This is a genomic window from Streptomyces sp. CB00316, assembly GCF_001905595.1.
Lineage (GTDB): Bacteria > Actinomycetota > Actinomycetes > Streptomycetales > Streptomycetaceae > Streptomyces.
Window position 1 is genome coordinate 280,999 of sequence record NZ_LIXI01000011.1, and the last position, 54,002, is coordinate 335,000.

General features: G+C 71.5%; 49 protein-coding genes, 3 rRNA genes and 1 pseudogene (2 of these 53 only partly in view). 9 read left to right on the plus strand and 44 right to left on the minus strand.

Annotated elements, in window-relative coordinates:
- From AMK21_RS28210 to AMK21_RS28220, 4 genes are all read right to left on the minus strand, one after another.
- Window positions 1-102 carry the 5' end (the start) of a S1 family peptidase gene (locus tag AMK21_RS28210; RefSeq protein ID WP_073881997.1) on the minus strand. It extends 798 nt beyond the left edge of the window, so 102 of the gene's 900 nt are visible here — the first part of the coding sequence; it begins with the start codon at window positions 100-102; the stop codon falls past the left edge of the window.
- A 237-nt stretch (window positions 103-339) separates the two neighbouring features.
- Window positions 340-1,161 (minus strand): DUF1684 domain-containing protein, encoded by an 822-nt coding sequence (locus AMK21_RS28215; protein ID WP_073881998.1) that lies wholly within the window; start codon window positions 1,159-1,161, stop codon window positions 340-342.
- 78 nt (window positions 1,162-1,239) lie between these two features.
- Window positions 1,240-1,368 carry a hypothetical protein gene (locus AMK21_RS36735; protein WP_267893938.1) on the minus strand — a complete coding sequence of 43 codons (129 nt, stop codon included), beginning with the start codon at window positions 1,366-1,368 and terminating at the stop codon, window positions 1,240-1,242.
- Window positions 1,356-2,540 carry a DUF5685 family protein gene (locus AMK21_RS28220; RefSeq protein ID WP_073882116.1) on the minus strand — a complete coding sequence of 395 codons (1,185 nt, stop codon included), beginning with the start codon at window positions 2,538-2,540 and terminating at the stop codon, window positions 1,356-1,358. The genes AMK21_RS36735 and AMK21_RS28220 overlap by 13 nt, the downstream gene beginning before the upstream one ends.
- Before the next feature lie 311 nt (window positions 2,541-2,851).
- Here AMK21_RS28220 and AMK21_RS28225 point away from each other — a divergent pair, with 311 nt between their 5' ends.
- A complete protein-coding gene (locus tag AMK21_RS28225) occupies window positions 2,852-3,295 on the plus strand; it encodes a cell division protein SepF (protein ID WP_073881999.1) in 444 nt (147 codons plus the stop codon).
- 65 nt (window positions 3,296-3,360) lie between these two features.
- On the opposite strand, the gene AMK21_RS28230 is transcribed toward AMK21_RS28225, so the two are convergent.
- Together AMK21_RS28230 and AMK21_RS28235 are read right to left on the minus strand one after the other, a co-directional pair.
- Entirely contained in the window at window positions 3,361-4,581 is a 1,221-nt protein-coding gene (locus AMK21_RS28230; protein WP_073882000.1) for an acyl-CoA dehydrogenase family protein, read from the minus strand.
- 105 nt (window positions 4,582-4,686) lie between these two features.
- Window positions 4,687-6,450: an MFS transporter gene (locus AMK21_RS28235; protein ID WP_073882001.1), complete on the minus strand. Its 1,764-nt coding sequence runs from the start codon at window positions 6,448-6,450 to the stop codon at window positions 4,687-4,689.
- A gap of 462 nt (window positions 6,451-6,912) precedes the next feature.
- Between AMK21_RS28235 and AMK21_RS28240 the strand changes: the two genes are divergently transcribed.
- Complete coding sequence (locus AMK21_RS28240; RefSeq protein ID WP_073882002.1) at window positions 6,913-7,923, plus strand: phosphatase PAP2 family protein; 1,011 nt, start codon at window positions 6,913-6,915, stop codon at window positions 7,921-7,923.
- Window positions 7,924-8,055: 132 nt separating this feature from the next.
- Here AMK21_RS28240 and AMK21_RS28245 read toward each other — a convergent pair whose 3' ends face one another.
- The 4 genes from AMK21_RS28245 to AMK21_RS28260 all read right to left on the minus strand — a co-directional run bounded on the left by AMK21_RS28245 (window position 8,056) and on the right by AMK21_RS28260 (window position 11,806).
- Complete coding sequence (locus tag AMK21_RS28245; RefSeq protein WP_073882003.1) at window positions 8,056-8,271, minus strand: I78 family peptidase inhibitor; 216 nt, start codon at window positions 8,269-8,271, stop codon at window positions 8,056-8,058.
- Between the two features lie 413 nt (window positions 8,272-8,684).
- Window positions 8,685-9,656 carry a helix-turn-helix transcriptional regulator gene (locus tag AMK21_RS28250; RefSeq protein ID WP_073882004.1) on the minus strand — a complete coding sequence of 324 codons (972 nt, stop codon included), beginning with the start codon at window positions 9,654-9,656 and terminating at the stop codon, window positions 8,685-8,687.
- A 48-nt stretch (window positions 9,657-9,704) separates the two neighbouring features.
- Window positions 9,705-10,526, minus strand: a complete 822-nt coding sequence (locus AMK21_RS28255; protein ID WP_073882005.1) for a transferase — start codon at window positions 10,524-10,526, stop codon at window positions 9,705-9,707.
- A complete protein-coding gene (locus AMK21_RS28260; protein ID WP_073882006.1) occupies window positions 10,523-11,806 on the minus strand; it encodes a glycosyltransferase family 4 protein in 1,284 nt (427 codons plus the stop codon). Before AMK21_RS28260 ends, AMK21_RS28255 begins: the two co-directional genes overlap by 4 nt.
- A 566-nt stretch (window positions 11,807-12,372) precedes the next feature.
- On the opposite strand from AMK21_RS28260, the gene AMK21_RS28265 reads away from it, so the two are divergent.
- Both AMK21_RS28265 and AMK21_RS28270 read left to right on the plus strand, forming a co-directional pair.
- Window positions 12,373-13,155, plus strand: coding sequence for a hypothetical protein (locus AMK21_RS28265; RefSeq protein WP_073882007.1), 783 nt, complete (start codon window positions 12,373-12,375; stop codon window positions 13,153-13,155).
- A gap of 137 nt (window positions 13,156-13,292) precedes the next feature.
- A complete protein-coding gene (locus AMK21_RS28270; RefSeq protein WP_073882008.1) occupies window positions 13,293-13,625 on the plus strand; it encodes a hypothetical protein in 333 nt (110 codons plus the stop codon).
- A gap of 65 nt (window positions 13,626-13,690) precedes the next feature.
- Here AMK21_RS28270 and der read toward each other — a convergent pair whose 3' ends face one another.
- From der to AMK21_RS28305, 7 genes are all read right to left on the minus strand, one after another.
- Entirely contained in the window at window positions 13,691-15,160 is a 1,470-nt protein-coding gene (gene der / locus AMK21_RS28275) for a ribosome biogenesis GTPase Der (RefSeq protein WP_073882009.1), read from the minus strand.
- Window positions 15,161-15,217: 57 nt separating this feature from the next.
- Window positions 15,218-15,895 (minus strand): lysophospholipid acyltransferase family protein, encoded by a 678-nt coding sequence (locus AMK21_RS28280; protein WP_073882010.1) that lies wholly within the window; start codon window positions 15,893-15,895, stop codon window positions 15,218-15,220.
- The gene (cmk, locus tag AMK21_RS28285; RefSeq protein WP_073882011.1) at window positions 15,892-16,587 is read right to left on the minus strand and encodes a (d)CMP kinase; all 696 of its coding nucleotides are present in this window, start codon (window positions 16,585-16,587) and stop codon (window positions 15,892-15,894) included. The genes AMK21_RS28280 and cmk overlap by 4 nt, the downstream gene beginning before the upstream one ends.
- A gap of 188 nt (window positions 16,588-16,775) precedes the next feature.
- Window positions 16,776-17,861, minus strand: a complete 1,086-nt coding sequence (locus AMK21_RS28290; protein ID WP_073882012.1) for a prephenate dehydrogenase — start codon at window positions 17,859-17,861, stop codon at window positions 16,776-16,778.
- Window positions 17,858-18,220: a chorismate mutase gene (aroH, locus tag AMK21_RS28295; RefSeq protein WP_073882013.1), complete on the minus strand. Its 363-nt coding sequence runs from the start codon at window positions 18,218-18,220 to the stop codon at window positions 17,858-17,860. The genes AMK21_RS28290 and aroH overlap by 4 nt, the downstream gene beginning before the upstream one ends.
- A 67-nt stretch (window positions 18,221-18,287) precedes the next feature.
- Window positions 18,288-18,890: a TetR/AcrR family transcriptional regulator gene (locus AMK21_RS28300; RefSeq protein WP_073882014.1), complete on the minus strand. Its 603-nt coding sequence runs from the start codon at window positions 18,888-18,890 to the stop codon at window positions 18,288-18,290.
- A 7-nt stretch (window positions 18,891-18,897) separates the two neighbouring features.
- Window positions 18,898-19,260, minus strand: a complete 363-nt coding sequence (locus AMK21_RS28305; RefSeq protein ID WP_073882015.1) for a DUF1304 domain-containing protein — start codon at window positions 19,258-19,260, stop codon at window positions 18,898-18,900.
- 353 nt (window positions 19,261-19,613) lie between these two features.
- Between AMK21_RS28305 and AMK21_RS28310 the strand changes: the two genes are divergently transcribed.
- Window positions 19,614-20,300, plus strand: coding sequence for a DNA polymerase beta superfamily protein (locus tag AMK21_RS28310; protein WP_073882117.1), 687 nt, complete (start codon window positions 19,614-19,616; stop codon window positions 20,298-20,300).
- An 18-nt stretch (window positions 20,301-20,318) separates the two neighbouring features.
- Here the strand turns inward: AMK21_RS28310 and AMK21_RS28315 are convergent, their stop codons facing one another.
- The 13 genes from AMK21_RS28315 to AMK21_RS28375 form a co-directional block, all read right to left on the minus strand.
- A complete protein-coding gene (locus AMK21_RS28315) occupies window positions 20,319-21,098 on the minus strand; it encodes a DNA polymerase beta superfamily protein (RefSeq protein ID WP_073882016.1) in 780 nt (259 codons plus the stop codon).
- A 3-nt stretch (window positions 21,099-21,101) separates the two neighbouring features.
- Window positions 21,102-22,127 carry an ADP-ribosylglycohydrolase family protein gene (locus tag AMK21_RS28320; protein WP_073882017.1) on the minus strand — a complete coding sequence of 342 codons (1,026 nt, stop codon included), beginning with the start codon at window positions 22,125-22,127 and terminating at the stop codon, window positions 21,102-21,104.
- On the minus strand, window positions 22,124-22,888 hold the full coding sequence (locus AMK21_RS28325) for an NUDIX hydrolase (RefSeq protein WP_073882018.1): 765 nt from the start codon (window positions 22,886-22,888) through the stop codon (window positions 22,124-22,126). The genes AMK21_RS28320 and AMK21_RS28325 overlap by 4 nt, the downstream gene beginning before the upstream one ends.
- Complete coding sequence (locus AMK21_RS28330) at window positions 22,885-23,082, minus strand: hypothetical protein (RefSeq protein WP_073882019.1); 198 nt, start codon at window positions 23,080-23,082, stop codon at window positions 22,885-22,887. The genes AMK21_RS28325 and AMK21_RS28330 overlap by 4 nt, the downstream gene beginning before the upstream one ends.
- A gap of 140 nt (window positions 23,083-23,222) precedes the next feature.
- Window positions 23,223-24,539, minus strand: coding sequence for a pseudouridine synthase (locus tag AMK21_RS28335; protein ID WP_073882020.1), 1,317 nt, complete (start codon window positions 24,537-24,539; stop codon window positions 23,223-23,225).
- Window positions 24,539-25,195, minus strand: a complete 657-nt coding sequence (scpB, locus tag AMK21_RS28340) for an SMC-Scp complex subunit ScpB (protein ID WP_073882021.1) — start codon at window positions 25,193-25,195, stop codon at window positions 24,539-24,541. The genes AMK21_RS28335 and scpB overlap by 1 nt, the downstream gene beginning before the upstream one ends.
- On the minus strand, window positions 25,192-26,262 hold the full coding sequence (locus tag AMK21_RS28345; RefSeq protein WP_073882022.1) for a segregation and condensation protein A: 1,071 nt from the start codon (window positions 26,260-26,262) through the stop codon (window positions 25,192-25,194). Before AMK21_RS28345 ends, scpB begins: the two co-directional genes overlap by 4 nt.
- A gap of 82 nt (window positions 26,263-26,344) precedes the next feature.
- Complete coding sequence (locus tag AMK21_RS28350; protein WP_073882023.1) at window positions 26,345-26,914, minus strand: hypothetical protein; 570 nt, start codon at window positions 26,912-26,914, stop codon at window positions 26,345-26,347.
- On the minus strand, window positions 26,911-28,029 hold the full coding sequence (locus AMK21_RS28355; RefSeq protein WP_018515503.1) for a ParA family protein: 1,119 nt from the start codon (window positions 28,027-28,029) through the stop codon (window positions 26,911-26,913). The genes AMK21_RS28350 and AMK21_RS28355 overlap by 4 nt, the downstream gene beginning before the upstream one ends.
- A 368-nt stretch (window positions 28,030-28,397) precedes the next feature.
- Window positions 28,398-29,513: an alanine dehydrogenase gene (gene ald / locus AMK21_RS28360; RefSeq protein WP_073882118.1), complete on the minus strand. Its 1,116-nt coding sequence runs from the start codon at window positions 29,511-29,513 to the stop codon at window positions 28,398-28,400.
- 143 nt (window positions 29,514-29,656) lie between these two features.
- Window positions 29,657-31,801: a tetratricopeptide repeat protein gene (locus AMK21_RS28365; protein WP_073882024.1), complete on the minus strand. Its 2,145-nt coding sequence runs from the start codon at window positions 31,799-31,801 to the stop codon at window positions 29,657-29,659.
- A gap of 186 nt (window positions 31,802-31,987) precedes the next feature.
- On the minus strand, window positions 31,988-32,614 hold the full coding sequence (locus AMK21_RS28370) for an NUDIX domain-containing protein (RefSeq protein WP_073882025.1): 627 nt from the start codon (window positions 32,612-32,614) through the stop codon (window positions 31,988-31,990).
- Between the two features lie 90 nt (window positions 32,615-32,704).
- Window positions 32,705-34,360 (minus strand): CTP synthase, encoded by a 1,656-nt coding sequence (locus AMK21_RS28375; RefSeq protein WP_073882026.1) that lies wholly within the window; start codon window positions 34,358-34,360, stop codon window positions 32,705-32,707.
- Between the two features lie 440 nt (window positions 34,361-34,800).
- On the opposite strand from AMK21_RS28375, the gene AMK21_RS28380 reads away from it, so the two are divergent.
- Window positions 34,801-36,603, plus strand: coding sequence for a glycoside hydrolase family 15 protein (locus AMK21_RS28380; RefSeq protein ID WP_073882027.1), 1,803 nt, complete (start codon window positions 34,801-34,803; stop codon window positions 36,601-36,603).
- A gap of 112 nt (window positions 36,604-36,715) precedes the next feature.
- Here the strand turns inward: AMK21_RS28380 and AMK21_RS36370 are convergent.
- Window positions 36,716-36,886, minus strand: a pseudogene (locus AMK21_RS36370) (branched-chain amino acid aminotransferase); the annotation flags it as partial.
- Between the two features lie 154 nt (window positions 36,887-37,040).
- Here AMK21_RS36370 and AMK21_RS28390 point away from each other — a divergent pair.
- The gene (locus AMK21_RS28390) at window positions 37,041-38,666 is read left to right on the plus strand and encodes a PucR family transcriptional regulator (protein ID WP_073882028.1); all 1,626 of its coding nucleotides are present in this window, start codon (window positions 37,041-37,043) and stop codon (window positions 38,664-38,666) included.
- Between the two features lie 25 nt (window positions 38,667-38,691).
- Here AMK21_RS28390 and AMK21_RS28395 read toward each other — a convergent pair whose 3' ends face one another.
- From AMK21_RS28395 to AMK21_RS28420, 6 genes are all read right to left on the minus strand, one after another.
- Window positions 38,692-39,783, minus strand: coding sequence for a glycosyltransferase family 4 protein (locus tag AMK21_RS28395; RefSeq protein ID WP_073882029.1), 1,092 nt, complete (start codon window positions 39,781-39,783; stop codon window positions 38,692-38,694).
- A 215-nt stretch (window positions 39,784-39,998) separates the two neighbouring features.
- The gene (locus tag AMK21_RS36740; RefSeq protein WP_267893939.1) at window positions 39,999-40,127 is read right to left on the minus strand and encodes a hypothetical protein; all 129 of its coding nucleotides are present in this window, start codon (window positions 40,125-40,127) and stop codon (window positions 39,999-40,001) included.
- Between the two features lie 81 nt (window positions 40,128-40,208).
- Window positions 40,209-41,954, minus strand: a complete 1,746-nt coding sequence (recN, locus tag AMK21_RS28405) for a DNA repair protein RecN (protein ID WP_073882031.1) — start codon at window positions 41,952-41,954, stop codon at window positions 40,209-40,211.
- A gap of 95 nt (window positions 41,955-42,049) precedes the next feature.
- Window positions 42,050-42,955, minus strand: a complete 906-nt coding sequence (locus AMK21_RS28410) for an NAD kinase (protein ID WP_073882032.1) — start codon at window positions 42,953-42,955, stop codon at window positions 42,050-42,052.
- Complete coding sequence (locus AMK21_RS28415; protein ID WP_073882033.1) at window positions 42,952-43,767, minus strand: TlyA family RNA methyltransferase; 816 nt, start codon at window positions 43,765-43,767, stop codon at window positions 42,952-42,954. Before AMK21_RS28415 ends, AMK21_RS28410 begins: the two co-directional genes overlap by 4 nt.
- A 7-nt stretch (window positions 43,768-43,774) precedes the next feature.
- The gene (locus AMK21_RS28420) at window positions 43,775-44,116 is read right to left on the minus strand and encodes a hypothetical protein (RefSeq protein ID WP_073882034.1); all 342 of its coding nucleotides are present in this window, start codon (window positions 44,114-44,116) and stop codon (window positions 43,775-43,777) included.
- Between the two features lie 42 nt (window positions 44,117-44,158).
- Here AMK21_RS28420 and AMK21_RS28425 point away from each other — a divergent pair, with 42 nt between their 5' ends.
- Window positions 44,159-44,506 (plus strand): SCP2 sterol-binding domain-containing protein, encoded by a 348-nt coding sequence (locus AMK21_RS28425; protein ID WP_073882035.1) that lies wholly within the window; start codon window positions 44,159-44,161, stop codon window positions 44,504-44,506.
- Between the two features lie 72 nt (window positions 44,507-44,578).
- On the opposite strand, the gene AMK21_RS28430 is transcribed toward AMK21_RS28425, so the two are convergent.
- Entirely contained in the window at window positions 44,579-45,379 is an 801-nt protein-coding gene (locus tag AMK21_RS28430; RefSeq protein WP_073882036.1) for an ABC transporter ATP-binding protein, read from the minus strand.
- 136 nt (window positions 45,380-45,515) lie between these two features.
- Window positions 45,516-46,568, minus strand: coding sequence for an HAD-IIA family hydrolase (locus tag AMK21_RS28435; RefSeq protein WP_073882037.1), 1,053 nt, complete (start codon window positions 46,566-46,568; stop codon window positions 45,516-45,518).
- 71 nt (window positions 46,569-46,639) lie between these two features.
- Here AMK21_RS28435 and AMK21_RS28440 point away from each other — a divergent pair, with 71 nt between their 5' ends.
- Window positions 46,640-47,917, plus strand: a complete 1,278-nt coding sequence (locus AMK21_RS28440; RefSeq protein WP_073882038.1) for a DUF1015 family protein — start codon at window positions 46,640-46,642, stop codon at window positions 47,915-47,917.
- A gap of 81 nt (window positions 47,918-47,998) precedes the next feature.
- Here AMK21_RS28440 and AMK21_RS36745 read toward each other — a convergent pair whose 3' ends face one another.
- The 5 genes from AMK21_RS36745 to AMK21_RS28465 form a co-directional block, all read right to left on the minus strand.
- Entirely contained in the window at window positions 47,999-48,730 is a 732-nt protein-coding gene (locus AMK21_RS36745; RefSeq protein ID WP_073882039.1) for a tetratricopeptide repeat protein, read from the minus strand.
- Window positions 48,727-50,067 (minus strand): hypothetical protein, encoded by a 1,341-nt coding sequence (locus tag AMK21_RS36965; protein WP_073882119.1) that lies wholly within the window; start codon window positions 50,065-50,067, stop codon window positions 48,727-48,729. Before AMK21_RS36965 ends, AMK21_RS36745 begins: the two co-directional genes overlap by 4 nt.
- A 212-nt stretch (window positions 50,068-50,279) precedes the next feature.
- Window positions 50,280-50,396, minus strand: a 5S ribosomal RNA gene (gene rrf, locus AMK21_RS28455).
- A gap of 389 nt (window positions 50,397-50,785) precedes the next feature.
- A 5S ribosomal RNA gene (gene rrf, locus AMK21_RS28460) occupies window positions 50,786-50,902 on the minus strand.
- 79 nt (window positions 50,903-50,981) lie between these two features.
- Window positions 50,982-54,002 (minus strand): 23S ribosomal RNA (locus tag AMK21_RS28465); it runs 105 nt beyond the window's last position.

A 54,002-nucleotide genomic window follows, 5' to 3' on the forward strand; every position in this document is an offset into this window, starting at 1 on the left:
GGGAACGGTGAACGCCGCGACGGCGGCGAGTCCGGCGAGGACGGCCGTGGTACGGACGCGTCTCGCATGGTTGCGGCGGGGGTTGGTGCGCTTGATCCTCACTTCGGGTTCCTCCGAGGGGAATCGGGGGCCCTCCTGTGGGGTGGCGGGCCCGTGAGGCGCAGTCGGGGGCCTGTCCGGATTCCGGAATTGCCGTGCCCCTGACAATCGCTGACGGGAGTATCAAGGGGTCCGGACAGGCAGCGCAAGCATGCCTTTCGGCCACCTGCGCCCCACCCGCACCCCAACCTCCGGCAGCTCTCGGGCTGCCGGAGGCCGGCGCCTGGGCTTCACGCGGGTTCAGGCGTCCAGGCGGTTCCGCTCCCCCGCCGGGACCGGCACGGTGAGGGTGTTGCCCGGGGGCGGGAAGGGGCAGATGAAGTGATCGGCGAAGGCGCACGGCGGCAGCAGCGCGCGGTTGAAGTCGACGTTCACGCTGCCGTCGCCGGCCGGCGGGCCGGGACGCAGGAAGCGGAAGCGGTAGCTGCCGTTCCCGCTGGTGGCGTCGGCGAAGACGGCCCACAGCGAGCCGTCCGGCTCGACCGCCACCTGGAGCGTGTGCTCGTCCCCTTCCACCGTGAAGGCGATCTCCCCGCCGAGCCCGAGACCCCGCTCGACCCCGTCGGCGTTGGGTACCCGTACGGCCCGCTCCTCGGCGTAGGGACGGAAGGTTCCCGACAGCGCCCAGTCCGGGTCGTACGGGGTCGCGTCGATGGTCGAGAAGGCGTGCCGCGACGGTGAGGCCGGATCGAAGTCCCTTACGGCCCAGAGCCCTTCGCGGCGGAGCACCACCAGCCGCCGCTCACCCTGCCCCACCCGGGAGTCGCCGATGGGGCCGCGGTCCGCACCGAGCCGGACCTCGCCGGTCAGCGGCTTGCCGTCGACCACGACGCCGTCCTCGGCGGTGGCGGTCAGCACCACCTCGTCGCCGTCCTCGCGCCACTGCCCCGGGACGGCCGGAATTCGCCCTTCCGGGTGATCGGAGAACCAGTGGGTTCCGGTCAGCGAGAGCGGGCCGTAGGGGGCCGCGACCGCGAGGACGCGCCCCTCGTGCCACTCCTGCCACTCCTGTGCGGCGTCCGGCTCCCCGGCCCGCTGGTCCTGCTGTGCGTCCGTGCTCATGCGATCAACCTTTCCACACCGGCTCCGCCAGGCCGAGGTGCGACCGCAGCGTGGAGCCGGAGGTCGGCGCGGTCCGGATTAGCCCCTGGAGAAGCGGGGCACCACCGAGTCCGCGATCGAGAGGTCGCAGAGCTCACCGCCGGAGCTGAAGAGCCCCGAGCCGAAGTAGCCCAGGGCCGGAGACTCCTGCGGGCTCAGCAGTCGCACCCGCAGGAATCGCCGCAACAGCAGCACCCCTCGCCGCACTGGCCGCAGCAGTCGCACGCCTCGCAGCAGTCTCCGCAGTCATTGCACAGCGCATCCCGGCGCTCCCGGCTCCAGGGGTCCTCGAAGGTCCCGCAGCACATCTGGCAGGTGCAGGCGAGCCCGGCCCACACCAGGCACCCGGCGATCAGCCCGCGCCTCTCGCGTGGCGGCCGGGGCGGGGACGGGGCGGCGGGACCGCCGGGGGTGGGGCCGTACGGGTTCCCGGGTGGCGGCCCGAAGGAGGCCTGCGGCACCTCGAGCCCCCGGTGCGAGCAGGACGACGTGCCGAACGCCCGGTCGACCGAGCGGCGCAGTTCGTGGGCGAGCAGCACGTGGACGAGCTTGCCGTCGGTGAACTCCACCTCGCGCAGCGCGAGCCGTACGCCGTGCAGCGCGTCGTCGCAGAGCCGGCGCGCCTCGGTCAGCGACGTGCCGGTCACCGCGAGCGGGTTCCAGGCACCCGACGCGGCGTCAGCCTCCCGGTCCTCCACGGCGTCCAGCAGATGCGCGAGCCGCCCGAAGAGACGTCCGGCCTCCGCGAGCGGGGCCGCGTTCCGCAACTTCCCGGCGAGGACCGCGGTGTGCGCGAAGGCGGCCGCGGTTGCCGTCTCGGTGGGTTCGGTGACCGTCAGCAGCGGGGTGCCGGGCCCGGCGAGGGTCTCGATGCCGGTCTGCCGGTCGACCGCGTCGACCAGGAGGGCGGTGTCGAAGCCGAGCGCCGCCCCCGTACGGGCGCCCGCCCGGTCCCAGCCCGCCGCCACCCGCCGCGCGGCCGCCGCGACCGGCCGCCGGGCCAACAACCCGTCCCGGTCGGCGACGTGGTCGCGCACCTTGGCGGAGGCGAGGACGAGTGAGACGGCGGCGGCGAGCCTGGCCCCCTCCCCCATGGCGACCGGGGCGGTCCGCATGGCGCGCAGCGGGCACGGCCCGGCGGTGCGGCGCCCGGCGGGAGTGGCGCCGGCCTGAGCCTCCGTCAGCACCGAGACGATCAGACCGTCATAGTTCGTGACGATCCTGGCGAACTGCCCGTGATCCGCCCTCAGGGCCAGGCAGAGGCCGCAGAGATGGGCCATCCACTCGGTCCGCAGACCTTCGGAGAGCCGGTGCGTACAGGGCCTCACGATTCCGAACATGCCGATCCCCCGCGAGCCGTTCCGACCGGTGCGCGCCACTCGCGCACCCGAGCGCCGTGCATCGTATCGAGTGATCCGTTCACCCGTACGTCCCCCATGTCACCCGTACGGACCGGAGCATCATATTTTCCCACCAGAACCGGCCTTACGCAGGAGGAACCTTGACGAACCGCCACATGTTCTGCACCAGTACCGTCACGAATCACCTGTGCGGCGACTATCCACTTGGCGCGGTATCCGCATCATGGACGACCATAGGGATACGAAAGAGATGCGGAACACCAAGGAACCGCGGTTGAGAGGAGGCGTCCATGGGATCGGTGCGCAAGGCAAGTGCGTGGCTGGGCCTCGTAGAGGACAACGACGAGCGGTACTACGACGACGAGTACGCCGAGGGTACGGAGACGGGCACAGGCAACCAGGCCTGGGTCACCGACCCGCGGGCGCAGGTGGCCACCGAGGCGGCCGAGGAGCAGGACCGTCGGATCGCCACGGTGACCCCGGACAGCTTCCGGGACGCACGGGCCATCGGTGAGCTGTTCCGGGACGGTGTCCCGGTGATCGTCAACCTCACGGCCATGGACCCCGCCGACGCCAAGCGCGTGGTGGACTTCGCCGCCGGGCTGATCTTCGGCCTGCGCGGTTCGATCGACCGGGTGGCCACCCGGGTCTTCCTGCTCTCCCCGGCCGACACCCAGGTGGTCGCCGGGGAAGCCGCCGGCCGCAAGGCCGACGGCTTCTTCAACCAGAGCTGAGCAGGGCGCTCGCCGGAAAATTCCGGTCAGCGCCTCCGGTCGGCGCGTCCCACGGACGGCCGTGGTCACCGGAAGGCGTCGAGACCGGTGAGCGCCTTGCCCAGCACCAGCTGGTGCATCTCGACGGTGCCCTCGTAGGTGAGCACCGACTCCAGGTTCGTCGCGTGCCGCATCACCGGGTACTCCAGCGAGATCCCGTTGGCACCGAGGATCGTGCGCGAGGTGCGGCAGATCTCGATCGCCTCCCGCACGTTGTTGAGCTTGCCGAAGCTGACCTGCTCGGGGCGGAGCCGCCCCGCGTCCATGCGCCTGCCCAGATGATGGGCGAGCAGGATGCCTTTGTGCAGTTCCACGGCCATGTCCGCCAGCTTCGCCTGGGTGAGCTGGAAGCCGCCGATCGGCCGGCCGAACTGTTCCCGGGTCCTCGCGTAGTCGAGGGCCGACTCGAAGCTGGCCCGCGCCGCGCCCATGGCGCCCCAGACGATCCCGTACCGCGCGTGGCTCAGACAGCTGAGCGGGCCGCGCAGCCCCTTCGCGTCCGGAAGCACCGCGTCGGCGGGGAGCCGGACACCGTCCATGACGAGTTCGCTGGTGACCGAGGCGCGCAGCGACCACTTGTGGTGGATCTCCGGCGCCGAGAAGCCGGGGGCGTCGGTGGGCACGACGAAGCCGCGGATGCCCCGGCCCTCGTCGCCCTCGTCGGTCTGCGCCCACACGATCGCCACCCCGGCGACCGAGCCGTTGGTGATCCACATCTTGCGCCCGGTGAGCACCCAGTCCTCGCCGTCGCGCTTGGCGTACGTCCGCATCCCGGCCGGGTCGGAACCGTGATCGGGCTCGGTCAGCCCGAAGCAGCCGATGATCTCGCCCGCCGCCATGCCGGGCAGCCACCGCTGCTTCTGCTCCTCGGAGCCGAAGCGGTGGATCGCGTACATGGCGAGCGACCCCTGTACGGAGACGAGCGAGCGGATACCGGAGTCGGCGGCCTCCAGCTCCAGGCAGGCCAGGCCGTACTGAACGGCGCTCGCCCCGGCGCAGCCGTATCCGTCGAGGGACATGCCGAGCGCGCCCAGCGCCCCGAGCTCCCGGGCCAGCTCCCGGATGCCGGGCAGCTCCCCCTTCTCGTACCACTCGGCGATGTGCGGCAGGACCCGGTCGGTGGCCCAGGTGCGGACGGTGTCCCGGATCGCCAGGTCGTCGGGGCCGAGCAGATCGTCGATGCCGAGGGGGTCGATGGCGTCGAACGGCGGGAGCTTCGACGGCTTCGCGGAATCGGTGCTGGACATGAGGGTGCCTCCGGCGGCTCGCACGGTGTCCGAGGGGGGCGGGGGTCGGCCGCGGCCCTCCGAAAACTAGCAGTGGTAGTCAGAGCGTCGTGGAGACGTTACGGCTCAGCGTGCCGCTCGTCCAGAGCCGGTGGCCTCGGCCGGTTCGCGCCGCGCGGGAAGCCTCAGGCGCGGGGCCGAACGCTCGGGAGCGGGAGCCGGGACGGCGGCGGGGACCTGGGACTCGGCGACCGGGTGTTCGGCGGCCGTGGGGCCGAAATCCGGGCGGCCGGCGGAGCTCCCGGGCTCGGGGGCCGGGCGCTCGCCCAGGAGGCAGACCTCCTTGGGCGGACAGTCCATCGCCCTCGGCAGGCGCAGCGCGGCGAGCGCGCCGAGCAGCAGCAGACCCGCGCTGACGAAGAGCGTGACGTGCAGCCCGCCGACGAAGGCGTGCCGGGCCGTGGAGCGCAGCAGCTCCCCCGTCGGGCCGCCGAGCTGCGCGGCCACCTGGTAGGCCTCGCCCAGCGAGTGGGAGGCCTCCGCGCCCGCGCGTGCGGGCACACCCTGGTCGCGCAGGGAGGCGAGGCCGGGGGCGTAGGCGGCGTTCATGACGCTGCCAAGGAGGGCGATGCCCAGGCCCGCGCCGAGCTGGTAGGAGGTCTCCCCTATCGCCGCGGCCCCGCCCGCCCGTTCCGCGGGGGCGTCGCTGAGCATCGACTCGTACGCCCCGAAGAGCGTCGACTGGAGGCCGAAGCCGAGGAGGACGAAGCCCACCGTCAGCAGGGCGGGCCGGTCGTGGTGGCCCATCGAGGTGAGCAGCAGCACGGAGGACGCCGTCAGGACGAAGCCCCAGCCGACCATCTTGCGGGGGCCCACCCGGCGCAGGGTGTACGAGCCGGTGGCGCCCGCGGCCATCGCGGCAAAGGTCAGCGGGAGCAGCCGGAGCCCGGTCTCCATCGGGCTGAGGCCCAGCACCAGCTGGAGGTACTGGACGGCGATCAGCTGGAGGCCGACCAGGGCCAGCATGGCGAGCACGATGCAGCCGACGGCGGTGGAGAAGGCCGGGCGGGCGAACATGGCGATGTCGATCAGCGGGTACGTACGGCGCTTCTGGCGGCGTACGAAGAGGATCAGGAGCGCGAGGCCGAGGGCCGGCGGGCCCAGCGAGACCGGGTCCATGAGGCTCGCGCCGCCACCCAGGCTCTTGACACCGAGGACGACCCCGAGCACTCCGGCCGCCGCGGTCAGCGCGCCCAGCACGTCCCACGGGCCGTCGTCGGCGCCGCGCGACTCGGGCAGCAGCCAGCGGCCCAGCGGCAGGATGAGCGCCATCAGCGGGATGTTGATCAGGAAGACCGAGCCCCACCAGAAGTGCTCGACCAGGAAGCCGCCGACGACCGGCCCGGTGGCGGCGCCGACCGCGGCGACCGCGGTCCACACCCCGATGGCCATGGCCCGTTCGCGCCGGTCGGGGAAGACCTGGCGCAGGATCGACAGGGTCGCGGGCATGATCATCGCGCCCCCGACGCCGAGCAGGGCGCGGGCCGCGATGAGGATGGCGGAGGTGTCGGCGGTGGCGGCGAGCAGGGAGGCGACGCCGAACAGCGCATAGCCGATGAGCAGCACCCGCCGTCTGCCGATCCGGTCACCCAGCGTGCCGAAGAGGATGAGCAGCGAGGCGCAGACGAGGGGGTAGGCGTCGACGATCCACAGGAGTCCGGTGGCGCTCGGGCGCAGGTCCTCGGTGACCGAGGGGACCGCGACATGGAGCACGGTCGCGTCGAGGGCGACCACCAGCAGGCTGAGGCAGAGGACGACGAGGACGACCCAGCGGTTGGCGCCGTCGGCGGCTCGGCGCAGCCGGACTCCGGCCGTGGTCGTCCCGGACATCTACGTACCTCCCGATGGGTTCCTCGCGCTCGGCGGACCGGCGGGGACGTGGTGTGTCGTGTCCTCGGGGGCCCGGCATCGACGGGCGAGTGAGCCGTCAGCGTACGCGAGTTCGGCCAGGTGACACGTGGCCCACCTCATACGCCGGTCCGCCACACAGTGTGTCGTACGCCACAGGGGTCCCGCGGGTGGGCCCCGCACCGCCCGCCGCCGGGCCCCGTGGAGCGGCATGCGCCTGCCCCGAATGGCCGGATCAATTCCCGCGGATTCCTGTGTGCGAAATACCCGGCAGATCAAACACGCTCCCGAACGGAACCCCGGGGGAATTGACCTCAAGATCACGGAGATTCTTCTCCGCGCCCGGAAAAAGTAACCGCTTCGAGACGAAGTCCACATCACATCGTCATCACAAAGCGCCCGGATTGGCCTGCACTCACACTCACTCGCTGTAACGTCGATCGGGTGCGTACCGACATCTTTGCCCGCCTGGACCGGGAGCCGGAACCGCCGAAGATAGTGGCACCGCGGATGAGCCGTCACCGTGCCGCCCTCTTCGGCGGGACGATGGCGTTCTATCTCGCCATCGTCTTCGCCGTTCTCGTGACGTCCTGGCTGGTGGTCCTGGACTGGAAGGTCATGCTGTTCCGGCCCTACCAGCAGTGGCCCGAACTGCACGCCTTCCTCGACTACTACGTCGTGCTCGGCCAGCGCGGCCCGACAGCGGTGATGGTCGCCTGCTGGCTGGGCTGGCGCTCCTGGCGCCAGCACACGCTGCGGCCGCTGCTGGTCCTCGGCACCTCGCTGCTGCTGCTCAATGTGACGGTGGGCGCGGTCAAGCTGGGCCTGGGGCGGCTCGGCCCGCACTACGCGACGCAGATCGGCTCGGCCGAGATGTTCGCCGGCGGCGATATATTTCCGTCCGGACACACCGCCAACGCCGTCGTGACCTGGGGAATCCTCGCCTATCTGGCCACCACGCCCCGGGCCAGGCGCTACCTGTCGGCGGTCTCCGCCACTGTCTCGCTGGGCGTCGGCCTCACCACCGTCTACATCGGCACGCACTGGCTCAGCGATGTGGTGCTGGGCTGGGCGGCGGGGCTGCTCATCCTGCTGGCGCTGCCCTGGTTCGAGCCGCTGATCGCCCGGGCGGAGAGCTGGATCTTCGACGTGCGCGAGCAGTGGCGCGAGCGGCGCAGGGCGGGCGGTCCGGCACGGGCCCCCGAGGGCGTCCCGCAGCCGGTGCTGCTCCCCCAGTCGATCGCCGCCGAGGGCGCGGCCCTCGCGGCCGGCGCGGGCACTCCCGCCGCGCACCTGGCCACCGGGGCCCGGCCGCGGGCACACCACGTGCCCCCCGTCTACCCGGAGCGGCCGCAGCCGGCTCCGGTGGGCACCCGCCGCCCGCAACCGCACCCGGAGCACGGCTCCCGGGGCACCGCGAGCCCGGCCCCGACGGGCCCGCTGACGGGCGGCTAGGGGGTGTCCGGCGGATCAGGACCGGATAGGCCGCCTGACGCACATCGTCGATACGGCGAAGGCCCCGACCATGACCCTTGGGTTCCAGTGGTCGGGGCCTTCGCCGTGTCGACGTGGTGGGACGTGCGGGGGTCAGCCGACCCAGCAGCGGGTCACCGTGGCGTCCTCGACCTGGAAGTTGATCCGTCCGGAACGGAACTCCATCGTCAGGATCGTGCCCGGCGGGACCGCTCGGACGGTGTCCCAGCCACGGCTTCTCGCCTGCTGCTCGGCGATGTCGGCGCCGAGGCCGACGTACGACTCGGGAGCGTCGTCCGGCTGTGCGGGAGGGGTCGGTAGAGAGGCCATACCCCCCACCGTAGGCGGCCGCGGACGAGGACGGAAGGCGCCGGCCCCCGGGGCCGGCTGCCGCAACCCCGCGTGCCGTCCTCCGGCATCCCCGTGTGCCGCCCCCCTGGCATCCCGGCGTGCCGTCACGGTCACGCTTGTGTCACAGAATCCCCACACCCGTATATCCCGGCCTATTCACTCGAACGGCCCGCCCGGAAGCACGGATACGAAAGGGTCGGCCGCCTCGTGCGACCCTACGGCGAGACCGGTGCGCACGCTCCGGAAACATCCGGGGTGACCTGCCGCTTTTACCGCCGGGAGCTCGTCACCCGAATGACCGGGACACCTGAATTTCATATTCCCTTATACCTGTCTTACATTTCCTCACACTTTCTCCCCGGGCCCCGTCTCCGCCGACGGCAGGCGGTATCTCACGATCCGGATGCATCGAGCGCCCGCGTGAGGCGGTCCCGGGCCCGGGTCATCACCTCCGTGAGTTCGGGCGGCTCGACCACCTCGAAGTCGATTCCCATGAGCAGCACATGGATCACCAGGACCTCCAGGTCGGGCGCCCCCGCGGTCAGCCGGCAGGTCCGCTCGTCGACTGGCTCCAGCACCCCGGCGGAGGGCGAGATGTGCCGGGCGGCCTCCTCCGCCGGAGCCTTCAGCAGGAGCACCGCCCGCGCCGCGTAGGCGGAGACCGAGACGCCCTGGGAGACGTAGGCGGCCAGGTCCTCGGCGGGCGGCGGCCGGGGGGTGAAGCGAGGGCCGTGCGGCGGGGTCGGGGTGATCCGGTCCACCCGGAAGGTCCGCCAGTCCGCCCGGTCCAGGTCCCAGGCGACCAGGTACCAGCGGTGCTCGGTGCAGACGAGCCGGTGCGGCTCCACGGTCCGGCGGGAGTCCGAGCCGCCGTGGGAGCGGTAGGAGAAGCGGAGCCGCTCGCTGTCCCGGCAGGCCGCGGCCAGCTCGGTGAGGAGCGCCGGATCGACGGTGTCGGTCTCCGCCCCGCGCAGCATCGGCACGGTGAAGGCGCCGAGCGCGCTCACCCGGCGCCGCAACCGGTTCGGCAGCACCTGCTCCAGCTTGGCCAGAGCGCGTACGGAGGTCTCGCCGATGCCCTCGATGCCGTGGCCCGCCGCCGTGCGCAGCCCCACGGCGACCGCGACGGCCTCCTCGTCGTCGAGCAGGAGGGGCGGCAGCTCGGCCCCGGCCCCGAGCTGGTAGCCGCCGCCGGTGCCGGGGCTGGCGTTCACCGGGTACCCGAGCTCGCGCAGCTTGTCGACGTCCCGGCGCACGGTGCGCGGGGTGACGCCGAGCCGTTCGGCCAGGTCGGCGCCGGACCAGTCCCGGTGGGCCTGCAGCAGTGAGAGCAGGCGCAGCAGTCGTGCCGAGGTCTCCAACATGGGGCCGAGTCTGCCAGGGCTTGCGGACAGCCCCTGTCCGCGAGCGGATCAGGCGGTCCCGGGTACCAGCCGAACGCAGAGGTCGTTCGCCGCGGTGTAGCAGGGGGTGGCGAGGACGCCGTCCGCCACCCGGCGGCTCGGGTAGACGAAGGTCTTCTCCCGGGACCAGACGTCGTCGAGGATGCGGGAGATCCTGACCGCCTTCGCGCCGGCCGAGGGGATCAGCCACAGCCGCCAGAGCTGCTCCTCGGTGACGGGCCCGCCGGCCAGCGGAGCGTAGGGCAGGGTGAAGGCGAAGCCGACGCCCGGCTGCCCGGAGGCGGTGAGCGGCACCCGGTGGACCCGGGCGGGCTCTCCCGGCAGCCGGGCCTCCACCACGGCCCCCTCCCCCGCCTCGATCCCGTAGAGCTCGCCCTCGGCGCTCATGCCGGACGGGCCGACGCGGATGGCGCCGCCCTCGGCGTGTGGGGCCCGGACCCAGCAGCGCAGGGCGAGGCGGCCGTCGAGGGTGGGGTAGGGGACCCGGGATCGGACGGTGGCGGTTCCGGTGTCGGGGGTACGGTCGACGAGGGCGCGCAGATCCCGCAGCCCCGGGAGGACGGTACGGGGGTGCTCGGAGCCTGGCTCCTCCACGTACGCGTCCCAGCGCCCCTCGGGCACGTCGGCGGAGGGCGGCAGCACCGCCCGCAGCCGCCCGGGAGCGGTGCTGGTCAGCGGGAGCCGGACCGTGGTGCCCGCCGCTCCCCTGCGCCGCAGGAGCAGCACGGCCTCGGGGCCGGGGGCAGGGGCGGCGGCCAGGTCGAAGGTGAGCGCTCCGGCCGGATCGGCGGCGCAGTCGGCGCGGACGGTGGCGGTGGCAGTGGCGGTCATGCGGTCCTCCCCTTGCGGAGCACGTCGGCGGCCTTGTAGCGCAGTGCGTACGCCCCGTCGAGCACGGTTCCCCGGGTGCGGTGCAGCGCGGTGCGCAGGGGGCCGTGGCCCCGGCCTCGGGCGCCCTGGGCGATCAGTTCGGTGAACAGACGCTCGTGGCGCTCCGCGATCCGCGCCGGGTCGAAGCGTTCCGACGCGGCCAGCGCGGCGCGGCCCATCCGGTGGCGCAGGCCGTCGTCCTCGATCAGCTGGAGCAGCGCGGCGGCGATCGCGTCGGTGTCGCCCACCGGCACGAGACGGCCGTCGGTGCCGTCCTCGATGATCTCGGCCGGTCCGTGCGGGCAGTCGGTGGCCACGACCGGCAGTCCGCCGCGCATCGCCTCGACGATGGTCATGCCGAAGGACTCGCGGTCCGAAGTGACGGCGGCGATCGACCCCTTGGGCCACTCGGCCTCCAGGGGCGTGGCGGAGCCCATCAGGAACACATGGTTGTGCAGGTCCAGTTGGTCGATGAGCGCGCGCAGCGTGGTCTGTTCGTCGCCGGAGGCGTCTGCGCCGCCGTAGATCCGCAGCCGCCAGTCGGGGCGGACCGCGGCGACCTGGGCGAAGGCCCGTACCAGCAGGTCGTAGCGTTTGACCCGGTGCAGCCGGCCGGCCGCGACGACCCACTTCAGGTCGCCGCCCGCGGGCGGACAGGCGGGCTCGGGGACGGCGTTGGGGATGGCCTCGATCCGTACGCCGGGCAGCTTCATCCGGCTGCGGTAGTCCTCGGCGTCGGCGCGGGTGACGGTGGTGACGGCGTCCAGCAGCGTGTAGCGGTGGGCGATCTCGCGCCGCAGGCGGTAGCCGTGGTTGTCGAGCGTGAGGTGCTCCTGCCCGACGCGCACCGGGCCGCGGCGGGTCTGCCTGCTGATGTGGACGTTGAGGCCGGGCCGGGTGCCGACGACGACATCGGCTTCGAGCCCTTGGAGATGGGCGGCGATCCGGGCGTCGGTGAGCTTGCTGTACTGCTTGTGCCGGCTGTCGCCGCGCGGGAACACCGTTGCGGGCCGGGCGTGTTCGGGGTCGTCACCGTCGTACGTCGCGCTCTTCTTCCGCGTGTCGACGAGGTGGCGCAGGGTCACACCGTCGGGCGCGCCGAACGCGGGGGCCTCGCGGTGCCGGAAGACGGAGACGATCTCGACGTCGTGCTGTGCGGCGAGGGTGCGGGCGAGGGTGAAGGTGGTGCGGATCGTCCCCCCGATGCCGTACGCATTGTGCAGAAGAAATGAAATATGCATGGCGCCGCCGTTTCCCCCTGGTCTGGCCGTCTCTTGCGACTGTACGTCCCGGCGGTTCACCCCCGGAATGTGTCCGGAATCCGGCTGGATTCCGCCGGGGAATGCGTCGCGGTGTCCGAATACCCCCGCCGCACCGCCGGAACCGTGGCTGACCAGCAGCTTTACGGAAGCCGTGAATCCGCTCCACCGTCGGCGCCCGGAATCCGACGCATACGTCGGTGGCGACCGGTTCACCGTCCGGCCGCCTGCCCGTCACTCCTTTCAGCGACGCTTCCCTCCGTGCTTGACGTAAGGAAAGGCGGACGGGTTGCCTGCGTCCGGCGAAAACTACCGGCGGATATCCCGGCCCCCGGCTTCCCGGCATCCCGGCTTCCCGGCATCCCGGCATCCCGGCTTCCCGGCTTCCCGGCTTTCGGGACATGGCGGTCGACTCCTTGATGTAGCGATCTGTCGACGCGGTCCTCACTTCCGTCCCCGCCGGTGCGTGACCCCGGCCACGGATCCCGCGTTGTCTCTTCATGAGCCGGGAACCCCCCGGCCCACGCACCGAGTTCGAGGAGCCACCCGTGCCGCGCATGCTCGACGTCAGCCAGGACGTACGCGCCGAGATCGGCGACGACGAAGCCGACCGGCTGCTCGTCGGCGACGACACTCCCGGCAGTTACGACTGCACCTCCTGCCGCACTCCCGGCGACTCCGACCAGGAACGCACCAGCACGGTGCTGTTCATCGGGGACGAGACCGCCGTACTCGCGTTCGCCCACGCGACGTGCATCCCCTCGCAGGTCGTCAAGGTCGCGGAGGACCAGCTCCAGGGCGCGGTGCGCAGTATCACCGGCAGCGAGCAGAAGAACACGGAGGGACGCATGCCCGAACAGGCCGTCCTCGGCATCACCAGCGGACTCGTTCTCATCGAGGACGATGTCCGCCCGGCCCTGGTCGTCGAACCGACCGGACCGGTCGCCCGGCCCGGCACCGACGGCAGCGGGGGCGACGAGTTCCTCCAGCTGCTGCTGGAGCAGGGCTTCCACCCGGCCCCCGACCTGAACCGGCTGCCGGAGGTGCTGCCCGGCTGGTCGGTGCTCCTCGCCGTGGGCCAGCTGCACGCCGTGCTGCAGCCGGGCTCCGGCGGCGGCAACCCGGTCGCCTGGTGGCAGGCCCACCAGCCGCTCCAGGTGACCGACGGCTGGCGGGCCGCGGTCAACAAGTCGCAGACGGTCCTCGTCTTCGCCGCACCGGCCGGCACCATCGGCCAGCAGCCGCGCGAGGACCTGCTCCGGGACGCCCTGGAGAAGGCCGCGGTCAACGGGGTCCTGGTCGCCGCGTCCATGCCGCTGGCCGGGACCTGATCATGTCCGCCCCGCTCGGGCACCCCGGCCGAACAGCGATTTCTCCGGCGGGACCGCATCCGACGGGCGATGACGTCGTTGGCACCTACGTGCACTCATACGACCCCTCCCGCCAGTACCAGAGCCAGATTCCTGCCATGCGTCCCTCGCAGGAGCCATCGGTGGGCACGTCCGCCACCCCGATCTACGACGCGCTGTACTCCGAGTACCGCCGCTCGTTCCGGGCGTTGCCGGGTGACCGGAGCGGTGAGGAGAACCTCCGCTTCCCGGCCTTCGGCGCCGGGCTGTTCGCCTCCAGGGCCCCGCTGGGCGGCGGTCACCCCACCCCGGCCGGTCAGAGCCGCCACGCCGGGACCGGCGGCAGCGTCCAGAGCCAGCACACCGGGACCCTCGGCTCCTGGCAGCGGGTCGGTCGGCACGCCGGACGTCCCCGGCCGGCGGCGCTCCCGCCCGGGGCGCGGGAGTCCTGAGAGCGGGTACGTGAGAGGCCCGGCACCCCCCGTGGGGTGCCGGGCCTCTCACGTACCCGTCGGTGCTACTTGTTGCGGCCGCGCTTCTCGCGGACGCGGACCGAGATGTGGATCGGGGTGCCCTCGAAGCCGAACTCCTCACGCAGCCGACGCTCGACGAAGCGACGGTAGCCGTGCTCCAGGAAGCCGGAGGCGAAGAGGACGAACCGCGGCGGCTTGGTGCCCGCCTGGGTGCCGAACAGGATGCGCGGCTGCTTGCCGCCCCGGATCGGGTGCGGGTGGGAGGCGACGATCTCACCGAGGAAGGCGTTCAGCCGGCCGGTGGGGACGCGGGTCTCCCAGCCCTCGATCGCGGTCTCGATCGCCGGGACGAGCTTCTCCATGTGCCGGCCGGTGAGGGCCGAGACGTTGACGCGGGGGGCCCAGGCGATCTGCGCGAGCTCCGTCTCGATCTCGCGCTCCAGGTAGTAGCGGCGCTCCTCGTCGAGGGTGTCCCACTTGTTGAAGGCGACGACCAGGGCGCGCCCGGCGTCCACGGCCATGGTGATGATCCGCTGGTCCTGGACGCTGATGGACTCGCTGGAGTCGATCAGGACGACGGCGACCTCGGCCTTCTCCACGGCGGCGGCCGTACGGAGCGAGGCGTAGTAGTCCGCGCCCTCCTGGAGGTGGACGCGGCGGCGGATGCCGGCCGTGTCGATGAACTTCCAGGTGATGCCGCCGAGCTTGATCAGCTCGTCGACCGGGTCGCGGGTGGTGCCGGCCTGCTCGTTGACGACGACCCGGTCCTCGCCCGCGACCTTGTTCAGCAGGGAGGACTTGCCGACGTTCGGACGGCCGATCAGCGCGATGCGGCGGGGACCGCCGAGCGCGGTGCCGAACTTCTGCTCCGGGGCGTCCGGGAGGGCTTCGAGGACCGCGTCCAGCATGTCGCCGGTGCCGCGGCCGTGCAGCGAGGAGACCGGGTAGGGCTCGCCGAGGCCGAGCGACCACAGGGCGGTGGCGTCGGCCTCGCCGCTCTGGCCGTCGACCTTGTTGGCGCAGAGCACGACGGGCTTGCCGGCCCGGCGCAGCAGCTTGACGACGGCCTCGTCGGTGTCGGTGGCGCCGACGGTCGCGTCGACCACGAAGACGACGGCGTCGGCCGTCTCGATGGCGTACTCGGCCTGGGCGGCGACGGAGGCGTCGAGGCCCAGCACGTCCTGCTCCCAGCCGCCGGTGTCCATGACCTTGAAGCGGCGGCCCGCCCACTCGGCCTCGTAGCTGACGCGGTCGCGGGTGACGCCGGGCTTGTCCTGCACGACGGCCTCACGGCGGCCGATGATCCGGTTCACCAGGGTCGACTTGCCGACATTGGGGCGGCCGACGATGGCGAGCACGGGGAGCGGGCCGTGACCGGCCTCACCGAGGGCGCCCTCGACCTCCTCGGGGTCGAAGCCCTCCTGCGCGGCGAGCTCCATGAACTCCGCGTACTCGGCATCGCCAAGTTCTCCGTGCTCGTGGTCCGAGCCGTCGGAGTGAATCTGGTCGTTCATGAAGTCCGTTCCTCTTTGCATCATCATCGATGGACCGCGATCAGCGCTGTCCACTACTCAAGTCAGGTCAAGTCTGGCCCATCGCCCGGTGAGGCGCTTGGCACTTTCCAGGTGGGCGGTGAGCTTCGCCTGGATCCGCAGGGTCGCCTCGTCCAGCGCCTTGCGGGTGCGCCGCCCGTCGCCGGCGCTCGCGTCGAACGCGTCACCGAAGACGACGTCGACCCGGCTGCGCAGCGGGGGCAGCCCCCGTATCAACCGTCCGCGGCGCTCCGTGCTTCCCAGGACCGCGACGGGGACGATGGGCGCCCCGCCCCGTACCGCGAAGTACGCGAGTCCGGCCCGCAGCGAGGCGAAGTCGCCCTCGCCCCGGGTGCCCTCCGGGAAGATCCCGAGCGCCCCGCCGTCCGCCAGGACGCCCAGCGCGTGGCCGATGGCGGTGCGGTCGACGGTCGTACGGTCCACCTCGATCTGGCCGATCCCGTGCAGGAACGGGTCGAGGGGGCCGACGAACGCCTCTTTCTTGATGAGGAAGTGCACCGGCCGGGGCGCGGTCCCCATCAGCATCGGTCCGTCGATGTTGTGGGAGTGGTTCACCGCGAGTATGACGGGTCCGGCGGCGGGCACGCGCCACGCGCCGAGCACGCGCGGCTTCCACAGCCCGTACATCAGGCCGATGCCGATCCCTCGCCCGACCGCGGCTCCGCGCGGAGTGGGCGCCCCCGTGGCGTCACTCACGCGGCGGTCCGCTTCTCCTCGACGAGGGTGACGACGCACTCGATGACCTGCTGGAGGGTCAGCTCGGTGGTGTCCACCTCGACCGCGTCGTCCGCCTTGGCGAGGGGGGAGGTCTTACGGCCGGAGTCGGCAGCGTCCCTCTTGATCAGGGCCTCGCGGGTGGCGGCGAGGTCGGAGCCCTTGACCTCACCGCTGCGGCGGGCGGCGCGGGCCTCCGGGGAGGCGGTGAGGAAGATCTTGAGGTCGGCGTCGGGCAGCACGGTGGTGCCGATGTCCCGGCCCTCGACGACGATGCCGCCCACGGCGCCTGCGGCGATGGAGCGCTGGAGCTCGGTGATGATCGTGCGCACCTCGGGGACCGCGCTGACGGCGCTGACCTTGGAGGTGACCTCCTGGGTGCGGATCGGGCCTGAGGCGTCCTCGCCGTCGACGGTGATCGTCGGGCCGGTCGGGTCGGTGCCAGAGATGATCACGGGCTTGGCGGCCGCGGTCGCGATCTCGGCGGGGCTGTCCACGTCGATGCCGTTGGTCAGCATCCACCAGGTGATGGCCCTGTACTGCGCGCCCGTGTCCAGGTAGCTCAGGCCGAGCTTGGCGGCGACGGCCTTGGAGGTGCTCGACTTTCCGGTACCCGAAGGCCCGTCGATGGCGACGATCACGGCGGAGCTTGCGGTTTCCACGGTGGTGGACACCTTCCTGGTACACGGGGTGGGGACGGACAGGCGTGGGGGCGGCCTTGTACCAGGTTACCGAGTGCCGGGCGTGCCCTTGTACCCCGTACGGGCGAGGCTCGGTCCCCGTACGGGGGCGGTGCTGTCCCCGTACGGGGGCGGTGCTGTCCCCGTACGGGGGTGGTGCCGCGAGCCGGCCCCTACCGGGCTCAGCTGCGGACCGACCAGCCGCGCTCTGTCAGGGCCGCGGCGAGCACAGGGGCCGCGCTCGGTTCGACCATGAGCTGGACCAGGCCCGCCTGCTGCCCGGTGGCGTGCTCGATGCGGACGTCCTCGATGTTGACCCCGGCCCGGCCGGCGTCGGCGAAGATCGTTGCCAGCTCGCCCGGCTTGTCGCCGATGAGGACGGCCACGGTCTCGTAGGCGGCGGGGGCGGCGCCGTGCTTGCCGGGGACCCGGACGCGGCCCGCGTTGCCGCGGCGCAGGACGTCCTCGATGGCGTCGGTGCCCGCGCGTCGCTTCTCCTCGTCGGCGGAGTGCAGGCCGCGCAGCGCGGTCACGGTCTCCTCCAGGTCGGCGGCGACCCCGGCCAGCACCTCGGCGACCGGCCCGGGGTTGGCGGAGAGGATCTCCACCCACATCCGGGGGTCCGAGGCGGCGATCCGGGTCACATCACGGATGCCCTGTCCGCACAGGCGTACGGCGGTCTCGTCGGCCTCCTCCAGCCGCGCGGCCACCATGGAGGAGATCAGCTGCGGGGTGTGCGAGACGAGGGCGACGGCCCGGTCGTGGGCGTCGGCGTCCATCACCACCGGGACGGCCCGGCAGAGGGCGACCAGCTCCAGGGCGAGGTTGAGGACCTCGGTGTCGGTGTCCCGGGTGGGGGTGAGGACCCAGGGGCGCCCCTCGAAGAGGTCACCGGTGGCGGCGAGCGGCCCCGAGCGCTCCTTGCCCGCCATCGGGTGCGTACCGATGTACGGGGTGAGGTCGAGGCCCATCGCCTCCAGCTCGCGGCGCGGGCCGCCCTTGACGCTGGCGACGTCCAGGTAGCCCCGGGCCACCCCGTCACGCATGGCCCGGGCCAGGACGGTGGCGGTGTGGGCGGGCGGTACGGCGATGACCGCGAGGTCGACCCGGCCGGCGGGCGGCTCGTCCGTACCGGCGCCGAGCGCGGCGGCGGTGCGGGCCGACTCGGGATCGTGGTCGACGAGGTGGACGCGGACGGAGCGGCCGGAGAGCGCGAGGGCGGCGGAGGTGCCGACGAGCCCGGTTCCGATGACGAGGGCGGTTCTCACTGGGCGATGTCCTTGCGCAGGGCGGCGGTGGCACCGAGGTAGACGTGACTGATCTCCGCCCGCGAGAGATACGTCTCGACGTGGGCGAGGAGGCGGACGACGCGGGGCATGGCGCCCTCGATGTTCAGCTCCTGAGCGCAGATCAGGGGTACGTCGACGATCCCGAGGCCGCGCGCGGCGGCGGCCGGGAAGTCGCTGTGCAGGTCCGGGGTGGCGGTGAACCAGATACTGATCAGGTCGTCGGCGACCAGCTCGTTGCGTTCCAGGACGGCTGTGAGCAGCTCACCGACCCGCTCGTCCATGTGCCCGGCCTCGTCCCGCTCCAGCTGGACGGCTCCTCGGACCGCTCGTACCGCCACGTCGTACTCCTTGTTCGTTCATGTCAGCCCGCTCCCGATCACCCTAGAGGGGTGGCGCCGGGCCCGGTCATCGCGCTCTCTCCGTGAGACGGGCGGTGGCGTGGACGGCGAGGAGCATGCGCCAGATCCGGCCGGCGAGTTGCTCGGGCGTCGCGGTGACCTGCCCGTGCACCCAGTCGGCGAGGGCCCCGGTGAAGATCCCGGCGACGGCGCTCGCGGTGAGGTCGTGTCCGGTGTCCGCCGGGCGGCGGGCGCGCAGCTCGCCGAGGCTGCGCTGCCGCAGCTCCCGGTGGAGCAGCTCGCCGAGCGGCCCGCCGCCGCCCTCGCGCAGGAGGCTGCGGTAGACGGGGGCCCGGGTGTGGACGGACGCGAGGAGGGCGGCGAGCGGGGCCGGGGGCGCATCCGGGCCGGGCGGCGCGCCGTCCCAGGCGTGCAGGGCGTCGACGGCTTCGGTGACGGCCTCGGCGCAGGCGTCCACCGCGAGGGCGTGCAGGTCGTCGTAGTGGAGGTAGAAGGTGGCGCGCCCGACGCCGGCCCCGCGGGCCACCTGCGCCACGCTGACCTGTTCGAGTGGCCGGTGCTCGCAGGCGGCGAGCAGGGCGGTGCGGAGCTTGGCCCGGGTGCGTGCGGTACGGGGGTCGGCGCTGCCGTCGGTCACTGCGGGCGGCAACGGAGGCTCACCCGGCGAGCAGGACAGCGCCGAGGGCGAGCGCGGACGGCACGGCCTGGACGTAGAGGATCTTCCGGCTCACGGTGACGGCCCCGTAGACCCCGGCGACGATCAGGCAGCTCAGGAAGAAGACCTGCGCCTGGAGGGCGACGGGGTCGGCGGCGAGCAGGCTCCAGACCAGTCCGGCGGCCATGAACCCGTTGTAGAGGCCCTGGTTGGCGGCGAGGGTGGCGCTCTCACGGGAGAAGGCGGGAGTCGTACCGAAGGCCTTGCGGCCGCGGTCGGTGTCCCAGAGGAACATCTCCAGGACGAGGAAGTAGGCGTGGATCAGCGCGACGAGCGCGACCAGGACCTGAGCTGCGATGTGCATGGCGTCAGCCTCCCAGGGGGCAATTTCCTGGACGACTGTACAGGAAAAGTCTTCGGCCAGCCCGGTTGCCTCACCTGCGCGCTCGCCGGACGATCCGCAGCCGGTCACCAGGGCGGCGGCGCCCGCCGCGCCCGCGGTCAGAACGCCCTTCGCCGTGCGTCCATGGGCTCTCCAGTCGTCGAGGCGTGAAGAGGGTGATCCGTGCTGGCCATGGTGGTGCCGGGTGCAGCAGGTCCTCCATCACGGACGCGGCGGTCGAGGCCGGCCCGGCGCCCCGCCCGCTGCCGGCCGAGCGAGCCGGGCGGCCGGAATTCGGGGGCGGGTCGGCCCGCCACCCCCGTACCCTCGCCGCCATGATCACCGCAGCCGACGAGGCTCTCGTACGCGACCACACGGTTTACGCGTGTGTCATGGGTTCACGCGCGTTCGGTCTGGCGACGGAGGACAGCGACACCGACCGGCGGGGCGTGTTCGTGGCCCCCACCCCGCTGTTCTGGCGCCTCACGAAACCCCCGGCGCACATCGAGGGCCCCGCTCCCGAGCAGTTCTCCTGGGAGGTGGAGCGCTTCTGCGAGCTGGCGCTGCGGGCCAACCCGAACGTGCTGGAGTGCCTGCACTCCCCGCTGGTGGAGTACGTGGACGACACCGGCCGCGAACTGCTGGAGCTGCGCGGGGCGTTCCTCTCCCGCCTGGCCCACGCCACGTTCGTCCGCTACGCACTGGGCCAGCGGAAGAAGCTGGAGGCCGACGTACGGCAGTACGGGGAGCCCCGCTGGAAGCACGCGATGCACCTGCTGCGGCTGCTGGCGAGCGGCCGGGACCTGCTGCGCACCGGCGAGCTGCACATCGACGTCGGCGACGCGCGCGAGGAGCTGCTGGCGGTGAAGCGGGGCGAGGTGCCCTGGCCGGAGGTGGAGCGCCGGATGAACCGCCTGGCCGAGGAGAACGACGCGGCGGCGGACGCCTCCCCGCTGCCGCCCGGACCGGACCGGGCGGCGGTGGAGGACTTCCTGGTACGGACCCGGCGGGCGTCGGCCTAGAGGTCGGGAGACCCGCCGTCAGGGCACAAGCCTCGCCCGTACGACGAGGTCGTGCAGGTCCTCCAGAGCCGTCCCGGCCTCCGGCAGCCGGGAGCCTTCCTGAGCCTCGTCCAGGACGCGGTGCAGCTCCTCGATGTCCCGGGCCACCGCACCCCCGTCCAGGTCCGTCGCCGCCGCGTGCTCGGCCTCCGCCTTCGCCTCGATCAGGCCGGGCAGGTACGCGGGGGCGTCGACCTCGTCGAGCAGCGTCGGCAGATGGGCCAGCAGGTCCCCGCCGCGCATCAGGTGGATGCCGGTGAGCAGGGCGCGGAAGGTGTAGAGCAGCGGTTTGAGCTCACCGGTCTTCGCGTACAGCCTCCACTGCGTGCCCGCGAAGCCCCGGTAGTGGTGGGCGTGGTTGCGGGTCAGTACGCCGGGGACGAGGGCGGCCAGTTCGGTGTGGAGGCCGCTGGTGTGCACCACCAGCGGGGAGAGCAGCTGCTCCAGGACATAGCCGTTCGGCCGGAGCATCAGGCGGACGAACTTCCGCAGGTCGTGGGTGACGAGGTCCATCTCGATCCCGTCCCGCTCCCACATCCGGGTCCGGGTCTCCTCCGGCTCGTGCAGCCCCACCAGGTCCTCGGCGGGCAGGACGTGGACCCCCCGCAGGTCCACGTCCGAGTCCCGGGAGGGGAAGCCGTAGAGGTGGGCACCGGAGACCGTGGCGAAGACCAGCGGGCCGGGGGCGTGGGCGAGGTCCGGGCGCAGGTCGGCGACCGGCAGACCGGCCCGCGCCAGGGTGAGGGGTGGGGTGCTCATCGCTCAAGCGTCCCAGAGCGCCGCCAGGGAGAGAAGGTCGCTCCGGTACTCGATGCGCTCCGACCACTCCTTGGGCCAGGCCCCCGCGCCCAGGTGGGCTCCGGCGAAGGCGCCCGCCAGGCAGGCGATCGAGTCGGAGTCGCCCCGCGTGCAGGCGGCTCGGCGCAGGGCGGTGAGCGGGTCCTCGGGGAAGAGCAGGAAGCAGTGCAGGGCCGTGGCGAGGGCCTCCTCGGCGATCCAGCCGTCGCCGGTGCGCTCGCACGGGTCGGTCTCCGGCGACGGGTCGCGCAGGGCGTCCTGGAGGGCGGCCAGCGCGCTCTGGCACTCGTCCCAGCCGCGGCTGATGAACGCCTCGGGCGAGGTGTCCCCGGCGTGGCGCCACAGGTCGCCGAGCCAACGGGTGTGATAGCGGCCGCTGTTCTCGTACGCGTAGCTGCGCAGCCGGCCGATCAGGCCGAGCGGTTCGGCGCCCTGGGCGAGCAGGAAGACCGCGCGGGCGGTCAGGTCGGAGGCGGCCAGGGCGGTCGGGTGGCCATGGGTGAGGGCGGCCTGGAGCTGGGCGGCACCGGCGCGCTGCTCGTCGCTCAGGCCGGGGACGAGGCCGACGGGGGCGACCCGCATATTGGCGCCGCACCCCTTGGAGCGCGTCTGGCTCGCCTCCTGCCAGACCGGGCTGAACTCCAGCATGCGGCAGGCGGTGAGGCAGGTGTTGCCGGGGGCACGGTTGTTCTCCGGCGCGTGGTACCAGGCGATGAACTCCCTGCGTACGGGGTCCACCAGCCGCTCCGGGGTGAGCAGTCCGCTGTCCATGGCGGTGCGGATGCCCCGGCCCAGCGCGATCGTCATCTGGGTGTCGTCGGTGACGATGGCGGGCGTCGGCAGGTCCATGTGCCGCCAGGGGCCGCACTTGGCGAGGATGGCGGGCACGTCGTTGAACTCGGTCGGGAAGCCCAGCGCGTCACCGAGCGCGAGCCCGGTGAGCGAGCCGGTGGCCGCCTGCTTGGTGAGTCTTCGGGTGGCCGTGGTCATGGCGTTCGTCCTTCCGGGCGCGAGAGGGGTGGTTCTGTGGGCGGCGGGCGCAGCAGGGGCGGGTGCAGGGTCGTGGTTCCGCCCGCCCGGTACAGCGCGGCAGGTTTGCCCCGGCCGCCCGTGCGGCGCGGCGGGCCGTCGACCGGCTGGACGAAGCCCGGCACGTTCAGGACCTTGCGCCGGAAGTTGGGGCGGTCCAGCTCGACGCCCCACACCGTCTCGTAGACCTGCTGGAGCTCGCCGAGGGTGAACTCGGCGGGGCAGAACTCGGTGGCCAGGCAGGTGTATTCGAGCTTGGCGCCGATCCGGCCGCGGGCGTCGGTGAGGATGCGGTCGTGGTCGAAGGCCAGCGGGCCGGTGGAGGCGGCGTCCCACCACTTCGCGCTGGCCGCGTCGCCGCCGCCGCGCGGTTCGGGCAGGTCCGGCAGGAGGGCCGCGTACGCGACGGAGACGACCCGCATCCTCGGGTCGCGGTCCGGGTCGGCGTAGGTGCGCAGTTGTTCCAAATGGAGGGCGCCCACGGCGTCCGGGCCGAGGCCGGTCTCCTCGGCGAGCTCGCGGCGAGCGGCCTCGTCGGCGGACTCGCGGGGGAGGACGAAGCCGCCCGGAAGCGCCCAGCGCCCCCGGAACGGGTCCTGGCCGCGTTCCACCAGCAGCACGTGCAGCGCCCCGTCCCGGACGGTGAAGACCGCGAGGTCGACGGTGACCGCGAACGGCGGGAAGGCGTGCGGGTCGTACCCCTCGGGTACGCCGGTGCTCATCGCTTCTCCGGGAGCGGGGCGGTGAAGTCCCAGCCGGTGGCGAGGAGTTCGTCGAGCGGAACGGACTCCACGGAGGCGGCGCAGACCAGCACGGTCAGCCGTTCGCAGTGGTCCTGGGCGGTGCGGACGACCGGAGCCTCCAAGACGGTCACCAGGGGCTGACGCAGGGGATCCAGTACGTCCGCGAGGCTCACGGGCCCACCTCCTCTTTAATAGTCATTCTGACTATAAAGGATCGGCGAGGGTGGCAAAAGGCCCGCGGCCGGTATCTGTGCGAATTTTTCGAACAGATACCGGCCGCGGGCCTGGGGAAGAGCTGGTGGAGGACGAGCTGTCAGAGGCCGACCTCGCGCATCAGCATGCCGACCTCGGTGTTGGTGAGGCGGCGCAGCCAGCCGGACTTCTGGTCGCCGAGCGGGATCGGTCCGAAGGACGTCCGTACGAGGCGCTCGACCGGGAAGCCGGCCTCGGCCAGCATCCGGCGCACGATGTGCTTGCGACCCTCGTGGAGGGTCACCTCGACCAGGTAGTTCTTGCCGGTGTTCTCGACCACGCGGAAGTGGTCGGCGCGGGCGTAGCCGTCCTCCAGCTGGATGCCGTCCTTGAGCCGCTTGCCGAGGTCGCGCGGCAGGGGGCCCTGGATGGCGGCCAGGTAGGTCTTCTTCACGCCGTACTTCGGGTGCGTGAGGCGGTGGGCCAGCTCGCCGTGGTTGGTGAGCATAATGATGCCCTCCGTCTCGGTGTCGAGACGGCCGACGTGGAACAGCCGCGTCTCGCGGTTGGTCACGTAGTCGCCGAGACACTGGCGGCCGTCCGGGTCCTCCATCGAGGAGACGACGCCCGCGGGCTTGTTCAGCGCGAAGAACAGGTAGGACTGGGCGGCGACGGTCAGGCCGTCGACCTTGATCTCGTCCTTGTGCACATCGACGCGCTTGCCCTGCTCGACGACGATCTCGCCGTTGACCTCGACGCGGGCCTGCTCGATCAGCTCCTCGCACGCCCGGCGCGAGCCCATGCCGGCCCGGGCGAGGACCTTCTGCAGCCGCTCGCCTTCCTCCTCGGCGCCCGGGTGGGTCTTGGGGAGGTTGATCTCGGGCTTGTCGGCGTACCGGTCGCGGTTGCGCTGCTCGATCTTGGCGTCCAGCTCGCGGGGGCGCGAGGGGGCGGCGCGACGGAAACCGCCGGTGCGGCCGCCGCCCTGTGCGGGCTTCGGACCGCCCTTGGCGCCGCCGCGGGCCGCCGCGCCGCGACCCTTGCGGGGGCCGTCCTGCTCGGCGCGGGCGCCGGGGGCGTCGTTGCCGACGTCGTAGCGGCGCTCCTCGGGGCGGGGACGGCGGGGGCGCTGGTCCTCGTCCCGTCCGCCCTGGTAGCTGGTACGCCCGTCCTGGGGACGCCCGCCCTGACCGCCGGGACGACCGCCCTGGCCGCCGCCGCGTCCGCCCTGGCCGCCGGGACGACCGCCCGAGGCTCCGGGCCGCCCGCCCTGGCCGCTGCCGCCGCGTCCGCCGCCGCCCTGGCCGCCGGGACGGCCGCCCTGGCCGCCGCCGCCCTGGCCCTGGCGGAAGGAGCCGCCGCCGCTGCGGCCGCCACTGCCCGCGCCGCCGCCGCTCCGGCCGCTGCCGCTTCCGCTGTTCCTGCCACTGCTTCGCATCAAAATTCCGTCTTGTCGTCTGCGTGAGTATCCGGGGTGTCCGGTGCGTCCGGATCGAACGACGGCACACCCTCTAGCGTCTCAGCCTCGATCGCGTCCGCCTCGGGGAGGAAGGGCGCGAGTTCCGGGAGCTCGTCCAGGCCGCGCAGGCCCATTCGCTCCAGAAAGTAGTTCGTCGTCCTGTACAGGATCGCACCTGTTTCGGGTTCCGCGCCCGCCTCGGCCACCAGGCCCCTCTGGAGGAGGGTCCGCATGACGCCGTCGCAGTTGACTCCGCGCACCGCCGAGACCCGCGAACGGCTCACCGGCTGGCGGTAGGCGACCACCGCCAGGGTCTCCAGCGCGGCCTGGGTCAGCCGGGCGTGCTGGCCGTCCAGGACGAAGCCCTCGACGGCCGCCGCGTACTCGGGGCGGGTGTAGAACCGCCAGCCGCCCGCCACCAGCCGCAGGTCGAAGCCCCGCCGCTGCACGGTGTACTCGTCGGCCAGCTCCCGCAGCGCGTCCGCCACGGCTCTGCGGGGCCGCTGGAGCACCTTGGCCAGCTGGTCCACGGTGGCGGGCTCGTCGACGACCATGAGGACCGCCTCCAGGGCGGGCTTCAGGTCGAGCGAGGCGACGGCGCTCCCGCCGTCCACCTGGGTCGGCTGGTCCATCATTCCCGTACGTCCTCCTCCTCGACGGCCCCGCTCCGATCCTGGATCTCCTGGTCGAACTCGTCCGCCACCACCGGCTCCGCGTCCGCCCCGCCGCACCAGGCCACCATCAGGTCGCCCAGCGCCTCGTCCTGGTCCAGGGTGACGGCCTTCTCCCGGTACAGCTCCAGCAGGGCCAGGAAGCGGGCGACCACGGTGAGGGTGTCGGGGGCGTCCTCGGTGAGCGTGCGGAAACTCACCGCCGCCCCGGCCTCGCGCAGCCGCTCCACCACGATGCCCGCCTGCTCCCGCACGCTGACCAGCGGGGCATGGATGTGGTCGACGTACACCTGGGGCTTCGGCTTCGGCTGCATCGCCTTGACCGCGAGCTTGGCGAACCCGTCGGGCCCGATACTGATGACGACCTCGGGCAGCAGCTCGGCGTGCTGGTCCTCCAGGCCGACGGTACGGGGGTGGCGGCGGGCCTCGGACTCCAGGCGGCCGCTGAAGATGTCAGCGATCTGCTTGTACGCGCGGTACTGGAGCAGCCGCGCGAAGAGCAGGTCCCGCGCCTCCAGGAGCGCCAGGTCCGCCTCGTCCTCCACCTCGGCGGCGGGCAGCAGCCGGGCGGCCTTCAGGTCCAGCAGGGTGGCGGCGACGACGAGGAACTCGGTGGTCTGGTCGAGGTCCCAGTCCGGGCCCATGGCGCGGATGTACGCCATGAACTCGTCGGTGACCTTCGAGAGCGCGACCTCGGTCACGTCCAGCTTGTGCCGGGAGATCAGCTGGAGGAGGAGGTCGAAGGGGCCCTCGAAGTTCACCAGCCGGACGGTGAAGCGCTTGCCGTCGGGGACTTCCTGCGCTTCTCCGGGCTCCGGCTCAGGCAGGTCCTCCGGCCCCCGTACGGGCTCAGGCTGGGCCTGTACCGGCTCCGGCTCCACTTCCGGTACGGGAACGGCTCCTCGCTCCCCCTCAGGCTCGGGAGCCGCCTCCTCCGCCCTCGCGGGAGCCTCCGCGGGCGCCGTCACCGCCCCCGGGCCCCGCCCCAGGGCACGGCGGCGCGGGGCGGCGGGGTCGTGGGGCGGGGGCATGGTGGTCCAGAGGTGGTGCGGGGCGCGGACGGGCCCCGCCGGTCGGCGGGCCCCACCCGGCAGGCTACCGGCGCGGCGCCGGTCAGCGGCCGCGCAGCCGCCGCACGAGGATGCTCGCGTCGCCCCGGGACTCCAGGTCGGCGAGGACCACCGCCACCGCCTCACGGACGATGCGGCCGCGGTCGACGGCGAGGCCGTGTTCGCCGCGCAGGACGAGCCGGGCGTGTTCCAGGTCCATCAGCTCCTCGGCGGAGACGTAGACCGTGATCTTCTCGTCGTGGCGTTCGCGGCCGCTGGGACGCCGGTTGGCTCCGCGTCCACCGCCGCGCCTGCGCTGCTGCTGGACGGCCGGGGACTGCTCCGCCGGGGCGGCGGAGGCCGACCGGTCGCCGGACGGCGGGGCGGAGGCAGCGGCGGCCTGGCGGTCGCCCCCGCCGCCCCGGCCACGCGAGTCCTCCGCGTCGGCTGAGGCGTGCTCCTCACGGCTCTCGGCGGGAGCGCCGCCCTGGCCCGAGGGGTCGCTCTCCCCGGCCGGTGCGGGCACCCGGGGCTCGCCGTTCGCCTTGCGTCGCCGGTCCGCCGGGGAGGAGGACTGGAGGCCCATCCCTCCCCCGGTCGTACGGAACAGTTCGTCGGCCCCCGGCAGACTCACTCGGCGTGACACCGGGCGAGCACCTCCCTGGCGAGCTGGCGATAGGCGGCGGCACCGACCGAGTTGGAGGCGTACGTGGTGATGGGCTCACCGGCGACCGTGGTCTCCGGGAAGCGGACCGTGCGCCCGATGACCGTGTGGTAGACGTGCTCGTCGAAGGCCTCGACGACGCGCGCCAGGACCTCACGGCTGTGCACCGTACGGGAGTCGTACATGGTGGCGAGGATGCCGTCGAGCTCCAGCTCGGGGTTGAGCCGCTCCTGGACCTTCTCGATGGTCTCGGTGAGCAGCGCCACCCCGCGCAGCGCGAAGAACTCGCACTCCAGCGGCACTATGACCTTGTGAGCGGCCGTCAGGGCGTTCACGGTGAGCAGGCCGAGCGAGGGCTGACAGTCGATCACGATGTAGTCGTAGTCGGCCATCAGCGGCTTCAGGGCACGCTGGAGCGTGGACTCGCGGGCCACCTCGCTGACGAGCTGCACCTCGGCGGCCGAGAGGTCGATGTTGCTCGGCAGCAGGTCCATGTTGGGGACGGCGGTCTTGAGCAGGACCTCGTCGGCCGCCATGCCCCGCTCCATGAGCAGGTTGTAGACGGTGAGGTCGAGCTCCATCGGGTTGACCCCGAGGCCGACCGAGAGGGCGCCCTGCGGGTCGAAGTCGACGAGCAGGACGCGGCGTCCGTACTCGGCGAGCGCGGCACCCAGGTTGATGGTCGACGTGGTCTTGCCGACGCCGCCCTTCTGGTTGCACATCGCGATGATCTTCGCGGGGCCGTGGTCGGTCAGGGGGCCCGGGATCGGGAAGTACGGCAGGGGCCGTCCGGTCGGGCCGATGCGCTCGCGGCGCTGGCGTGCGGCGTCGGGCGCGAGCGTGGCCGCGTACTCCGGATCGGGCTCGTACTCGGCGTCGGGGTCGTAGAAGTGCCCCTCGGGCACCTCGGCGAAGTCGGCGAAGCGGTCGGTGTTCCGGCCACTCTCGTTGCCGGCCGTGGCGTTCACGTGTAGGCCGTCCATCATCTGGGGGGCTGTCGTCATGTGCTGTTGGGTGGTGAAGGTGCGGACAGCGACGGAGCCGACAGCTTCGAGCCCGATCGGGCTCAGACCCCGTGCGGGCATCCCTGGTTGACCACCCCCGGGAGTAATTGTCGACTCATTCACAAGTCGTCTTACCTCCTTGGACGTGACCAGGAAACTTATCGATAGGTCAGCGTGGCACCATGCCGACGATTGGCGACTCTATGGCGTGTCACCGGTCCGCAGCAACACAATCCGCCGGACCCGGCCCGATGTGTCGGCAATCGAACGCCTCGCTGTCAAGGGTGCACAGCGACCAAGCCGCACATTTCGCCGCTACACGAAACGGGTAAAGGGTTACGTTCGAGGCGAGTTGCACAAGGGCCTCACGGGGCCCGATACACCTCCGGCCGGACCTTGCTCGGCAAGGTCCGGCCGGAGTCCCGATGTTGACGGGAGGTGTTGACCCGTCAGCCGAGCAGAGCGCTCAGCTCGACGTGCGGGAGACCGTGCGCCTCGGCCACCTCGCGGTAAACGACCTGGCCCTCATGGGTGTTGAGGCCCTTGGCCAGGGCGGCATCGCGGCGCAGGGCGTCGGCCCAGCCGCGGTTCGCCAGCTCCACGATGTACGGCAGCGTGGCGTTGGTGAGCGCGTAGGTGGAGGTGTTCGGCACCGCGCCGGGCATGTTGGCGACGCAGTAGAAGACCGAGTCGTGGACCTGGAAGGTCGGCTCGGCGTGGGTGGTCGGGTGCGAGTCCTCGAAGCAGCCGCCCTGGTCGATTGCAATGTCGACAAGTACACTTCCGGGCTTCATCTTGGCGACGAGCTCGTTGGTGACCAGCTTCGGGGCCTTGGCTCCGGGGATCAGGACGGCGCCGATGACGAGGTCGGCCTCGACGACGGCCTTCTCCAGCTCGAAGGCGTTGGAGACGACGGTCTGCACCTTCGTGCCGAAGATCCTGTCGGCCTCGCGCAGCTTGTTGATGTCACGGTCGAGCAGCGTGACGTGGAAGCCGAGGCCCACGGCGATCTGTGTGGCGTTCCAGCCGGAGACACCGCCGCCGATGACGACGGCACGGCCGGCCGCTGTGCCGGGGACGCCGCCGGGGAGCACCCCGCGGCCGCCGACCGAGCGCATCAGGTGGTACGCGCCGACCTGCGGGGCGAGGCGGCCCGCGACCTCGGACATCGGGGCGAGCAGCGGGAGCGCGCGGTTGGCGGTCTCGACCGTCTCGTAGGCGATGGCGGTGGTGCCGGAGGCCAGCAGCGCGTCGGTGCACTCGCGCGAGGCGGCGAGGTGCAGGTAGGTGAAGAGGGTCTGGTCCTTGCGGAGGCGGTGGTACTCCTCGGCGACCGGCTCCTTGACCTTGAGCAGCAGGTCGGCGGTGGCCCAGACCTCGTCTGCGGTGTCCAGGATCTGCGCGCCGGCGGCGACGTACTCCTGGTCCGGGATGGACGAGCCGACGCCGGCGCCCTTCTCGATGACGACCTGGTGGCCGTGACGGACGAGCTCATGCACTCCGGCGGGGGTGATCGCCACCCGGAACTCGTTGTTCTTGACTTCGCGGGGGATGCCGACCTTCACGTCGATCACGGTCCTTGGCTCGGAGGGTAATCCGGGCACGACAGAACAGACCCGGACACATACAGCATAAATGGAGACGCCACGGAGGAACGCGGCAGAGCCAGTCTAATGAAGGACTTCGCGCTGTCTAGCCTTACAAAGCATTAACTTTCTGTCGAAGCACTGCGGATTTCGTAGGCAGAACCCTTCGCGCCCAGCAATCTGTCGGCGGCGGCCCGGTGCAGCCGGGCCGCCGCCGGGTCACCGAGCCGGTCCAGGGTGTCGGCCAGCCGGAGCTGAAGCGCCGCCTGAAGCCGCACGTCGTCGGCGCGACGGGCCAGCTCGGCCGCCTCCCGGCAGGTGTGCAGCGAGTCGTGCGGCCGCCCGGCGTACTCCTGCACCCGCGCCGCCTCGCTGAGCGCCCGCGCCTGGGCCGCCAGGTCGCCGAGCCTGCGGTGGCCCGCTGCGGCGGCCCGCCAGTTCCGCAGCGCCTCGCCGTACCGCCCGGCGTAGCTGTGGACGGCGCCGAGCCGTCCGTAGAGGCGTGCCTCATCCGCCCGCTCCCCCTGGGTGAGGCGCTGGGCGAGCGCCCGGCCGTACCAGTCGGAGGCCCGGTGGTAGTCGCCGAGCTCGGCGTACGTACTGCCTACGGATTCCATCGCGCGGCCCGTCGCGTACAGGTCGCCGGCCGCCCGTCCGGCGTCCAGGGCGGCCCGGTAGCGGGTCAGGGCGTCCCGGGGGCGGCCGGTGCGGGCGTCCAGGTCGGCGAGGTTCAGCAGGGCCGCCGCCTGTTCGCGGGGGAGGTTGCGGCGTTCGGCCACGTCCAGGACCAGGCCGTGCAGCCCGTACAGCTCGGGGGCGGCGGCCTCGGTGCCCCGGTGCACGGCGAGCGCCCGCACCAGGGCGGCGACCAGTCGGCGGGCCAGGGTGTCGAGCTCGCCGTCGGCCACCGCGAGCCGGGCCGAGGCGAGCAGGGCGGGCTGGCGCAGCAGGAGCCAGACGCCCGCCTCCTCGGCGCTGGGGAAGCGCAGGGAGCGGGGCAGCCCGGCGAGCTTGCGGTGGGCGGTGGTCCCCTCCGCCTCGGTGACCGCCCGGCAGGCCTGGAGCCGGCGCACGGTCCGCTCCAGCATCCGGGCGCGGGCGAGTTGGATCTCGGCCGGGCGGTCCCGGTCCTCCAGGAGGGCCCGCAGCATCGGGGCGAGGCAGCCGGGCACGCCGTACTGCGGGTGGGCGGCGCCGTCCGTCCGCAGCAGCCCGAGCCGTACGAAGTCGTCCAGGGTCTTCTCGGCGGCCGAGACCGAGCAGCCGGCCAGCGCGGAGGCCGTGTGGGCGTCGGCGAGCCCGGCGGGCGCGAGGGCGAGGAGGCGCAGTATCCGGGCGGCGGCCGACGGCAGGGAGTCGTGGACGAGGCGGAAGGCGCGGGCCAGGGGACGGGCGCCGGTGGGCTGCTGGTCGCCGGCGTCGGGGAGTTCGTGGAGCTGCTTGGTGACGTCGGCGACGGAGGCCATGGGGTGGGCGGCGAGCCAGCCGCCGATCAGGGCGAGCGCGGCGGGCTGCCCCCCGCACTCCTCGGCCAGGCTCTCGGCGGTGCGCGGGTCGACGGTGATGCGGACCTGGCCGATGGCGCGGGACAGCAACTGGACGGCGGCGCCCGCCTCCAGGCCGCCGAGGGTGCAGGGCCGGACGTCGGGGATGCCGGTCAGCGGGCCGGTCGCGACGGCCACGACCAGGCAGTCCGGGTTCTCCGGGAGCAGCGGGTCGACCTGTTCGGCGTCGGCCGCGTCGTCGAGGAGCAGGACGAGCCGGCGTACGGCGAGGGCCTCGCGGACCATCTCGGAGAGCTCGTCCTGGTCGGCGCCGGGCGGGACGGCGAGGCCGAGCAGGTCCAGGATCTCGGCGGCGGTGCGTTCGGTGGGGACCCGCTCGCCGCCGGGTTCGGTGAGGCCGACCCGGAGCACCCCGTCGGGGTAGTCGCCGGAGCCCGTACCGGGAACGGCCCAGGGCAGGGAGCCCGTTCCGGTTCCGGGTCCGGACGCGTCGGCCGGGGCCGTGCCCGTACCGGTGAGGGAGCCCGCGAGTTCGGCGGCCAGCGCGCTGCGGCCGGAGCCGGGGCGGCCCGCGATGAGGAGGACCCGGGCGCGGGGGGTCTTGCGGCCGGCCAGGGTGTCCAGTCCGGCGCGTTCGATGTCCGCCCGCAGGGCCTTCAACTCGCGTTCCCGGCCGAAGAATCGGGGCGGGGCGGCGCCGGACGGCTCCTCGGTCCCCGCAGTCTCCGCCGGGCCGCTGGTGTCCACCGCCTGATCGGTCACGAGCCACGCTCCACTTCGCTGCACGCGGTGCCCGCCGGAACTCCGGTCGGGGCCTTTCGAGCGTAGTTCAGCGGTGGTGTGGATCACTGCGGAGCGGGGCGGAGCCCGAGGGAACTTCCCCCGATCGGATCAGCATTTCTTACGATCATCCGATCGGGGTGCCGGGGAGAAGCGACGGACGGACCGTCAGGCCTCGAACGGGCGGGCCGGCCAGGGCGCCTCGGCCGGGCGGAGCGAGTCGACGCCGTCGCCCGCGAGGACGGCGGTGAGCGCGAGCGCCCCGACGACCAGGCAGTTGTTGTGCAGGTCCCCCGCGATCACCGACCGCACCAGCTCGGGCAGCGGGATGCGGGCCTGCTCCATGTCGGCCTCCTCCTCGGAGACCGCGAACCGCTCGCCCTCCACGTCGGAGAGCCCGCGGGCGAGGAAGATCCGTACGGCCTCGTCGCAGCCGCCGGGCGTGGTGTAGAGGTCGGCCAGCACCCGCCAGTCCTCGGCCTTGACGTGTGCCTCCTCGTACAGCTCGCGCTGGGCGGCGTGCAGGGGGTTCTCACCGGGGACGTCCAGCAGTCCGGCGGGGATCTCCCAGAGCCGCTGGCGGACCGGGTGGCGGTACTGGCGTACGACGAGCACCTGGTCGTCCTCGTCGACAGCGAGGATCGCGACGGAGCCGGGGTGGACCTGGTAGTCACGCCCGTGGACGGAGCCGTCTGGCATGACCACCTGGTCGGTGCGGACGCTGGTCTTGTTGCCGGTGAAGGGGGTGACGGTCGCGGTGACCTGCCACTCCTCGGGCGTGTCCTGGATACCCATTGCGTCCTCCCACGTACCACGTACAAAACGAGAAACCGGGGCACGTGTCCGCATGGGATCCGTACCCCGGTCAACCGTAATGCCTCGGAACTACTCGGCCGCGCCGGTCTTGCGCGCGACGGCCGCCTTCACCAGACCGGCGAAGAGCGGGTGCGGGCGGGTCGGGCGGGAGCGGAGCTCGGGGTGGGCCTGGGTGGCGACCAGGTAGGGGTGGACCTCGCGCGGGTACTCGACGTACTCGACGAGCTTGTTGTCCGGGGATGTGCCGGAGAAGACCAGTCCGGCCTTCTTCTCCAACTCACCGCGGTAGGCGTTGTTGACCTCGTAGCGGTGGCGGTGGCGCTCCTCGACGTACGGCTCGCCCGCGTACGCCTCGCGCACCAGGGAGCCCTCGGCGAGCTTGGCCGGGTAGAGGCCGAGCCGCATGGTGCCGCCGAGGTCGCCCGCGCCCTCGACGTAGGCGAGCTGCTCCTCCATGGTCGAGATGACCGGGTGGGAGGTGGCGGCGTCGAACTCGGTGGAGTTGGCGTCGGGGATCTCGGCCAGCGAGCGGGCCGCCTCGATCACGATGCACTGGAGGCCCAGGCAGAGGCCCAACAGCGGGACCTTGTTCTCACGGGCGTAGCGGATGGCGCCGACCTTGCCGTCGACCCCGCGCTCGCCGAAGCCTCCGGGGATGCAGATCGCGTCGACGTCGCCCAGGTGCTCGGCGGCACCGGCGGCGGTGCGGCAGTCGTCGGACGTGACCCACTTGATGGTGACCCGGGCCTTGTTGGCGAAGCCGCCGGCGCGAATGGCCTCGATGACCGAGAGGTAGGCGTCGGGCAGGTCGATGTACTTGCCGACCAGGGCGACGGTGACCTCGTGGTCGGGGTTGTGGACGCGGTCCAGGAGGTCGTCCCAGGTGGTCCAGTCGACGTCCCGGAAGGGCAGGTCGAGCTTGCGGACGACGTAGGCGTCCAGGCCCTCGGTGTGCAGCACCTTGGGGATGTCGTAGATCGACTTGGCGTCGATCGCGGCGACGACCGCGGCCTCGTCGACGTCACACATCAGCGAGATCTTGCGCTTGATGGAGGTCGGGACCTCACGGTCGGCGCGCAGCACGATGGCGTCCGGCTGGATACCGATGTTGCGCAGGGCGGCGACCGAGTGCTGGGTCGGCTTGGTCTTCAGCTCGCCGGAGGGGCCGATGTAGGGCAGCAGCGAGATGTGCACGACGAAGACGTTGTCGCGGCCGACCTCGTGGCGGACCTGGCGGACGGTCTCCAGGAACGGCAGCGACTCGATGTCGCCGACCGTGCCGCCGACCTCGGTGATGACGACGTCCACGTCGTCGGTGGCCATGCGGCGGATGCGGTGCTTGATCTCGTTGGTGATGTGCGGGATGACCTGGACGGTGTCGCCCAGGTACTCGCCGCGCCGCTCCTTGGCGATGACCTGCGAGTAGACCTGGCCGGTCGTCACGTTGGCGGAGCCGTCGAGGTCCACGTCGAGGAAGCGCTCGTAGTGCCCGATGTCCAGGTCGGTCTCGGCGCCGTCGTTGGTGACGAACACCTCACCGTGCTGGAACGGGTTCATCGTGCCGGGGTCGACGTTGAGGTAGGGGTCGAGCTTCTGCATCGTGACCCGCAGGCCACGCGCCTTGAGCAGGGCACCCAGGCTGGAGGCAGTCAGACCCTTGCCGAGGGAGGAGGCGACACCCCCGGTGACGAAGATGTGCTTGGTCGTCGTGGATGTGGGCTGCATAGCCAAAGGGGGCTCCCGTGGTCGCGGTTGTGAGGTGCGTACCGGCCGCCGAACCGGGGGTTCCGGGGGCGCCGTCGCTGCGGTTCGGGGGCCTCGTGCGCTGTCGCGAACGACCACCGGTCCACGGGCTACCAGGGTATCAGCGACGAGGGGAGGCCGCTTCCGGCCACACCCTGCACAGGGACGTCACAGCATCACCTCAGTCGTTTCACGTCCCACCCGATCAGCTCAGAGATGTTGCGGGGACCGTCGCGCGGATCTTCGTACCGCGTCGTATCCTGCTCGGACACTCGCTGCCGAGACGGCCGGGCGGCGGCACCAATTGGCCCGCTACCGGTACAGGAACTCGTCGGTTCCTCCAGGGTGAAAGACCCTACGACCCCCTAGACCCCAGTAAGCGCCCCGGACGGGGCGACATGGCCGTTCGACTGGAGACGCACGTGGCCGGGCGCATCGAGGATTACGCACTCATCGGAGACATGCAGACCGCTGCCTTGGTCTGCCGGGACGGCACAGCGGACTGGCTGTGCCTACCCCGCTTCGATTCGCACGCCGTCTTCGCAGGACTGCTGGGCACCGAGGAGCACGGCTTCTGGCGTCTGGGTCCCGCGAGGCCGGAAGGGGCCGAGCCGCCCTCCGCGGACCGGCGCCGCTATCGCGGTGACTCCCTCATCCTGGAATCGGAGTGGGACACATCGCGCGGCACCGTACGGGTGACCGATTTCATGCCCCCGCGAGACGGGGCACCGCAGCTCATCCGGATCGTGGAGGGCGTCAGCGGCCGGGTGCCGATGCGCTCGGAACTGCGGATGCGGTTCAGCTACGGCCGGGTGACCCCCTGGGTGCACAAGGTGGACGGCCGTACGGTCGCCGTCGCCGGGCCGGACTCCGTCTGGCTGGACACCGAGGCGGACACCTACGGCAAGAACCTGACCACCTACTCCGACTTCACCGTCGGACCCGGCGACCGGGTGGCCTTCACGATCAGCTGGCAGCCCTCGCACCGTGAGCCGCCCGCCCTCCCCGACCCGGAGGGGTCATTGGAGGCGACCGGGCTGTTCTGGCGCGAATGGGTCGATCAGTGTACGTACCACGGGCCCTATCGGGAGGCGGTCGTCCGCTCCCTGATCACCCTCAAGGCCCTCACGTACGCCCCGACCGGCGGCATCGTCGCCGCGCCGACCACCTCGCTCCCCGAGGAGATCGGAGGCGTACGGAACTGGGACTACCGCTACACCTGGCTGCGGGACGCCGCGATCACCCTCTCCTCGCTGCTGCGCACCGGCTACCGGGAAGAGGCCCGGGCGTGGCGTGAGTGGCTGCTGCGGGCGGTGGCGGGCGACCCGGAGAACCTCCAGATCATGTACGGCATCGCCGGCGAGCGCGAGCTCGGCGAGGCGGAGCTGGACTGGCTGCCCGGCTACGAGAACTCCGGCCCGGTCCGCGTCGGCAACGGCGCCGCCAACCAGCTCCAGCTCGACGTCTACGGCGAGGTCACCGAGGCGCTCCACCTGGCGCACATGACGGGGCTGACGCGCAACGACTACGCGATGGGCCTCCAGCTCAAGCTGATCGAGTACCTGGAGAAGCACTGGGAGGAGCCCGACGAGGGCATCTGGGAGGTGCGCGGTCCGCGCCGCCACTTCGTGCACTCCAAGGTGATGGCATGGGTCGCGGTCGACCGGACGATCAAGCTGGTCGAGTCCGGGGACGTCGAGGGCCCGCTGGAGCGGTGGTACGAGCTCCGCGACGAAATCCACCGGGACGTCTGCGAGCGCGGCTATGACAAGGAGCGCAACACCTTCACCCAGTCCTACGGGTCGAAGGAGCTGGACGCCTCCCTGCTGCTCATCCCGCAGATGGGCTTCCTGCCGCCGGACGACAAGCGGGTCATCGGCACGATCGAGGCGATCCAGCGGGAGCTGTCCACGGAGGACGGCTTCATCCTGCGCTACCCCACCGAGGGCGACGAGGCGGGCGTCGACGGTCTGGCCGGCGACGAAGGCGCGTTCCTGGCCTGCTCGTTCTGGATGGCCGACGACCTCGCGATGATCGGCCGGGTCGACGAGGCGCGCCAGCTCTTCGAGAAGCTGCTGGCGCTCCGCAACGACCTGGGCCTGCTGGCCGAGGAGTGGGACTCCAACCTCCAGCGCCAGGTGGGGAACTTCCCGCAGGCGTTCAGCCACGTCCCGCTGATCGACACGGCCCTGCGGCTGACGGCGAGCGGGGCGTACGTGGGCTGAGGGTCTCCTCGCTGAACCGGCCTTCCCTGTCCGGGAAGGCCGGCGTCGCCGAAGCCCTCGGCGACGGTCTCGCGGAGGAGGTCGGTCCCGGCCCACCTCACCGACGTGGGCCGGCCGGGCCTGCGCGGAGTGCGGTACGCAGGTGGGAGCGGACCGGTTCAGCGGGCATGGCCCGGCCGGCCGGCTCCACCGGTGCCGACCGCAGCCGCTCCAGGTGGAGGTACGGGCCGCGGATCCGACCGTCGCGGCTCGGCATGGCGGTGAAGTGGGCGTGGCCCGCGAACTGCCGACCGGGCGGTGGCTACCGCCCGTCGCGCCAGGCGACCGCCTCCCACGCCTCCCCTGCCATGCGCACCCCGCGCCCCGGGCGGTAGCGTCCTGAACAGGACGACCGCCCGGGGTACGGGCGCCGAACAAGGGGAAAGCGGGCCGGGTACGTGGAGAGCCACAGCGGAATCACCGTGCAGCGGGCACTGGAGCTGCCGGGGCTGCGTGCGGGGCTCCCTGAGGTGGTGGCCGGCGCGGACCGGCTGAGCCGCACCGTGCGCTGGGTGCACGCGGGCGAGGTGCCCAACATCGCCTCGCTCCTCAAGGGCGGCGAGCTGCTCCTCACGACGGGCCTGGGCCTCGGCACCCGCCCCGCCGAGCAGCGGGCGTTCGTCCGCCGCCTCGCCGACCGGGGCATCGCCGCCCTGGTGGTGGAGCTGGGCCCGCGCTTCAGCAGGCTGCCCGCCTCCATCGTGGACGCGGCCCGCGCGGCGGGTCTTCCGCTGGTGCAGCTCCACCGCGAGGTGCCGTTCGTCGCGGTGACCGAGGAGGTGCACACCGAGATCGTCAACGGGCATTACGCCCTGCTCCAGCAGGCGGAGGAGGTGCACCGGCGCGCCACCCGGGCGCTGCTGGACGGTGGCGGGGTGCCGCAGGTCCTCGGGATCCTCGCCGATTTCACCGCCAACCCGGTCTTCCTGGAGACGCCGGACGGGCAGCTCCTGTACGCGGCGTCCACGGGCACGGGTCCGGTGGGCGCGGACCCGCTCCAGGTCTGGGAGGGCATGCGCGGCGACCGGGCGGCCCGGGAGTCGCCGCCGGTCGGTGCGCTCCTGGTGGACGTACCGGGCGGCGGTCCGGACACCGGTGCCGTACGGGCCCGGCTGGTGCTGCTCGCCGTCTCGGGCCCGCTGGCCACCGTGCACCGGATGGCGGCCGAGCGGGCGGCGGGCCTGCTTGCCGTGGTCCTGATGCAGGCCCGGCAGGAGGAGGAGCTGGCGGCGCGGGGCCGGGGCGACTTCCTCACCGATCTCGCGGAGGGCAGGATCACCCCGGAGGACGCCCCGGCCCAGGCCCGGGTGCTCGGCTTCCGGCCCGGGGACACCCCGCTCCTCCCGGTCGTGATGCGGCTGGCGCCCGAGCTGTCCCCCTCGGGCAACTGGGCGCTGCTGGCCCGCGCGGTGCTGGAGGAGCTGGCCCCGGTCGGCGTGCCGGTGCTGCTGGGCGTGCGGCCGGTGGAGGGGCGGGTCCCGCTGCTGCTCGGGCTGCGCTCGGAGGGTGAGCGCACGGCGGTCGCGGACCGGGTCGCCGCGGCACTGCGGGCGGGCGTGGGGCGGGCCGGCCTCGACCGCGCCGGGTCGCAGCCGCCGGTGGTCGTGGTCGGTGTCGCCGGAAGCTGGGCGGCGGCGGGCGCGGGGCTGCGGCACGCCTCGGAGACGGCCACGGCGGCGCAGGGACTGGACGACCGGCCCTGGTACGACGCCCGGCGCCTCGACACCGACCTGCTGCTGTGGCGGCTGCGGGACCACCCGGACCTGGCGGCGTTCGTGAACCGGGCGATCGGTCCGCTGCGCGAGCACGACCGCACCTCGCGCCCGCCGCTGCTGCCGACGCTCCAGGCGTATCTGGCGCACGCGGGCCGCAAGGCGGAGACCGCCCGCGAGCTGCACCTCAACCGCCAGACGCTCTACAACCGGCTGGCCCGGATCGGCGAACTGCTGGGCACGGACCTGGACGACCCGCAGACGGTCCTGGCCCTCAGCCTGGCGCTGCGGGCCCGCCGCCACACGCGCTAGGGTCCTTGTCGTGACCGCTGCCCTACTAGGATTGTGAAGCGAGCGGCTGCGCCAACTCGTCGTAGACACTGAGCACATGGGCGATGGTGTCGTCCTCGGTCGGCCAGTTCGCCGCCTGCTCCCGCCCGGCCTCGGCCAGCCACGCGCACCGCTCGGGGTCTCCCAGCAGCCGCACGACCGTACGGGCGAGCGCCTCGGCGTTGCCGGACGGCACCAGTTCGGCGGCCTCACCGACCAGTTCGGGCACACCGCCGACCTCGGTCGCGACCAGCGGCACCCCCAGCCGCAGCGCCTCCTGCGCCAGCAGGGAGCGGCCCTCCCAGCGGCTGGGCAGCACGGCCAGGTCGGCGGCGGCGATCAACTCGCCGACGTCGTCCCGGCATCCGATCAGCCGCACGGGCAACTCCTCGTCCCGGATGCGCTGTTGCAGAGAGGCCCGGTCGCGCCCCTCCCCCGCGATGACGAGCAGGGGCACGGGGTCGAGCCCGCGCCAGACACGGGCGGCGTCCAGCAGGGTGTTGAAGCCGTGGTGCGGCACGAGGCTGCCGACAGCCATCAGCAACGGCCGCTCGACCGCGCCCAGTTCGGCCCGCGCCTTGCCGTCGTGCAGGGTGCCGGCGGAGCGCGGTACCGGGGCGGCCACCGGGGCCAGCCGCGCGTCGCGGGCCCCTCGGACCCGCGCCCGGTCCACCAGGTCGGAGGAGGGGGCGAGGACAACGGCGGCCGCCCGTACGGCCCTTCGCTCCAGCAGATGCAGGATCTGGCGGCGCGCCCCCTCGGCGTACCGGCGGGTGTGCCAGGTCAGCACCAGGGGCACGGTCCGCCCGCTCAGGGCGAAGGCGGTCCGGGAGGCGGCGTGCAGCCCGTGGGCGTGGACCACGTCGGCCCCCGCGCAGGCGGCGCGGAGCGCGGCGACGGCGGCCGGGTCGCTGCGCCGGGGCACCGGCAGGAAGCGGGCCCCGGTCGCCGTGAAGTCGTAAGCGTGGTCCACCGCGGGCGGGGCGCAGACGGTGACCTGCACCCCGCGCGCCACCAGCCCCGCGGCGAGCGAACTGACGTGCGCGCTGCTGCCCGCACTGCCGCCGCCCAGGACTTGGACCGTACGCAGCTGTGACACGTTGATTGGCTCCCGGGGTCCCGGAGTCGGCGGTAGGTACAGCGCCAAGGATGCCAGTCCGTACGCACGTTCCGGGACTGCCGGAACGTTGCTGCCGGGCACGCAGCGACAACCGGCCACATCGCATCACTCTCACGGGTGAATCAGAGGGCGCGATGTTGCCACCGCCGGCGTTCCGCAACCCCTTCACCGTCCCGCAGCCCCCGCCGCGCGCCTCAGCACCCCCGAGGCCCCGCCCCCGGCCCCACATCGACGAGGTTCACCAGATGGGCGGTGCCGGCGATGACCACACCCGTCAGCACCCCGTCCACCGCCCGCTCCCCGATCAGCAGCCCGGCGAACACCCCGGCCGCACCCCCTCGGGCAGACCTGGATACGCGTGCGGGTCCGGACGGGAGACCCCCCGCCCGGACCCGCACCCGTCGTCACCCGTCCTTGCGCGCCGTCGCCAGCAGCTCCTCGGCGTGGGCGCGGGCCGTCTCGGAGTCCTCCTGGCCCGCCAGCATCCGGGACAGCTCCCGGACCCGGTCCTCGCCCTCCAGGACCGTGACCCCGCTCCGGGTCACCGAGCCGTCCACGGTCTTCTCGACCAGCAGCTGGCGGTCGGCGAAGGCCGCCACCTGCGGCAGGTGCGTCACGACGACCACCTGGGCGGAGCGGGCGAGCTTGGCCAGGCGCCGCCCGACCTCGACCGCCGCCTTGCCCCCGACACCCGCGTCGACCTCGTCGAAGAGGTACGTCGGCACCGGGTCGGAGCCCGCGAAGACGACCTCGACCGCGAGCATCACCCGGGAGAGCTCACCGCCCGAGGCGCCCTTGGCGATCGGCCGGGGCTGGGCCCCGGGGTGCGGAGCGAGCAGCAGTTCCACCTCGTCGGCGCCCGAAGGGCCGTAGACGACGCTCCGTCCGCCGATGTCGATGCCGGACGCCTCGTCCGCCGCCTCGGTCTGCCGGATGGCGAAGGAGACCCGGGCGTGCGGCATCGCGAGCGAGGCCAGCTCCTCTGTCACCGCCTCGGCGAACCGGGCGGCGGCCTCCGTACGGGCGTCGGTCAACGTCTGTCCGAGAGCGGAGAGTTCGGCGCGCAACGCGTCGCGCTCGGCCGTCAGCTCGCCGATCCGCTCGTCGTCGCCCTCCAGCTCGGTGAGCCGACCCGCGCCTTCCTGGGCCCAGGCGAGCACGGCAGCGACGTCCTCGCCGTACTTACGGGTCAGGGTGGTGAGCGCGGCCCGCCGCTCCTCCACGGCGGCCAGCCGCAGCGGATCGGCCTCCAGCTGGTCGGCGTACCCGGCGAGCTCGCCGGAGACGTCGGCGATCAGGATGGAGATCTCCCCGATCCGGTCGGCCAGCGCGGCCAGCGCCGGGTCGTGGGCCCGGACCGCCTCCAGGGACTGCCCGGCGGCGGCGACCACCGTCGTGGCGTCGACGCCCTCGGGGTCCTCCGGGTTCCCCGCCAGCGCTGTGTGCGCGAGGGAGGCCGCGGAGGCGAGGGCCTCCGCGTGCCCGAGCCGTTCCGCCTCGGCGGCCAGCTCGGTGTCCTCCCCCGGCAACGGCTCCACGGCGGCGACCTCGTTCAGCCCGAAGCGCAGCAGATCCGCCTCCTGGGCCCGTTCCCGGGCCCGGGTGGTCAGCTCCTCCAGCTCGGTGGCGACGGCGCGCAGCCGCCGATAGGCCGCCGCGTACTTCGCGTGCGGGACCTCCACACCGTCCCCGGCGTACCGGTCCAGCGCCTGCCGCTGCCGCGCGGGCTTGAGCAGCCCCTGCTGGTCGGTCTGCCCGTGCACGGCGACCAGCTCGTCCGCGAGCTCGGTGAGGACCCCCACCGGCACGGATCTGCCGCCGAGATGGGCCCGTGAGCGTCCTTCCGCCGAAACGGTACGGCTGATGAGCAGCGCACCGTCGTCGAGTTCCGCCCCGGCCTCCTCTGCCCGCAGCGCCGCCGCGTCGCCCTCGGACACCGTGATCCTGCCCTCGACGACCGCGGCCTTGGCCCCGACCCGTACGAGGGCGGGGTCGGCGCGCCCGCCGAGCAGCAGCCCGAGGCTCGTGACGACCATGGTCTTGCCCGCGCCGGTCTCACCCGTCACCGCGGTGAAACCGGGTGACAGCTCCACCACCGCGTCGTCGATGACTCCGAGCGACCGTATCCGCATCTCCTCCAACACGGACATGACCTTACGAGGTTCCGAGGCGGACGCGCGACGGCCCCCGCTCCCGGATTCACTCTCCCGGGGATCACGGAGGCCGTCGGGCGCCGTCGGAGCGGTCAGTGGGGCGCGCCCCGCCACCCCGAGACGGGCAGCGCGAACTTCGCCACCAGACGGTCCGTGAACGAGGCCTGGTGCAGCCGCGCCAGCCGTACGGGCACCGCCCCGCGCCGCACCTCGACCCGCGCGCCGGCGGGCAGCTCCACGGTCCGGCGCCCGTCGCACCACAGCACCCCGTGCGGGGTGTGCGGCTGGACCTCGACGGCCAGCACCGAGGTCGGGGAGGTCACCAGTGGCTTGGCGAACAGGGCGTGGGCGCTGATCGGGACCATCAGCAGCGCCTCGACCTCGGGCCAGACGACGGGCCCGCCCGCCGAGAAGGCGTACGCGGTCGAGCCGGTCGGGGTGGCGCAGACGATCCCGTCGCAGCCGAACCCGGTGACCGGGCGGCCGTCGATCTCCAGCACGACTTCGAGCATCCGCTCGGGCGACACCTTCTGCACTGCCGCCTCGTTGAGGGCCCAGTCGGTGTGGACGATGTCACCGTTGCTGTGCACGATGACGTCGATCGTCATGCGCTCCTCGACGTCGTAGTCACGGGTGACGACCCGGGAGACCACCTGGTCGAGGTCGTCGCGCTCGGCTTCGGCGAGGAAGCCGACGCGGCCCAGGTTGACGCCGAGCATCGGCACCCCGGAGGCGCGGGAGAACTCCGCGCCACGCAGCAGGGTGCCGTCACCGCCGAGGACGATCAGCAGCTCGCAGCCGTCGACTGCGGCGGGCGATGTGTCGGTGACCGTCTCCACGGCGTCCGGGAGCGGCAGATCGGTCGCCTCGGTCGCCAGGACCCGTACGCCGAGCCCGTTGCGCAGCAGACCCTGCACGACGAGCTCCGCGCTGCGGATCGCGGCCGGGCGGCCTGTGTGCGCCAAAAGGAAGACTGTTCGTGCCGCATTCGTCGTCAACGAGGCCCCTCCGCCACTGCACGGTCGACATCCGCGGGATCCAGCTCAGGTGCGCCGGCCCGCAGCCACAGAAAGTACTCGACGTTCCCCGAGGGGCCGGGCAGCGGACTGGCCGTCACCCCTCGTACGCCGAGCCCGAGTCCCCAGGCCCGGCGCGCCACTTCACGTACCACTTCGGCGCGCAGCTCCCCACTCCGCACCACCCCGCCGCTGCCGAGCCGCTCCTTGCCCACCTCGAACTGCGGCTTGACCATGAGGACCAGGTCCGCGTCGGGCGCGGCGCACCGGGCGAGGGCGGGCAGCACGAGCCCGAGCGGAATGAAGGACAGATCCCCCACCACCAGGCCGACCGCCTCCCCGTCGATGTCCTCCAATGTCAACTCCCGCACATTGGTACGGTCCTTGACGACGACGCGTTCATCCGACTGGAGCGACCAGGCGAGCTGCCCGTACCCGACGTCGACCGCGACGACCTGCCGCGCCCCGGCCCGCAGCAGGACATCGGTGAACCCGCCGGTCGACGCGCCGGCGTCCAGGGCCCGCCGCCCCTCGACGGCCAGCCCGAGCGGGACGAAGGCGGCGAGCGCCCCGGCCAGCTTGTGCCCGCCGCGCGAGACGTAGTCGGGGTCGTCGTCGTCCTCGGTCACCACGATCGCGGCGGCCGTCTCGACCTGGGTGGCGGGTTTGGTAGCGGTGGTCCGGCCGACGGTGACCCGCCCCGCGGCGATCAGCTGGCTCGCGTGCTCGCGCGAGCGGGCGAGCTTGCGGCGTACCAGCTCGGCGTCGAGGCGGCGACGTGCCACTCCTGCCACGTTCGGTTCAGCTCCTGTGGTCGTGCGTGTCGTACGCGGGTGTGACGGGCCTGGGCCCGGGTGTGGCGGCCGGACGGGTGTCCAGCGAGGTCAGCGCATCCTTGAGCCCACGGTGTACATCCTCGTACACCTCGGTGTGCCCGTCCGCCGGGAGGTGGTCCGCGTCGGCCAGCCGCTCCAGCAGGGCGTCGACCTCGGCCCGGCCGGTGGGGGTGCGCTCCACGCCCAGGGGTGCGGGCTCGGCGGGCTCGAAGGAGGCCGCGTCGGCCACGGGCCCGTCCTGTGGCAGGTCCGGCTCCTCGGGCGTGCTCACGGGCGGGGTTCCCGCCTCCGGCGTCCAGTCGCTCATGCCGAAACGCTACCGCGACGGGCCGGTGTACCGTCGAGGACGATGGCGACCATGGCGGAGTGCCGCAGCGCGCTCGACAAACTCTCCGACAACCTCGCGACGGCCGACGGCGACGTACGCGGCGCCGCCGCGCTCGACCGCTCGCTGAGCTGTCACATCAAGGACCTCGACATCACGTTCACCGGCCGCCTGGCCGACGGCCGGATCCGGGTGCAGGGCACCGTCGAGGGCCCGCCCCGCGAGAAGGCCGAGATCCGGCTCATGATGACGGGTGACGACCTGGTGGCCCTGGTCGACGGCGACCTGAACTTCGCGAAGGCGTGGGCATCGGGCCGCGTACGCCTGGAGGCGGGCTTCCGGGACCTGCTGAGACTGAGATCACTGCTGTAGCGCATCAAGCCCGTCCGGCAATGGAGGACAAAGCCGCCCACCAGGGCGCCACCCCCACCCGTTCACCGACCTTCAGGCGGCAGCCTGACGCGCCTTCCGGGCCGCGGGCACGACCAGGGGCGTCCCGGTCTCAGGGTCGTCGATCACCTGACACCGCATCCCGAACACCCGCTCCACCAACTCCGCGTCGACCACGTCCGAAGGCGCCCCCTCCGCGACGATCTCCCCCTCCCGCATCGCGATGAGATGCGTGGCGTACCGCGCGGCGTGGTTCAGATCATGAAGTACGGCGACGAGCGTGCGCCCCTGGGTCTCGTGCAGCTCCGCACACAGGTCGAGGACATCGATCTGGTGCTGGATGTCGAGGTACGTCGTCGGCTCGTCGAGCAGCAGCAGCGGCGTCTGCTGGGCCAGGGCCATGGCGATCCAGACCCGCTGCCGCTGGCCGCCGGAGAGCTCGTCGACGTAGCGGTCGGCGAGAGCAGCCACTCCGGTCGACTCCATGGACTCCTGGACCACCCGCTCGTCCTCCGGCGACCACTGCCGGAGCAACCCTTGATGGGGGTAGCGGCCCCGGGCGACGAGGTCGGCGACGGTGATGCCGTCGGGTGCGATGGAGGACTGCGGCAGCAGCCCCAGCGTGCGGGCGACCTTCTTCGCGGGCAGCTGGTGGATGACCTGCCCGTCCAGCAGCACCTGGCCCCGGCTCGGCTTCAGCATCCGGGCGAGCGAGCGCAACAGGGTCGACTTGCCGCAGGCGTTGGGCCCGACGATCACCGTGAAGGAGTTGTCGGGTATCTCGACCGAGAGATCCTCAGCGATGACCCGCTGGTCGTAGCCGAGGGTCACCGATCGTGCGGTGAGGCGCTGCATGGTCGTACTCCCGGAGGCAGGGGGTGTCCGGCGGATCAGGGCCGGAAGGACCACCGGCCAACACCAAGTTAGGTTAACCTATCTTCCTCCTGGCGCCCCTCGCCCAGGCCGTCCGGGCACACCCCCTGAGGGCCGGTCACAGCCCGAGCGCGGCGACGGCTTCCTCCGTGTCCAGCCCGAACGCCGCCTCCCCGGCGAAGGTCCACGCGGCCCCGCAGAGCGCCCGCAGCCCGTCGAGCGGATCCCCCTCGCCCTCCAGGACCAGGTCCTCCCCGTCACGTACGGCCGCGGTCCACCCGCCGCACCGGAACACCTCTCCCGCGTCCCCCTCCGAACGCTCCGACGTGACATCGGGCTGCCCGGTCAGCAGCCCCCGCAGATCCCGGTCCACATACGTCGGCCGGTGCTGCGGCGGTGCGGCGAGCAGCTGGGCCGCATCCGTCACCCCGGTCAGCACGAGCAGCGAGTCCACGCCCCCGTTGAACGCGCCCTCGATGTCCGTGTCCAGCCGGTCCCCGACGACGAGGGGCCGCTTCGCCCCGGTCCGCAGCACGGTCTCCCGGTGCATCGGCGGCAACGGCTTTCCCGCGACCTGGGGCTCGGCGCCGGTGGCGATCCGTACGACCTCCACGGCTGCACCGTTGCCCGGCGCGATACCCCGGGCGCCCGGAATGGTCAGGTCGGTGTTGGACGCGTACCACGGCAGCCCGCGCGCGACGGCGTAGCTCGCCTCGGCGAACCGCCCCCACGCCAGATCCGGCCCGCCGTACCCCTGGACCACGGCCACCGGGTCGTCGTCCGCCGATTCCACCGGCACCAGACCGCGCTCCCGCAGCGCGACCCGCAGCCCTTCGCCGCCGACGACCAGCACCCGGGATCCGGCGGGCAGCTGGTCGGCCATCAGCCGGGCGACCGCCTGGGCGGAGGTGATCACATCGGCGGCCTCGGCGGGCACGCCCAGCTCGGTCAGGTGCTCCGCCACCGCGTCCGGCGTGCGCAGGGCGTTGTTGGTGACGTACGCGAGGTGCATCCCGCCGTCCCTCGCGGTGCCCAGCGACTCCACGGCGTGGACGATCGCCTCGCCCCCCGCGTACACCACCCCGTCCAGGTCGAGGAGAGCCGTGTCGTACGCCGCGCTCAGCGCCGTACTGCTCCCCGCCGGCCGGTACCGGTCGTGCTGCTGGCTCATATGGCTCCGCTCCTCATTCATGCCTCTCCCCCGATCATCGCGCATGCCCCGTGCACACATACGATGCTCAGATGAACACTTCAGGTCCCGACGAGCAGGGGCTGCGGCTGATCCCGTTCCGTGGACTGCGTTATGTCCCCGAGCGGGTCGGCAGCCTGGCCGCGGTGACCTCGCCGCCGTACGACGTGGTCGTCAGGCCCGACGGTCTGCACCACCTGGAATCGGCGGACCCGCACAACATCGTGCGCCTCATCCTCCCCCAGGCGGACACCGCCGAGGACCGGCACCGGCAGGCGGCGAAGACGCTGGAGCGCTGGCTGGCCGAAGGCGTGATCGCCCCGGACCCCGCGCCCACGCTGTACGTCTACGAGCAGCGCAACGACGAGATCCTCCAGCGCGGCCTGATCGGCGCCCTGGCCCTCTCCCCTGCCGCCGACGGCATCGTGCTGCCGCACGAGGACGTCATGGACGACATCGTCGCGGACCGCGCGGAGCTGATGCGGACGATGCGGGCCCACCTGGAACCGCTGCTGCTGACCTACCGCAGCGGCGGGGCCGAGGAGGGGGCCGCGGCGGTCATCGAGCGCACGGCCGAGCGCCCCCCGTTGCTCTCCACCACGACGGAGGACGGGTTCCACCACCGCCTCTGGGCCGTCACCGACCCTGCCGAGCGCGTCGCGATCGAGACAGATCTCGCCCGGCACCAGGCGCTGATCGCCGACGGCCACCACCGCTGGGCCACCTACCTCCGGCTCCAGCGGGAACAGACCGCCCCGGGCCCCTGGGACTTCGGCCTCGTCCTCCTCGTCGACACGACCCGCCACCCGCTCCAGGTCCGCGCGATCCACCGGCTGCTGCGCGGCCTGCCGGTTGCCCGGGCGCTCGAAGGCCTCACGGGCCTCTTCCGGATCCGTACGGTCGCAGGCCCGCTCCCCCGCGCGCTCGACGCCCTGGCCGGCGCGGCTGTCGAGGGCAACGCGTTTCTCCTCGCCGGTGACGGCCGCTTCCACCTGGTGGACCGCCCGGACCCGGCCCTGCTGGCCCGTACGATCCGCACGGACCGCCCCGTGGCGTGGCGCACCCTGGACGCAACGGTCCTGCACTCGGCGCTGCTCGACGACGTCTGGCGGATCCCCGACGCTCCCGAGCACATCGGCTACATCCACGACACCGAGGCCGCCGTCGAACAGGCCGAACGCCTCGGCGCCACGGCGGTGCTCATGCACCCGGTACGCGAAGAGGTCGTCCGGGACCTGGCCAGACAGGGCGTCACCATGCCCCGTAAGTCGACGTCCTTCGGCCCGAAGCCGGCGACGGGCCTGGTCATGCGCAGCCTGACCATCGACTGAGAAGCCGCCGGGCACGAGAAAGGGGCGGAGTTCCCTCGGGAATCCCGCCCCTTTCCTGTGTCAGCCAGCCGCTGTCAGCGACTAGGCCTTGCCCGCCCCGTCGCCCCGCTCGTCCACGTCGTCGCCCTCAGGCGAGTCGGCGAGAGAGGAGGAGACGGGTCCCTCGGTCTCGACGGACTCCACGCCCTCGTCGTCACCCAGGACATCGACGAACGCCACCCCGTCCAACTCGGCAAGCCGGTCCGACGCGTCGGTCGAGCCGTCCCTGTCGGCCTCCAGGGCCTTGCCGAACCACTCACGGGCCTCGTCCTCGCGCCCTGCCTCCAGCAGCGCGTCCGCGTAGGCGTAGCGCAGACGCGGCGTCCACGGCTGGATGGAGCTGGAGGCCAGCTCGGGACTCTGCAGCGTGACGATGGCGGCATCGATCTGCCCCATGTCCCGACGGGCGCCCGCAGCCACGAGCCGCATCTCGACCTGGCCGGCCTTGTCCAGCTTCTGCACCTCGGGCTCACCGGCCATGGCCATCGCCCGCTCGGGCCGGCCGAGGCCGCGCTCGCAGTCCGCCATGACGGGCCACAGATCCACGGACCCGGTCATCCGCCGGGACGCGCGGAACTCGGCGAGCGCCTCCGCGTACTTCTGCGTCGCGTAGGCCGCGAACCCGGCCGCTTCGCGCACGGCGGCGACGCGCGAGGCGAGCCGCAGGGCGATACGGGCGTACGCGTACGCCTCCTCCGGGTCCTCGTCGATCAGCCGGGCCACCATGACGAGGTTGCGCGCGACATCCTCGGCCAGGGTCTTCGGCAGGCTCATGAGCTCCTGGCGTACGTCCTTGTCGATCTCGTCACCGGTGACGTCATCCGGGATGGGCAGCCGCTTGATCGGCTCACGGTCCCGGTCACGGTCGTCCCGGCCACGGAAACCGCCACGGTCACGGTCGTCGCGCTGCCCGCCGCGGTAACCACCACGGTCCCCGCCACGGTCACGGTCGTCGCGGCGGAAGCCGCCGCCGGAGCCGCCACCACGGTTGTCGTCACGGCGGAAGCCGCCGCCACTGGGACGGTCGTCATCGCGACGGGGCCCACGCGGCCGATCGTCACGACGCTCGGACCCACCACCGCTCGGGCGGCCACCACGGCTGTCCTCACGCTGCTGACCACCGCGGTAACCAGCACGGTCGTCATCGCGACGGGGCCCACGGTCCCGGTCCCGATCGCGGTCGTCACGGCGGAAGCCACCACCGGAACCAGCGCCCCGGTTGTCATCGCGCCGGAAGCCGCCGCCACTGGGGCGGTCGTCGTCACGACGAGGGCCACGCGGCCGATCGTCACGACGCTCGAAGCCGCCACCGCTGGGACGGGCACCACGGTCGTCGTCACGCCGGAACCCATCGCCGGAGCCGCCACCGCGATTGTCATCGCGGCGGAAGCCACCACCGGCGTTGCCGCCACGGTTGTCGTCACGGCGGAAGCCACCACCGGCGTTGCCGCCACGGTTGTCGTCACGGCGGAAGCCACCACCGGAGCCGCCACCGCGGTTGTCGTCACGGCGGAAGCCACCACCGCTGGGGCGGTCGTCATCGCGACGCGGCCCACGCGGCCGGTCATCACGACGCTCGAACCCGCCACCAGTGGGCCTGCCGCCACCACGATCGTCACGGCGGAAGCCACCACCGGAGCCGCCACCGCGGTTGTCATCGCGACGGAAGCCGCTCCCGGCCTTGCCGCCACGGTCGTCACGGGGGAAGCTGCCACCGCTGGGGCGGTCGTCGTCACGACGGGGCCCACGCGGCCGGTCATCACGACGCTCGAAGCCGCCACCGCTGGGGCGGCCACCACGGTCATCGTCACGACGGAACCCACCGCCGGAGCCACTTCCACGGGTGTCATCGCGACGGAACCCACCACCGGAGGATCCAACCCGGTTGTCATCCCGCCGGAAGCCACCGCCGGAGTTGCCTCCACGGTTGTCGTCACGGCGGAAGCCGCCACCGGAGCCACCGCCGCGGTTGTCATCGCGACGCGGCCCACGATCCCGGTCGCGGTCACGGTCATCGCGGCGGAAGCCGCCACCGGTCGGCCGGCTGTCGTCACGGCGCGGGCCGCGGTCGTTGTCACGGCGAGGCGCTGCGGAACCGGACCGGTCGTCACGACCACCGCGGTAACCGCCCCGGTCACCACCGTCCCGGCGACGCGGCTCGCGCTCCGGACGATCGTCGGGAGAGTTGGTGGACATGGGTGTGACTCCTGTCTTCGGGTACCACAGACATTCTCGCGCAGCCGACCCTCCGACGCGCTTCGACAAAAACAAAAGGACCCATGGTCCCAGCGTGAACGCTGGGACCATGGGTCCTTGAAAGATTGTTCGGCGGCGTCCTACTCTCCCACAGGGTCCCCCCTGCAGTACCATCGGCGCTGAAAGGCTTAGCTTCCGGGTTCGGAATGTAACCGGGCGTTTCCCTAACGCAATGACCACCGAAACCCTATCGGGTTCTAGCGAACAAGCACACTCTTCAATTAAGTAGTGAAACTGTTCAACCGGTGCGATAACTGTTCGCAACCCGGGAACAACACAGTGGACGCGAGCAACTGAGGACAAGCCCTCGGCCTATTAGTACCAGTCAGCTCCACCCCTTACAGGGCTTCCACATCTGGCCTATCAACCCAGTCGTCTACTGGGAGCCTTAACCCCTCAAAGGGGGTGGGAATACTCATCTCGAAGCAGGCTTCCCGCTTAGATGCTTTCAGCGGTTATCCTTTCCGAACGTAGCCAACCAGCCATGCCCTTGGCAGGACAACTGGCACACCAGAGGTTCGTCCGTCCCGGTCCTCTCGTACTAGGGNGGTGCGGGGCTTTCCCGGAAAAATTGTTCGGCGGCGTCCTACTCTCCCACAGGGTCCCCCCTGCAGTACCATCGGCGCTGAAAGGCTTAGCTTCCGGGTTCGGAATGTAACCGGGCGTTTCCCTAACGCAATGACCACCGAAACACTATGAAATTAACCAACACCGGACAACAACACGGCCGTTCGTTATTTCAGAACTAACACAGTGGACGCGAGCAACTGAGGACAAGCCCTCGGCCTATTAGTACCAGTCAGCTCCACCCCTTACAGGGCTTCCACATCTGGCCTATCAACCCAGTCGTCTACTGGGAGCCTTAACCCCTCAAAGGGGGTGGGAATACTCATCTCGAAGCAGGCTTCCCGCTTAGATGCTTTCAGCGGTTATCCTTTCCGAACGTAGCCAACCAGCCATGCCCTTGGCAGGACAACTGGCACACCAGAGGTTCGTCCGTCCCGGTCCTCTCGTACTAGGGACAGCCCTTCTCAATATTCCTGCGCGCGCAGCGGATAGGGACCGAACTGTCTCACGACGTTCTAAACCCAGCTCGCGTACCGCTTTAATGGGCGAACAGCCCAACCCTTGGGACCGACTCCAGCCCCAGGATGCGACGAGCCGACATCGAGGTGCCAAACCATCCCGTCGATATGGACTCTTGGGGAAGATCAGCCTGTTATCCCCGGGGTACCTTTTATCCGTTGAGCGACAGCGCTTCCACAAGCCACTGCCGGATCACTAGTCCCGACTTTCGTCCCTGCTCGACCCGTCGGTCTCACAGTCAAGCTCCCTTGTGCACTTACACTCAACACCTGATTGCCAACCAGGCTGAGGGAACCTTTGGGCGCCTCCGTTACTCTTTAGGAGGCAACCGCCCCAGTTAAACTACCCATCAGACACTGTCCCTGATCCGGATCACGGACCCAGGTTAGACATCCAGCACGACCAGAGTGGTATTTCAACGACGACTCCACAACCACTGGCGTGGCCGCTTCAAAGTCTCCCACCTATCCTACACAAGCCGAACCGAACACCAATATCAAACTATAGTAAAGGTCCCGGGGTCTTTCCGTCCTGCTGCGCGAAACGAGCATCTTTACTCGTAGTGCAATTTCACCGGGCCTATGGTTGAGACAGTCGAGAAGTCGTTACGCCATTCGTGCAGGTCGGAACTTACCCGACAAGGAATTTCGCTACCTTAGGATGGTTATAGTTACCACCGCCGTTTACTGGCGCTTAAGTTCTCAGCTTCGCACACCCGAAAGTGCACTAACCGGTCCCCTTAACGTTCCAGCACCGGGCAGGCGTCAGTCCGTATACATCGCCTTACGGCTTCGCACGGACCTGTGTTTTTAGTAAACAGTCGCTTCTCGCTGGTCTCTGCGGCCACCCCCAGCTCAAGCAGCAAGTGCTATCACCAGTGATGGCCCCCCTTCTCCCGAAGTTACGGGGGCATTTTGCCGAGTTCCTTAACCATAGTTCACCCGAACGCCTCGGTATTCTCTACCTGACCACCTGAGTCGGTTTAGGGTACGGGCCGCCATGAAACTCGCTAGAGGCTTTTCTCGACAGCATAGGATCATCCACTTCACCACAATCGGCTCGGCATCAGGTCTCACCCTCAACGTGTGACGGATTTACCTACCACACGGGCTACACCCTTACCCCGGGACAACCACCGCCCGGGCTGGACTACCTTCCTGCGTCACCCCATCGCTTACCTACTACAAGTCTGGTTCATCGGCTCCACCACTACCCTCAACTCCGAAGAGATCGGGCCGGCTTCACGGACTTAGCATCGCCTGATTCAGCACTGGGCGTTTCAAAGCGGGTACCGGAATATCAACCGGTTGTCCATCGACTACGCCTGTCGGCCTCGCCTTAGGTCCCGACTTACCCTGGGCAGATCAGCTTGACCCAGGAACCCTTAGTCAATCGGCGCACACGTTTCTCACGTGTGTATCGCTACTCATGCCTGCATTCTCACTCGTGAACCGTCCACAACTCGCTTCCGCGGCTGCTTCACCCGGCACACGACGCTCCCCTACCCATCCATACGGGCGTTGGCCCTATGTGTATGAATGACACGACTTCGGCGGTACGCTTGAGCCCCGCTACATTGTCGGCGCGGAATCACTTGACCAGTGAGCTATTACGCACTCTTTCAAGGGTGGCTGCTTCTAAGCCAACCTCCTGGTTGTCTCTGCGACTCCACATCCTTTCCCACTTAGCGTACGCTTAGGGGCCTTAGTCGATGCTCTGGGCTGTTTCCCTCTCGACCATGGAGCTTATCCCCCACAGTCTCACTGCCGCGCTCTCACTTACCGGCATTCGGAGTTTGGCTAAGGTCAGTAACCCGGTAGGGCCCATCGCCTATCCAGTGCTCTACCTCCGGCAAGAAACACACGACGCTGCACCTAAATGCATTTCGGGGAGAACCAGCTATCACGGAGTTTGATTGGCCTTTCACCCCTAACCACAGGTCATCCCCCAGGTTTTCAACCCTGGTGGGTTCGGTCCTCCACGAAGTCTTACCTCCGCTTCAACCTGCCCATGGCTAGATCACTCCGCTTCGGGTCTAGAGCGTGCAACTCAAACGCCCTATTCGGACTCGCTTTCGCTACGGCTTCCCCACACGGGTTAACCTCGCTACACACCGCTAACTCGCAGGCTCATTCTTCAAAAGGCACGCAGTCACGACTGACAGCACAAGTGCTGCCAGCGACGCTCCCACGGCTTGTAGGCACACGGTTTCAGGTACTATTTCACTCCGCTCCCGCGGTACTTTTCACCATTCCCTCACGGTACTATCCGCTATCGGTCACCAGGGAATATTTAGGCTTAGCGGGTGGTCCCGCCAGATTCACACGGGATTTCTCGGGCCCCGTGCTACTTGGGTGGTTCTCAAGCAAGCCGTTGATGTTTCAGCTACGGGGGTCTTACCCTCTACGCCGGACCTTTCGCATGTCCTTCGCCTACACCAACGGTTTCTGACTTGCCGACCAATCGGCAGATTGATCAAGAGAACTCCCACAACCCCGCATGCGCAACCCCTGCCGGGTATCACACACATACGGTTTGGCCTCATCCAGTTTCGCTCGCCACTACTCCCGGAATCACGGTTGTTTTCTCTTCCTGAGGGTACTGAGATGTTTCACTTCCCCTCGTTCCCTCCACACTGCCTATGTGTTCAGCAGCGGGTGACAGCCCATGACGACTGCCGGGTTTCCCCATTCGGAAACCCCCG

Coding starts and splice junctions, on each gene's coding strand:
- AMK21_RS28215 (WP_073881998.1), bottom strand. CDS start 1,161: ATGAGCACGGACGCACAGCAGGACCAGCGGGCCGGGGAGCCGGACGCC.
- AMK21_RS28220 (WP_073882116.1), bottom strand. CDS start 2,540: ATGTTCGGAATCGTGAGGCCCTGTACGCACCGGCTCTCCGAAGGTCTG.
- AMK21_RS28225 (WP_073881999.1), top strand. CDS start 2,852: ATGGGATCGGTGCGCAAGGCAAGTGCGTGGCTGGGCCTCGTAGAGGAC.
- AMK21_RS28230 (WP_073882000.1), bottom strand. CDS start 4,581: ATGTCCAGCACCGATTCCGCGAAGCCGTCGAAGCTCCCGCCGTTCGAC.
- AMK21_RS28235 (WP_073882001.1), bottom strand. CDS start 6,450: ATGTCCGGGACGACCACGGCCGGAGTCCGGCTGCGCCGAGCCGCCGAC.
- AMK21_RS28245 (WP_073882003.1), bottom strand. CDS start 8,271: ATGGCCTCTCTACCGACCCCTCCCGCACAGCCGGACGACGCTCCCGAG.
- AMK21_RS28250 (WP_073882004.1), bottom strand. CDS start 9,656: ATGTTGGAGACCTCGGCACGACTGCTGCGCCTGCTCTCACTGCTGCAG.
- AMK21_RS28255 (WP_073882005.1), bottom strand. CDS start 10,526: ATGACCGCCACTGCCACCGCCACCGTCCGCGCCGACTGCGCCGCCGAT.
- AMK21_RS28260 (WP_073882006.1), bottom strand. CDS start 11,806: ATGCATATTTCATTTCTTCTGCACAATGCGTACGGCATCGGGGGGACG.
- AMK21_RS28270 (WP_073882008.1), top strand. CDS start 13,293: ATGCGTCCCTCGCAGGAGCCATCGGTGGGCACGTCCGCCACCCCGATC.
- der (WP_073882009.1), bottom strand. CDS start 15,160: ATGAACGACCAGATTCACTCCGACGGCTCGGACCACGAGCACGGAGAA.
- AMK21_RS28305 (WP_073882015.1), bottom strand. CDS start 19,260: ATGCACATCGCAGCTCAGGTCCTGGTCGCGCTCGTCGCGCTGATCCAC.
- AMK21_RS28310 (WP_073882117.1), top strand. CDS start 19,614: ATGATCACCGCAGCCGACGAGGCTCTCGTACGCGACCACACGGTTTAC.
- AMK21_RS28315 (WP_073882016.1), bottom strand. CDS start 21,098: ATGAGCACCCCACCCCTCACCCTGGCGCGGGCCGGTCTGCCGGTCGCC.
- AMK21_RS28320 (WP_073882017.1), bottom strand. CDS start 22,127: ATGACCACGGCCACCCGAAGACTCACCAAGCAGGCGGCCACCGGCTCG.
- AMK21_RS28325 (WP_073882018.1), bottom strand. CDS start 22,888: ATGAGCACCGGCGTACCCGAGGGGTACGACCCGCACGCCTTCCCGCCG.
- AMK21_RS28335 (WP_073882020.1), bottom strand. CDS start 24,539: ATGCGAAGCAGTGGCAGGAACAGCGGAAGCGGCAGCGGCCGGAGCGGC.
- scpB (WP_073882021.1), bottom strand. CDS start 25,195: ATGATGGACCAGCCGACCCAGGTGGACGGCGGGAGCGCCGTCGCCTCG.
- AMK21_RS28345 (WP_073882022.1), bottom strand. CDS start 26,262: ATGCCCCCGCCCCACGACCCCGCCGCCCCGCGCCGCCGTGCCCTGGGG.
- AMK21_RS28355 (WP_018515503.1), bottom strand. CDS start 28,029: ATGCCCGCACGGGGTCTGAGCCCGATCGGGCTCGAAGCTGTCGGCTCC.
- AMK21_RS28370 (WP_073882025.1), bottom strand. CDS start 32,614: ATGGGTATCCAGGACACGCCCGAGGAGTGGCAGGTCACCGCGACCGTC.
- AMK21_RS28375 (WP_073882026.1), bottom strand. CDS start 34,360: ATGCAGCCCACATCCACGACGACCAAGCACATCTTCGTCACCGGGGGT.
- recN (WP_073882031.1), bottom strand. CDS start 41,954: ATGTCCGTGTTGGAGGAGATGCGGATACGGTCGCTCGGAGTCATCGAC.
- AMK21_RS28420 (WP_073882034.1), bottom strand. CDS start 44,116: ATGAGCGACTGGACGCCGGAGGCGGGAACCCCGCCCGTGAGCACGCCC.
- AMK21_RS28425 (WP_073882035.1), top strand. CDS start 44,159: ATGGCGACCATGGCGGAGTGCCGCAGCGCGCTCGACAAACTCTCCGAC.
- AMK21_RS28430 (WP_073882036.1), bottom strand. CDS start 45,379: ATGCAGCGCCTCACCGCACGATCGGTGACCCTCGGCTACGACCAGCGG.
- AMK21_RS28435 (WP_073882037.1), bottom strand. CDS start 46,568: ATGAGCCAGCAGCACGACCGGTACCGGCCGGCGGGGAGCAGTACGGCG.
- AMK21_RS28440 (WP_073882038.1), top strand. CDS start 46,640: ATGAACACTTCAGGTCCCGACGAGCAGGGGCTGCGGCTGATCCCGTTC.
- AMK21_RS36745 (WP_073882039.1), bottom strand. CDS start 48,730: ATGAGCCTGCCGAAGACCCTGGCCGAGGATGTCGCGCGCAACCTCGTC.